Source organism: Mojavia sp., assembly GCF_059505145.1.
Genome location: NZ_JCACKA010000022.1, coordinates 34,340 through 92,010, shown reverse-complemented (window position 1 = coordinate 92,010; position 57,671 = coordinate 34,340). Strand labels below are relative to the sequence as shown.

Sequence of the window (57,671 nt, the reverse complement as noted above, 5' to 3'; positions counted from 1 at the left end):
TTCACACAAATATTCATACGCAAATAAGTTGTTTGTTAAAAACTAAGGGTCATCACGAGCATCTACTTTTATTTATATTGACTTAATTAATGAAAAATGTAATTACTGTGACATTTATCTATTAGATACTACATTATCTTTTTAAAGATTCAAATAAATTTCAAATTTTAAGGAAAGCGATCGCATCTTCAAAAAGCAAACTTAATCTAGTATTTCAACTTGGAGGTGATTATTTGTATTTGTTGTAAAGGATATGCAAAAGTTTTCTAAGTTCATCAATACTTAATAGTATCCTAGTATTTTTACTAGGAAGAATAAGGTAGAGTAAAAGTCTTAGAACTTTATACATTACGTAATTCTTCATGTTCCGACAAACTGCTTTTGGCATCGCTTTAAGTACGCTTGTCCTTGCCAGTGGATTAACTACTGCTCCGATTCCAGGTCACTCTTCTACAAACAAACCCACTCATAATAAACCGTTATCGATTTCTTTAAATCAGGTTGCAACATCATCTACTACTTTTAAAACCACTGCTCTAGAAAAATCAGTTTTTGCCCAAATTAATCGATACCGGGTTTCTCAAGGGTTGCCAAAGTTGGCCCTGAATGCAAGTATCACTCGGCAGGCAAGGATTCATAGTCAAAACATGGCTAAAGGTAAAGTTCCATTTAGCCATCAGGGATTTAAAGGGCGAGTTACTGCTATCCCGATTATTTACAACAGTGCTGCGGAAAATGTTGCATTTAATCAAGGATATAGCGATCCTGCTGCCCAAGCTGTGATTGGTTGGCTTGATAGCCCCGGACATTTAAAAAATATCCGAGGTAAGTACAACCTTACAGGTATTGGTGTGGCTGCTAATGAGGAAGGTGAAGTCTACCTGACGCAAATTTTCTTACGCACTCAATAGATTTAATTTCTATTTTTTGCACAATAATAATGTAGTGTCTGATAAGATTTTTGTCTTTTAGACGCTGCATTTATTCTTGAGTGATTCATGACATTACCAGATTTTCAGGTAAGCGATCGCGACCTTAGTGACGCTGTACTGTCCCAGTATCTAGAATCAGAGGCGATCGCTGTTGATACCGAAACAATGGGATTATTGCCACAGCGCGATCGGCTGTGTCTCGTCCAACTGTGCAATCCAGAAGGAAAAGTAACAGCGATTCGCATAGCAAAAGGACAAACCGATGCACCAAATTTAAAACAACTCTTGGAAGCACAGAATGTCCTGAAAGTATTTCACTTTGCGCGTTTCGACATTGCTACCTTGCACTGCAACCTAAAAATTACGGTTCAACCTATTTTTTGCACCAAAATAGCTAGTAAATTAGCCCGTACTTACACCAATCGTCACGGACTGAAGGATGTAGTGCAAGAGTTGGAAAAAGTAGAACTTGATAAAAGCGCTCAAAGTTCTGATTGGGGTAACGCTACTAATTTAACCGAAGTTCAACTCAGTTATGCTGCCAATGATGTTCGCTACTTACTCAATGTGCGGCAAAAACTAATAGAAATGCTCAAAAGAGAAGAACGTTGGGAATTAGCTCAAGAATGCTTTCAAGTTTTACCAACAATCGTGTCTTTGGATTTGTTGCAATTCAAAGATATCTTTGAACACTAATTCATCTGCTAAAACGAAGTCATTAGTCTATATAAAATGACTAATGACTCATGACCAATGACTAATGACTAACACACACTATCAAACTATACCTTTTTGTTTTGGGTATCTGTGTGTTCTTGCATCCGAGCTACAACGTTATAGTCACCTGCGCCTGGGGGAGTTAACGCCTCAACAATACCTTCTGTAGGCCCACCAATTGCCTTCCATGCAGCAAGACCACCTTTGAGGAGAGATACATGCTCAAACCCAGCAGAACGCAGCGATTGTACAGCTTGGGCAGTTTGTTCCTCGTTGGCACCGTAAATGTAAATATCACGGCTTTTATCTATAGATGATGATGCTCGCTCTACCAAGTCATCTATGGGCATTGCCATTGCTCCCATAATGTGACCTTCGTTGTAGGTTTCGCGATCGCGCACATCGAGTATTGTGAAAGCTGGTTCGCCCCATTCTAGACGAGCTTTAAGTACATGAACGTCAGATTGTGGTTCTATTGGTGGCTGTTGAGGAATGATATTATCTACTAGATTGTTAGCCATAATTCTTCCTTGCTGATTTCATTAACAGCAATTTACCGGAAAAAATATGTTAGTTTTCTCTTTCTTTGGGATGAATATTATTAAACTCTCTCTTCAGATAGACTAGTACCGCTACGCGGAATTCAAAATTCAAAATTCAAAATTCAAAAAGCTGATGGCGTAAATTTTTCATTTACTTTGAATGGTAACTTTATTTCCGTCGTCATGTACTAGCTTACTAAAATAATTGTCTAAATTGAGTAATTATAAACATATAAAATTCCAATTTAATTTTTAAAATATATGTAGGGTGAGGATTGCCCGCTATCCTATTTAAGGTTTTTCAAAAAAAAATAGGATTATTATAGTAATGAAACTATAAAAAACAGTGCCATCTAAACTAACTATTTAATATCTCTAGATTGTTTAATCAGTATTTTCCCTTTAAATTGTCACGATAAATTTGCCTTGAAGCTATTGATACATTTTTCTGAGCAGTATCTATAGGTCAACATTTTAAATGAACTGTTGTGTTTTGAATTTACACACTAAGACAGTAGAGAAGCTAGCGCTACGAGAGGGAAGCCACTGCGACCTTACGAGTTACCCTAAGGGCGCACTGCCTCCTTTATGCCGGCGAACCTGTCCACCGCAGTGGCTCCCCATGAGCGACTGCTGCTCGCGTAGCGTATCTCTAGGATTCACCCGTTCGGCGTTCGCCCTTGGCGTTGCCGAAGGCTAGCTGTTCTCGTAAATAGGACTTACGCACTGAAGCCCTGATCCCCCCTAACCCCCCTTTTGAAGGGGGGAATTTCTAAAGCCCCCTTTTGAAGGGGATTGGGGGATCTGAGTGCGTAAGTTCTGGTAAAGCCCTGCGGGTATGGCTGCGCTTACCGAGCGTATCCGTAGGATTCACCCAAAGGGGGTTTTGCACTACAAGCAAACTTCGGGGAGGGTTTCCCTGCAGCATTTATAGATAACTAATTATGCGATTTGTAAGCTCAACATCTGAACAAATTTTTAGGAAACCTAGCTAGCTTTGTGCAAATTGACACATAACATCAGCCAGAAACTTGCTAATTCACAAAAAATAGGTATAAGCAAAGTTTTCTAATTTACTACTATCAATTATTCTGCTTTCTTCCTGTACTTTTGTGTTGTAGCAACCAGAAAGCAAAGTGTATGACCCAGGTTTATATTTTTGTTGGCCTAATGTCTTCTTGTAATGCCTTAGTTTTTAGGTTGTCATCAAGGCTGAATTTTTTTATATTAAATGGAAAATTAAGTGCGGCTAAGTATTTCAGTGGCGATATCTAGCGATCAACAGTTACCCTAGAAACAGTTCTAAGTGTCTACTTAAGCAGCCGAGGGTAACGTGAAGATGATTTCACGGAAAGTATCGGTAGCATACGTAGAATCTATATAGATAGCTTCTTATAGAGTAGCGATCGCATAGCGAATTGCCACATAAACAATAGGCTAAAAATTTATGGTGATGGTTCCCGCTACTAATCCTAAAATTCTTGTGGTAGATGACGACCACAGCGTCAGAAATCTTATATATCGCTTTTTAAGCCGCAAATATCACATAGAGTCTGCGGCAGATGGTAAAGCTGCTCTGGCAATGTTTGAGCAATTCAACCCAGCTTTAGTAATTCTGGATTGGAATTTGCCTGATATCAATGGTTATAACCTATGTCAGGAAATGCAGAGCCGCACTAATGTATTAGTGATGATGCTGACTAGCCGGACTGAAGAAGCTGATAAAATCAAAATCCTTGCCGCAGGTGCTGATGATTTTATGACCAAACCGTTTAGCCTGGCGGAAGTAGAACTCAGAATCCAAGCTCTTTTACGGCGTGTCCGCAGTATCAACCCCTCACCAACACAACGCCTTGTATTTCAACAGCTAGCAATTAACCCAGATAGTCGGGAGGTAACACTTAATGATAAGCCTCTATCATTAACTGCTCTAGAATTTAATATTTTACATTTTTTAGCAACCCATCCTGGGCAGGCTTGGAGCCGCCCACAATTAATCCAAAAAATCTGGGGTTGCGAGTATGTGGGAGACGGACGGGTGGTTGACGTGCATATTGGTCAGCTTCGCAAGAAAATGGAAGTTGATACTAGTGTACCGGAGTATATTAAAACTGTTCGGGGCTATGGTTACAAGTTTGAGCCACCTGGAAACGCCATCAGCTAAAGGAGTTTGGCAGCGATCGCACTTAGCACTTACGCACAGTAACAATTACATTAAGATAGTCCGTTACTTCTCAGCGTTAGATAATTTATTTTTTGGTACTTCTTTAAGTAGTAAATAAAATAATTGTCCATTACTAACTGTGACACCAGCGCGATCGCCTGCTAATTTTCCAGTACCTAAAAAATAATCTACCCTGCCAGGCCCTTTAATCGCACCACCAGCATCTTGATCAAGTACATAGCGGCTAACAATTCGATGTTCTAGTTTGCCAGTAGCATCAGCAAAAGGAATATCAGCACGAATCAATGCTAAAGCACCAGGGGGCATTAAAGATTTATCTGTGGCAATTGAACGTTCTGCTGTTAGTGGCTGATTAATAGAACCTTGTGCTGGCGCACCTTTATTTTCTTGAAAAAAAACAAAGCTGCGATCGCGAGGTATATAAACATTTAATTCTTGCGGATACTTATGGAAATAGTCGAGGATAATTGGCATCGTTATACCTTCTAAAGGCAATTTGCCATCATTCGCTAGTTCCCGCCCCATACTCCTGTAGTTATATGCGGTATTACCGGCATAGCCTACGGTTGTCTGAGTGCCATCAGTCAGTTGTAATCGTGCAGAACCTTGAATTTGCGCTAGATATGGTTCAAGGCGATCGCGAAACCAAAATAATTCTAACCCGCGCAATTTACCTTTTGCGCCTTGCAAACCATCTGCTCCTTCTAGTTCTAAGCGTGTAGGATGAGGCTTGCTCCAAGAGCCTAAATTTGCAGGTAATTTATAAATAGGATAGCGATATTCTGCTGTGGGAACACGACTGGCAACATACAGCGGTTCATAATAGGCTGTGAACAAAACTGAACCTTTGCGATCGTGCCCAATTGATTGATAAAAAACGAATTCGCGTTCTATAGCTGTATGAAGTTCCGCTGCGGAATTTGTGTTAATTAATAATTGGCGAAATCTTTGTAAACTTTTGAGTACGCGATCGCGTGTAATTCCCTGCGACTGATACTTTTTGTAAGCAGCATCAGCATTAGTAGTTTGCAAGTATTGCAGACTGCGATTAATAGCCGTCAATAGTGATTTTTTATTTGGTAGTTGGCCCTTTTCACCCTGATAAAGAACCTCATCCAAACAAGATGTATCATTTTGACAACAGGTAATTGGTAATCTTTGGATAAGTATTGCTGATGGCGTTTTTTGATTGGAAGTGCTAGTCAAAGATACTGGTATATCCCATTTTTGGACTTGACATTCTGGTGAACTTGGTTCCTGATACCCCAAGGATGGCATACGTAACAGAAGAATCGAAATAACAACTGTTAAATTAAGAGTGAGAAATGGAACTATTTTTCGCATCAAAAATTTAAACTAATAAACTGATTTAAAATTGCTCTTTATACCGTAAAAATATTATTCATTCATATTACGGTAAGTCGCAACCGCTGAAGGTGATATACGGTTCAAGTAGCGGAAAATCCAGTATTTGAAAATGGTATCTAGAATCACGGGAAAGGTGGCAATAAATAAGAAGATAAAATCTCGGTTGGCTGGTAATCCCCAATGACGCGATAAACCTTCCAAAATTACTTCCCAACCATGAGGAGAGTGAAACCCTACAAATACGTCAGTAAACAAAATTATAATAAATGCTTTAGCACTGTCACTCAGCCCATAGACAACATGATCGAAGAACTCTTTGAGAACGGCAATAGACTTTTTACTGGCGATCAAAAGCCAAATGAAAGTTCCCACAGAGAACATATCTGCAAAAACATTTTTAATAGCATTTGAGCTTTCTTCGCGGAATTCTTGAGCAATCTCCTGAGCCTTCTCTTTCATTTGGGTTTCAATATTTTCAGGAGATAGCGACGGTGATCTGCTAATAAGATTTTCAAATTTTATTCTATCTTCAAACCTTTCTAGCTCCACTAGTGCTTCTTCTTCCATTTCAAAATTGAGGAATATTTGCCCAGTTTCAGAACCTCTAAAACGTTCAACAAGTGGGCCTACTACCAAAGTTTTTGCTAACTGATGAGTCAGAAGAGGCACTATAATTAGTAGTAATATAAATCTAATAGATATGATTGTTCTTTTTTGAGTCTGGCGGAAGTTTTGAACAACATCTTGTTCAGAATTGGGATCTAATTCAACTTGTAAACGGATGATTGTACTTAAAATTGACCTGGGCAATATCCCCGTTGTGTTAGCTTTACCCCGTGGCTTTTTTGAGCCATTATTATTTGTGGATTTTGGTGTTAATGGTTGAGTTATTGCTGAGTTAGCTTCTACATTTGGGGGTTTGTGTATTAAAACTGGGTAACTTGTTTGATCATCAACTAAATTGTATTTTGAAATAACTTGATCGATGAATCTAAGTTTTTCTAAAATTAATGAAGGGCTGGGATATTCTACACCTGCTTTATTAGCAGTTTCTTGATTAGCTGTGTTTAAAAACCAACGACTACCTTTAAACTCTGTTAGTCGCATTCGGGTAATTTTTAATTGCTTTTTTAAATCTGACTCAAAATAATCCATGACGTTGCTACTGTACATAGCTAAGTCAGAGTTTATTTTATTACCATTAAAATGTTTATCTTCTATTTCTCTAATCTTTAATGCTGCATTGTAAGCCTCATCTAGAGAGCGCTCTGGCGTTCGTAAGTACCATCGGTAAGCAGCTAGTAAGAAAGGGTAAATTTTTTGGCTAAACACAGAATTATTCATTGGAGGCAATTATCCAGCATTATTTAGTAATTCTTAACCTTAAATTAACGCACGCAGTATACTAACAAATCTACAAGGAGAGAGTTTCTGGTGTCTCATTCTATTTGGGTTGTTGGTGGTAGCCGCAGTGGTAAGACAGCTCGCTTAGTCGAGCAGTTTTGCAGTTGGGTGCAAGGCGACAATAACGGCAAGGAATTATTTTATACTAAAAAAAAGGAGCAAAAAACAGGTAAGCAATTACCAAAAGTATTGGATCTTCGGCAAACAGAACCAGGACTTTTGCTTCTGGCTGCTAATGATGATAACCGCCGAGAATTAGGAGATAGAATTGTTACTGCAACCTTGGGTAAATATCCGGTTCGCGCCAAAACACCATTGGGTTTTTTTCAAGATGAAGTTATTTTATTTTGGCCATTATTAATTCAGTCGTTGCAGCTGAGGGCACAATTTCCTGTTAGATTACGCCCAGAAACTGAGCAAGAATTAGCCACTAAACTCTGGCGTTCCCAGTTAGACGAAGAAACTTTGCGTCGGGCTGGAGTGAATGAGTATCGTTTAGTGCGTCGCATTCTAGATTTACTGCAATTAGCTGCATATAGTGGCATAAATTGTGATCAAATTACCCAGATTTTGGCAAGTGGCTTAGGAGAGAACGCTATAAATCTAGAGCCGGAATTTCTAGGATCTTTGCTGCTAGATTGGCGCAATTGGTGTTTAGACAGGGGGTTGCTAACCTATGGCATTATTACGGAACTCTACAGTCAGCATTTGTTAACTAATCATAATTATCAACAGCATTTAGTGAAACGCTATCAGGCATTACTGGCAGATGATGTGGATGATTATCCTGGTGTAGCACGTCAGCTGTTCGAGTTGCTATTAGAGCAAGGTACAGTAGGGGCATTTAGCTACAATCCTGATGGTGCAGTGCGATTGGGATTAGGAGCAGATCCTGACTACCTAGAAGGATTAGCAAGGCATTGTCAAGTAGAAAGTTTGATTGGGCCACCCCCTGATTCCTTAGCAATTCGGTTGGCTACGCCGATGGTGGAATTAGCTATAGAGCCGTTGGTGATGTTGAACTTACCAGAAACGGTACAGTCAATTCAAACTACCTCCCGTGCCCAACTGTTACGGCAAACAGCAGAGGTGATTGTGAATGCCATCAAGTCGGGGCAAGTAGAACCAGAAGAAGTAGCAGTCATTGCACCAGGTTTGGATGCGATCGCTCGTTATACCCTAATAGAAATCCTCAACAAGCAAAACATCCCGGTAGAAGCCCTTAACGACCAACGCCCCTTAATTAGCTCACCTGTGATTCGGGCATTACTTACCATACTAGCCTTAGTTTATCCAGGTTTGGGACGTTTAGTAGATCGAGATGCTGTGGCAGAGATGCTTGTGGTATTGAGTAGAAGGCGAAAAGCACTAGACAACTCTCCAGAACAAGGTACTCAAAACTCAGCAATCCATACAGAAATTGACCCTGTACGCGCTGGTTTAATTGCAGATTACTGCTTTGAGCCGCATCCTGATCGCCCTAACTTGTTAAGCGTAACTACATTTGAGCGTTGGGATCGAATTGGCTATGCAGCCACAACAGCTTATAGTGAAATATTACAGTGGTTAGAAAAGCAGCGATCGCAACAAAAACAGCGTCTGATCCCCAGCCCAATTTCTCTGTTATACCTAGCAATTCAGGACTTTCTGTGTAAAGACAGCAATCCCCCTTATGACGAACTAGCAGCCTTACGGGAATTGTTGGAAACTGCTCAGCACTACTGGGAAATTAATACCAGACTCCAACAAACCAATTCCCAATTATCTTCACTCAGTACCCCTGAAGCCACCATTGCCGAATTTATTCAACTTCTACGGCGTGGTACGATTACAGCCAACCCTTATCCTTTGCGTCCCATCGGCACAGCCAGAAAAGCTGTCACTTTAGCAACCATCTTCCAATATCGTTCTAGTAGAAGAATTCACCGCTGGCATTTCTGGCTAGATGCTGGTTCCCCTTTGTGGGCAAAAGGTGGCGCGGCTACTCTGTTCGGCGCACCCTTGTTTCTGCAAGAAAGGCTAGGCGTACCCTGGACAGCAGAAGATGACCAATTAGCGCAAGAACAGCGATTGCAAAGAATTTTGGCAGATTTACTTTCCCGTGTCACAGAAAAAGTCTATTTGTGTCATAGCGATTTAGCTGTAAGTGGGCAAGAACAAATAGGGCCACTGTTACCTTTAGTCAATGCCTGCGTCTCGGTTATTTCTGAAGCTGCTGTTACTTAAGTGGCTGGATTTAACTCATCCCACCCCTTGAAGGGATGGGATTTTCACCATTTTTTTTGATTATCTTTACTAAAAATTTATCTATTATTACTTTTTTTTTATCGAGGCTTTATATAGCCTCGGTTTCTGCAACTAAATATTTATTACATTAGTACCCTAGAGAGATAACTTACGTTAAGCAAAAATCTCAAAAAATATTTGGATTAATTGAATTATTTAAACGGCAAAAATAGATAACTTTTATATATATGGCAGTGTATTTAATGTTTCGTTAACTACAAAAAAATAATCAAATATTATACAGCTAAATGCCATTTTGCAACAAGTTGCTAAAAACTAACTAACTACAAAATTACGTATAAAAAATTGTTCTATAACAAAATCAAATTTGTAAGTATCAGTTTTTTGAGATTACTAAATCCACTGTTGCAATGAACATTACTGACCTCAACTTCCCCAAACTTCTCAAAAACGAACCATTCTGGATCTTAAGTATTGCTGCTGGGCTACAGGCCATTTGTCTCACATTGGTTTGGAAGGCTGATGATACTGGCCATTTGGGAATGAGTATTCTGTTTTTGTGCGCCGCAGGTTCCCTATTGTGGGACAAACGCCATACGTTGCGCTTCGAGAGCGATGTCTTCTCTAGCATAGTAGGCTCGCTTTTAATTGGTTGGGTACTATGGCAAAGTACTTCTCAAAATTTAGAGTATACTCTTCGTCTTTTGCCCTTTACTTCTGCAATTGGTGTCAGCTTATTGGCTTCTGGCTTTAAAGGATTAAAGCAATATTGGGAGGAATTGATTATCCTGTTTTTCTTGGGAGTCCCCAATGTAATTGCCGATTTATTAATTGATATTTCGCCTTTAAGTGCCAAATTTGCTACTTTGATTTTGTGGTATTTAGGCTTTGATGTTGCAATTGATGGGATCAATATTTATTTACCAACCGGCAGCGTCAAGGTTGTTCATAGTTGTTCTGGCATAGATACCATCAACTATATGCTAGGCATATCCGTGATTGCTTTAGTAATGTTCCCCGTCTCCCGAAGTAAGAGGTTCTTTGTGCCACTTGTCGCTATTATCCTGGGATTTGTAAGCAATGCAATTCGGATTGCTATGCTAGCAGTGATGGTAGGCATCAACCAAGCTGCCTTTGAAAGTTGGCACGGAGGGCAGGCTTCTTATTTTTACGCTATGTTAAGCATCGTGATATTCGGGCTGTTCTATATGTTGCTGCTGAAGCAAGAAGAACGGCAAGCACAAAATACCGAAAAGTCTTAAAGTTTAATCTTAATAATTTTCGAGAATAACTCTGGATTGTCTGTTGCTGCAAACTCAATCCCCAGCGATCGCCAGAGTAGTTAAAATATTAAGTAAGGTAAAGAAATTTATGAGAAATCAGCATCAAAATCAATGGCATTATTTGGATTTGGCAAGAAAGTAGCTATACCTACCCCTGAGGAAGCTTTACCAGGAAGATCAAAGGCTATACCAGTACCTGCTCATCACTATGTCAATGGGAATTCCCTGAAACCTCCTTTTCCTGATGGGCTGGAAAAAGCTTTATTTGGCTTGGGTTGTTTTTGGGGAGCAGAACGCAAATTCTGGCAACTTGAAGGAGTTTACACTACCGCAGTGGGTTACGCTGCTGGCTTCACCCCCAACCCCACCTATGAAGAGGTATGTACCGGACTCACCGGTCACAATGAGGTGGTATTGGTTGTATTTGATCCAAAAGTGATTAGTTACTCCCTACTGCTCAAAGTTTTTTGGGAAAGCCACAACCCCACCCAAGGAATGCGCCAAGGTAATGACGTTGGTACTCAGTATCGTTCTGGAATTTACGTATATTCTGAAAGCCAAAAGAAGCTAGCAGAAGCATCACGGGACACTTATCAACAAGCCATCAAAGATGCAGGTTATGGAAAAATCACCACCGAAATCTTAGATGCACCTGAGTTTTACTACGCCGAAGGTTACCATCAGCAGTACCTTGCCAAAAACCCCAATGGGTATTGTGGGTTAGGTGGGACAAATGTTGCTTGTCCTGTAGGAATTGTGGAATCACAGGTAATATGATGTCCGGCAAATCACCCTGAATATGTCATTGCGAGTGGAACGAAGTGAAACGACGCAATCGCAAAGTTTTTGGGATTGTTACCCTTCGGTCGCAATGACGGTTATTTAAACGGACATGATATAAGCGGCTAAAGCACCCTCTGCTCTTCTGCTATTCATGTGTAGCGGCATAAAAGCTGCTTACAAAGTAAGCCATCGTATCCATATATGAGGCGATGGTTTACTTTAATAATTACCGAAAATATTTCTTGCGAAGCTTACCGTAGATGCTCTGTGTGAGTAATTTGGCAAGACGTATTTTCGTCAAACTCTTAATATTGGATGAGTGATTAACTTTATGATCAAAAAATTCGTTTAATTCATCCAAAATTACTTGAAAACGCTTAATAATATTTTCGTGCCGATACTCTGCAAAAAACTGTTCAGGTAAGGCGGGGGTCACTGAAGAATTCAGCACTTTTAAAATGCGTTGAATATCATACTCTTTTGAATATCCAGCAATTTTATAGCAATTAAAGCCAGGATCTAAATAGTCAGACAGCCCACCATTAACACTAGAAAATACCTGACAGCCACAAGCAAGGGCTTCCATTGGTTGTAGACCAAATCCTTCACTTACACGTTGTTGTGCCCAGTACTCAGCGGAGTCATAAAGGTAAACCTTAGCGCGATTGAAAAGTCCAGGCAAATCCTCTACATAAGAATTAACCACACATACATTGCACTGCTTTTGCAATGCTGGAATTAATTCTTGCATTAAATATTCAGAGGACTTTCTAGCCTGGACTAAAACATCAATATCTCGCTCTAGATGTAAATTGCGGAATTCATCAGAAATTTGATTGGGCAAATAATAAATAAGAGAGTTAGGAGCATATTGCCCCCAATATCCCATTGTATTACGACTAACAGTAATGATGGGAATGCTTGCTGGCAAATCGAATTTGTAACCTGCACTGTGGGCATGGTAAATGACATTGTAGGATTTTAGCTTGGCAGCAAGTTTAGCAATATCAAATCCCCAGCTAATCACAAAAATTACATCATCTAAATTATTTTGTTTAAGCAGATCATCAATAAATATTTTGTCTTTTTCTCGTTGGCGGTAAGTTACAATATCAGCACTACAGATTTGTTGAGCCAAATTAACTGTTTTTAACTCTGCCCAAAGACCACCGCAGGCGAATTTTCCATCTGTTCCAGGCAGCAAGAAGTAAAGCTTTCTCATTAGATAATTCTCTTAAATGCCTAACGGCATAGCCATGTAGCAGTAAGTCATTATAGCGACTTTAAATGTTGTGGCAAGGATAAAACCAGCGGACATTAGCATGGTTGTTTTTTAGAGAACCGATACTGGTTTTACAGTTTGCCAGAGAGCATCGACCTCAGAAGGTGTGTATGCACCTTCTGATGCAACTGTTACCATGTCTGTGAGTCGTCCAGCCAGAAACGAACGTCCAACCTTGATCAGATTCTCGTCTGGATAAGAGCGATGAACCCATAACCCAATCTCTAAAGGGTCAATTCCATCTGATTGCACCTCGAACACAACTTTATGGAATGGTTCAATAAAGCCTGGTCGGTGCTGGTCACGAAACACTTCTTTGAGGATGATACGGGTTTCAAAATGCATGACGGGTTCCTTCCCTAATCAACAGACAAAAGAATTTTTTACTTTTCAGTCTTGCCAATTGACCTTTACAAAATTTGCCTCGCGCCCCCAAACGTCACGTGTACGGCTAATGTTTTCAATTTTCAGGTTGAAGGGAATGGCAGTAGTTACGTAGCGCTGTGCCATAGAACCTAAGTCAGGTGCGAGTTCAGCCGCTGTCGTAGCTGCCAATCCCAACCCTATCAATTGCTCAATTGGTCGGAACGGTAGTAACAGAGGCACACCTACAGCTAGTCCAGCTGTTAACAGCATAGCCACTGATAAATTTGTGCCGCAACGCGGATGGACAGCTAAATCCGATTCTCCACTAGTAAGACGAGATAGGGCGAGTGTGACTGCACGTCGTAAATCACTGATATTCACTTCACCGTATAGATAAAATCCCTGCTCCGTAGACAAACCACTTAATAGTTCGTTGTCAACTTGAACATTAGTGGATTTTTTTAGAGGAGTATAGGCATTTTTTGATTCACTCAAAACCCAAACAGTAGCGTGTTCTAGGGCGTGAACCTGTCGCAGCATCAAAATTTCTTTCAATCCAGGGATAAACGATAGCTGCCTAAGTAAATCAGCATCTTGCGTAGGTTGGGGAAAACCTGTAGCTGTGGCGCTGTTTTCTGTAAAAGTAGGGCGGTCTGCAACTCTTTGAACTGCCCAAGAAAAAGGTGCTGTTAAATCAAAGTTAAAAAAGTCAAAGGGAGACGAACCACTTTGAAAAGAAGCAGGAGTATTCATAGCAACACTGCTCCCAAAGCCGATGGAGCAACATAGATTTTTCTCAAATGTAGCGCTTGAACCAAGAGATTATTGCTAATTTTTATTGATGATTGGGTAAATGCCCCAGGAATTACGCATGAAAAAAGAAAATCAAAGGTTTGGGCAAGGGGTTTAGGGGTATGAGGATATGAGAGTTTTCCGTCCATCTCAGCCCTTACAGCCGTTCCAAATACTTGATTTCTCGTTTCACTGCGTCAGTCCTGGCTTATTAATAGGACTTACGCACTCAAGCCTGAAACCTTGATCCCCCCTAACCCCCCTTCAAAAGGGGGGAACGTCTAAAGCCACGCCACTGAGGGAGTCGGGGAACCCGCAAGGGCGCAGGGCTGCCCCTTTCTAAGGGGGTTGGGGGATCTGAGTGCGTAAGTTTTAATTAATTAGCCTACCCTGGTTAATTTCGGCGCTGATTAAGGTTTGCGGTAGATGTTCACACTGGAACAAAGGCGTGAGGAGAAAAAACAGGAATCCAGCAGCAAAATTATTTGGGCAACAAACCAAAAGAACTTGAACGTGATGACGCGATCAATGGTATCGCGGCTAAACACCATCGATACGCGCCTTGACTAGCAATCTGTTTAATCGTTCTGGTTAGGCAGAGGGCAGCAATTGACATCATTCAAACAGACTTTACCCCACTGTAAAGCCCAGCGCACAAGAGCCACTCGGTTTTCCGTCTGGGTTTTAGTGAGAATATTGCTGATATGATTATCAACTGTACGTTTGCTAATTTCTAATTTTCCTGCAATTTCTTGGTTAGTTAAGCCAGCGGCCACTAAGTCGATAATTTGCAGTTCTCTGTCTGACAGACTAACAGGGGTCTGAGACTCGCTAGCAGCCATGACTTATTCTATGCTCCTTAGTATATGTACTTAATCGCTATTTCTAATTCTAGAAGATTCTTCTGTAGACAGGTGTTTCAAGTCTTAGTTGTAATACAATTGCCATTATTTTCTTTTTATTTATAGTTAATAGTAATCTAAATAACAAAATACTAGTATTAAATATAACTTTTATTTAAATAAAAAACTTCACCACTGAGGCGCAAAATTCAGGGATCAAAAGCATATAAATCTTATAGAAGTAGCAAAAATTGCTATTTAATTCTATGAAGGACTGGCGACAGTGGGCACAGATTATTGTAGATTTTATACTGGAAAATCTGACTTCTTAATCGAAACCCTAAAATGAAATGAGCAATCCCCGTGTTTTGTGCCTCGGTGAAGTTCTGTTTGATTGTTTAGCCGATCAATTGGGGCTAAAGTTGGAAGAAGTTCAGTCTTGGACTCCCTACCCAGGAGGAGCGCCAGCTAACGTAGCTTGTGCTTTGGTGAAGTTAGGAACATCTACAGGGTTTATTGGAGCCGTTGGCGAAGATGAACCAGGAAATGCACTGGTAAATTTATTACAAGAAGTAGGTGTAGATACTACAGGAGTGCAACGTCATCCCACAGCACCAACCCGTCAAGTTTATGTGGTGCGAGATTTAGCTGGCGATCGCACCTTTGCTGGGTTTGGCAAATATGATACCACCGAATTTGCCGATACGCGCCTGCAAGCTAAACAATTGCCGGATTCACTATTTCAAGAGGCGGATTTTCTGGTTTTGGGTACTTTGGAATTAGCTTATCCTGACAGTGGTAAAGCCGTTCACCGCGCCCTAGAATTGGCAGAATATTATGACTTGAAGATTCTGCTAGATGTTAATTGGCGTCCTGTCTTTTGGCAAGATCCCAACATTGCTCGCCAAAAGATTCAGGAATCATTTAAGCGAGTCGATTTTCTGAAACTTTCCAAAGAAGAAGCGGAATGGCTATTTGATACAGCCGACCCTGGTGCAATTACTTATCGCCTGGATTCACTTGAGGGAGTGCTAGTGACAGACGGGGAAAATGGTTGTGCTTATTGTCTGGGTGAGAATGAAGGCAAATTACCTGCATTTTCGATCCCGGTTGTGGATACAACTGGTGCAGGGGATAGCTTTTTGGCAGGGTTTATCCACCAACTGCTTCAGCATGGTATTCACAGTTTGAGTGATGCAGAAACAGCAAAACGCATTGTCACCTATGCCAGCGCTGTAGGGGCGTTAACTACCATTAAACCAGGAGCGATCGCTTCCCAACCTACCGCTGCTGAAGTTGAAGCTTTCTTAGCCTCTCATCAACTTTAATAGGACTACGCAAAAATATTCCTTGTTGAGGCTGGGTGTCAGGGTTTAAGGGTGTGAGGGTGTATAAGATTCTTTCTATCCTCTATACCCCTATACCCCTGGCTCTGAACACCTTACCCAAACTATCGATTTTCAGTTTTCATGAGGGAGTAGCACAGGTCGCTGGGTTGCAAGTTTTGATAGGCTGATACTCCTGGCTAGAAAATGGGTGAAAGTCCTCAAGCCATTCTGCGGTCATATTGCACAACAAACGTAGTTGGAGCGGCGTTGGTGCTAAGTTAACACGCTCAACGTGTACTTTAACAAGTTCTGAATTTTTGTTCTTGAGTTGAAACACATCATCCACAATATAGCGAGGGCAATAACCTACAATGTGGTGATCCTTCGTGCTTAAGAGCAATGCACGCGAGTCATAGGGATTTTGAAATTCGTTAGCTAAATATAGTAGTTCACCCGTTTCCAATTGATTAATTCGTTCAATTGCACAATTCGGAAGGTGTCGCAGTCCATGTGCAAAGAAGTGGATGTGGTATGAACCATTCTCATCTGGCTCTGGACAGGGAAAAACTTCAAAATTATCTGTTGCCTTTTTTCCACCACTGCGAGCAAGAATTGCAATTGGATCATCTTCACCTTCAGGGATGTTCAACCACTCAACATAATTTTTGTAATCAGGACGAGAGCGGGGCATTAAGCGATTGGAAAATAAGGGGAAAAGTTCAACTGATGTGTATATTTTATTCAAGTTTGGGAAGGAGATTAATGGCTGAAACTCATACTTAGCTTGAGCTTCTACTGCACCGTGCGTATAAACAAACTCGTATTTGTTACCGTCAAAATTTAACCGCCCAATAGGAAACCAAGCGCGACTTTTTGGCTCTTGCCAAGCTAAAAACAGTGTTTTCATAGTCGAGTATCCAGCAGCTTTAGTAGCCTACTTTGATTTAATTCCAGTTAATCAAATTTTTAGTTTTGCTAAACCTAAATAACGGATGCCTTCTGGAGAAATGTCAAAACGGCAGGGTAACACTTCTAAACCGAGAGCGATCGCATCCCGCAATAAATTACCATATATCGCATCTGTACTATCACCAGGAGCAAACTCAGTACAATCACCTCTATTGATAAAGTACAACATTACCGCCCGCATGAGAGGCAGAAGCGCCATCAGTTCCCGCAAATGCTTTTGTCCTCTTGTTGTCTCTGTGTCAGGAAAGAGTGCCAAATTACCTTGACACCAAGTTGTATTTTTTACTTCTAAATAAATTGGGAGATCCTCATCACTCCCAGTCAAGAAAAAGTCTACGCGACTTTTTTTATCTTGCCCATAAACCACTTCGCTCTTGATTTGGCTATAGTTGCCCAATTCTGGGAACAGTTGTCTTGCCAAAGCTAACTTTACTACCTGATTTGGCAAAGCAGTATTCACGCCTACCCAAGTCGGTTCGTTATCATGCACCTGAATCAGTTCCAAAGTGTAAGCTAGTTTGCGGTTAGGATTAACACTTTTGGAAAGCTGCACTGCACTACCAGGAGTAGATACCCCAGTCATTGGCCCTGTATTCGGACAATGTGCTGTTACCACTTCGCCAGACGCAAGTTGAACATCAGCAAAAAAGCGCTTGTAGCGTTTGAGCAGGATACCAGGATATAAAACTGGGTAGCGATATAGCCAATCATTCATTTTGACGCTCTCCTGCATAAAGGCAAGGAGATTTTTAACAGCTAAACAAGTTTAATATCAAGTTCGGATAATTAGTTATAATTCCCGCATCTGTGCAAAAACGTAAAATTCTTTCTCCCCCTGCACCCCTTCGGGTATCTCCTGCAAAGACGCTACGCGAACAGCAGTTGCTCATGGGGAGCCACTGCGTTGCGCGGGTTTCCCGCGTTGTAGCAAGTGGCGTGGAAACCCCCTGCGTACCCGTCACTGCTTCACCTGCTCCCTGCCCCCCTGCGGTCTTAATGATAAGTCTTTAACCGAACACGATATAACTTGTCAGGGGCTAGCCAAAAGGCTTCCCCAACAACGTATTTGCATCGGCTAGGTATATCATACTTGTACTACGCTAATATTAGCTGTATAGTTGAAATTATTTTGATATTGTTTGGGAGAAAATATTCATAGAAAGCTCCATAATGCAAGCTAGTAGCAATTAATTTAGTTGTGGTAAAAGATTGCTGGGGCGCTAAAACAGCAGAGTCCGCTACCAAAGTTTTTACCTAAACTTGCAAGTGGTTAATTCTGTGGCAAATTTATCTTGCAAACTTTTGATGATTGAAATCTTAGCATCTGTAATTTGTGGAATATATCGGTATCATTTATTTCTAAGCGGGGCTTTAGATGCTCCACAATTTATAATCTAGCGATCGCTTCCAGATAAAAGTCTTAAGCAATCTCCACAGTCAATCTAGCCAGCCCCACTCATATTAATTTGTTTACACAGAAAATATATAATTTTCGTTAAATCAGACTTATATGATTTAGTCAAGTCAAATACCATCAAGATTTGTAATGGCTATTCTGAAAATCATATACTCTAATATATTAAGTATTAATAGTTACTTAGATAACAACTGTTTTCTAAATAATATTACGTATTATTAATCGCAATTATTTAACGTTAACTTTTGCTAAGACAGGTTTGCAACTGTTTTATAAATATTTTGCATAACGTATAAATTTATAATTGTAAAACATAGAAAAAATAATGTTCAATATAGACAAAAAACTTTACAACAACCAAAAGATAGATTTTCAAATTTAGTATCGCAAGGTAGTATGTTTGCGTAGTAATATTTGCGTTACTTTTATCTCATTAAAGAAAAGTAGTGAGAATACTAGGAAATTCCCTTTAATTGAACTTCTGTACCAATCAAAAAAACGAATTAAAAGATTTTAGACAGACTTTTCCCAACGAATATAAATCTGAGTCTGTATTAAGTACAAGCCTCTTAGTTACTTAGTTATCTAAGTAGTGCAGTTTTTTGTGTAAAATAACGCTGCAATTATACTGAGGAATGCTGAATGAATGTTCGTAGCAAATATTTGACAGATATTGACTATAATTTCTCAACACTTGTTGATCTCCTAACTCATAGAGCACAAACACAATTTGAAAAAAAGGCCTACACATTTTTGCAAAGTGGAGAGACAGAGGCAGAAAACTGGACATATGGAGAACTTGATTTACAGGCAAAAGCAATTGCTGCTTCTCTCCAACCTCTAAATGCTTCTGGTGAACGTGCCCTACTTTTATATCAACCAGGCTTGGATTTCATAGCTGCTTTCTTTGGATGTTTATATGCAGGAGTGATTGCTGTTCCTGCATATCCACCGAGACGAAATCAAAATTTATCTAGATTGCAGGCGATCGCAGCAGATGCTCAAGCTAAGATTGTACTGACTTCAAACTCTTTATTGCATAACCTCCAAACTAGCTGCAATCAAGAAGGTTTAGCAATTTCTGGATTACATTGGCTAGCTACCGATAGCTTGGATCGCAACTTAGCACAAGCATGGCAACCGCAAGAACTTCACTCTGATACCTTAGCCTTTCTGCAATACACATCCGGTTCTACAGGTAACCCTAAAGGAGTGATGGTCAGTCATGGTAACCTGCTTGCTAACTTAGCGGTAATCCATAGATTATTTGGGCATACAACCAATAGCCAAGGTCTAATTTGGTTACCGCCTTATCATGATATGGGTTTGATTGGTGGAATCTTACAACCTCTTTATGGTGGTTTTCCGGTTGCACTAATGGCCTCTGTAGACTTTCTGCAAAAGCCCATCCGTTGGTTGAAAGCAATAACCCGCTACCAAGCTACAACTAGTGGTGGGCCAAATTTTGCTTATGACCTTTGCCTCCGCAAGGTGACTCCTGAACAGCTAGCGGATCTAGATCTCAGCAGTTGGGAAGTTGCCTTTACTGGTGCTGAACCTATCCGTGCCGAGACCTTAGAGCAGTTTGCCTCTACTTTTGCACCTTGTGGCTTCCGCAAAGAAGCATTCTACCCGTGTTACGGTATGGCAGAAACCACTCTCATCGTATCTGGAGGTGAGAAAACAGCTTTACCAATCACTTGCAATATAGAAGCAGCAGCACTAGAGCAAAACCGCATTGTCAAGGTTAATGATGCTCAACAAGATGTCCGAACGTTTATCGGTTGTGGACAAAGCCCTAAAGAACATCAGGTTGTGATTGTTAATCCCAAATCCTTAACCCTCTGTGCTTCTGAACAAGTTGGGGAAATTTGGGTAGCAGGGCCAAGTGTGGCTCAAGGTTACTGGAATCGCACTGAGCAGACAGAGACAACTTTCCGTGCGTATATAGCAGATACAGGTGAAGGGCCATTTCTTCGCACTGGAGATTTAGGCTTTTTGCAAAATGGGGAACTGTTTATTACAGGACGGCTCAAAGATGTAATCATCATCAGAGGACAAAATCATTATCCCCAAGATATTGAACTGACTGTTGAGAATAGCCATCCAGCCCTCAGGCCTAGCTGCGGAGCCGCGTTTTCCATTGATTTCAAGGGTTCCGAGCGATTAGCTATTGTTCAGGAAGTAGAGCGGAGTTACCTGCGGAAATTAAATGTTCAAGAAGTTATCGGCAGTATTAGGCAAGCAGTAGTTGCACAGCACGGATTAGAAGTATTTGCTACAGTACTCGTCAAGACTGGAAGTATTCCCAAAACCTCCAGTGGCAAAATTCGCCGTCAAGCTTGTCGCACTGGATTTCTTTCCGGAAGCTTAGATGTAGTAGAAGATTGGAGTGAGAATCCTCAGAACAAGGCTAAATTTATGCATTTGCAAGCTGAGGTTGATTCTGTTCTACAGCAACTAACAACTGGTAAACCGTCTTAAACACAAATGACACTATAAAGCGTATGAAAGCATGCAAACACACTTTTGGCTATTGAAAACCCAGGAACGGCCCTCCAAGACTTCCTACACCTTAAGAGGGCTATTTCCCAGGTAGGTTACACATCACATACAGCCTTAATTAGCTTTGGCAAGCTAATTAATTCTGCAACTGTTGAACCTTGCAAGCGGATCGCAACAGTTGCGCGGAAGAACTTATCCACCTATACATGATGTACCCAATAACAATTATGACATATCAACTTCAATCATCACCAAAGTTTGAAGCCTGCCAATTTGTAGTCCGCAAGTTTCTAGTTAATATCAGCAAGTTTTTTATACTAACTTGTGTGTGGCAGCTTCGAGGAAAGATAGCATTATTGTTTGTAAACTCCCTGCCAATCAACGTTTAGTTTTCATTGATTACATAGTCAATTTTCTAATTCAAATGAAAAACTAAATCTTTTGATGAAGGTGAAATAATGCTACCTGTATTTTCAGAACAACTTATCGATAAATTGCTTGCTTCTATTCTTAACAAGATGGTAGAGCGATTTACTGGGTAACTCATCATAGACCTCATCACTAGTAAACCTACCAGCCTGGCGATACTCATTCATTCGCCCTATATATCTAGAGGTGCAGATAGTCATAGCATAACAACCATCATACTTTTTCTAATTCAGCCATTGCTGGATTAGAGTGATGGCAAACCAGGGAGTTAGCTCATTCGTTCTCTAGAATTATTTAGCTTGATCTGGAATGTGAATGCTCGAATAGCAATTATCTTTCAAGCGAAAAAGCTTGGGTAATTGAACTTGAGGCAATCTTGTTACAGAAACTTAGAACAAACGTATCTTCATTTTTGTAATGTTCACTAGGTAATGACTTGAGCATTTCAAACATTTGGAAATTGTCAAACTTCAGCCTAAAGACTTCAACAATGTAGATAAGCAACCTTAGAATTACACTCATTAGCACGAATAGAGAGTAAACAATGAAAATGCAAAATATTGAAATGAACACCACATCTACAATTGCACCACAACAGATACCAACAGCAGCAGAAATTCAAGATTGGATAGTTGATTATCTAGCCGATCTACTGGAAGTAGATCCAGATGAAATCGACGTTACTATACCTTTTGACCGCTACGGTTTAGATTCATCAGCAGCAGTTGGTATGACAGGCGACCTAGAAGACTGGTTGGCAACAGAAATAGATCCAACCCTACTGTATGATTACCCAACTGTCGAGGCTTTGGTTAATCATTTGAACTTAGAGTTAAAAGCTAAAAGTTAAGCTTAATTCTCTCGACTTTAACACCAAGCAAAGTAGAGAAATTGTATCGGTGTTTAGTGACACTTTTAGGAAAAATTATGGTAGTTGTCAACAAAACTCTAGAATCAAACAATAAATCTTCAAATGTCTCCGCAGTAGAAGAACCAAAGCACTTCCAACGCATCGAGAAAACTTATCAAAATAACAAAAACTCAGACTACACTGAGAAACTCGCAGAGCTGGGTAAGGAGTTTAACTACGCTAACAACAGCAATTATTATTGGGGCGATCGCGATCTTTCACTTCTGTATGGCACTCCCCTTTATGATGCTGCTTCTGAGTCACAAAAGTTAGCACTTAACCATCTATATTGGGTGGGGAACTATAACCATACAGCTGTTAGCGAAGCCACTACCAGTATTTACAACATGGTCACGAATGGTGTTTTTCGTGCTGTTGGCGGTTATGACACCCTTTGTGACGAACTAGATTTTGAAACCGAGCAAGAAAGCTATCATATCCGCACCTTTCAAAGGATTGGTTTCAAAACGAAAATGGGCATAGTAGGCAAAACCATATTGGGTAATTCCTTATATGGCAAATCAGAGCAGGAGAATAATTGGCTGAAAATGTTGATTCCTCAGCCTGTACGGGAGTTCTTTGTCTCAACTCAAGGGAGTTCTCCCTTTTCGATATACCGAGACAATACTTTAAGTGCGATCGCTAAAACAATGCTGAGGGATAACAAACAATATTATTCTCAGTATTTGAGCAATTTAGAAGAAAAAGGCGAGCAGATTCCTGCACCCGCAGATGGTCTAGGAGGTAGAATCGCACCACGTTATTGGTTGAGGTTCTTCACCATTCACTGGGGTATGTCGCCGTTCATGGCCTGTCAATATTACTCCTTGCGCTACACAGCTAATGCGATTCTCAAAAACCAAGAATATCCCTATGTCAGATATTTCCGAGATTTAGAACGAAAAGGCGAATATATCCCCACCCCAACTGCTGTCTCTAATTACCACTTATTAGACGAGGCTTTCCACACCACGATTTCCCAAACAATTGCCAGGGATATGTATAAGGATTTCCCGCAGCCAACCGCTTACGAGAAATTCATCTCTGGCCTGATAGTTTATAAGATGCAACAAAACCTTTTGGGCGGTCTTTCAGGAATCCTACCCGGTCGTTGTGTTTACGATGACCAAATGTTAATGGTCTTTTACTACAAGCTCTTAAAATCTCCTCTATTCAAGATGGAGACCAAAGAAGCACTCGATTGGATGTCCAAGTGCATCTGTCAAGAACACGAAGGTTATCAGGTAGGACTCAAGTATCACCAAAGCCTGTTGGAATTGATGCGGAGATTGTTCAATCGCCTAGACTATCAGTGGCCGATCAATCGTGAAATGGGCATCATGGCAAATGGAGGCTCCATCAGTAAAGCAATCCAAAAAAATACCAAGACCTTTAAAGAGTTCTCCCAATTAGTTATGGCTCAAGACAGTTAGAGTTCGACTGTCACCAATAAGGGTCTAGGGGTGTCAGGGTATAGAGGTGTAGGGGAAACCCCATTAATAGATTTAGTTGCTCTATTGCTATTTTCTTCTCCTGACAAAGACAAGCAAAAAACGGCGCTAATCTCCCCCTATACCTACACACCCATCAGATCAGAAAGCTGTAGGAGTAACTTGTTAGTCTCTAGTAATTAATTTGGCAAACTACAAAATGGAACCCATAGCTATTGTTGGTGTTGGTTGCCGTTTTCCCAAAGCTAAAAATCCTGAATCATTTTGGCATCTGTTGCATAATGGTATAGATGCGATCGCCCAAGTGCCAAAAGAGCGATGGGATATTGATGCCTTCTATCATCCAAATCCAGAAGCACCAGGAAAAATAAACACTCGTTGGGGTGGTTTTTTAGAGCAAGTAGATTGGTTTGATGCTGACTTTTTTGGAATTTCACGCGATGAGGTCGAGCATACAGACCCTCAACAGAGACTATTTTTAGAGGTAGCTTGGGAAGCCTTAGAAAATGCTGGCATAGTACCAACCAGTTTAGCTGGTAGCCAGACAGGAGTATTTATCGGTCTGTGTACCATCGACTACCATAGGCTTTTGTACAAAAATTTCTCCGCCATCGGCCCATATAGCGGTACTGGAACAACTCCCTGCATTACAGCCAACCGCTTATCCTATTTACTGGATTTGCGTGGCCCAAGTATGGCGGTAGATACTGCTTGCTCCTCATCTTTGGTTACAGTCCACTTAGCCTGCCAAAGCTTACGAAGCGGAGAATCAAATTTATGTCTAGCTGGAGGAGTGAACTTAATTCTATCCCCAGATTCAACTATTTCCTCTTCTCAAACCCGCCTACTCTCGGCTAATGGCCGCTGTAAGACTTTTGATGCCAATGCTGATGGTTATGTCAGGGGAGAAGGATGTGGTGTCATCGTACTCAAGCGCCTTTCTGATGCCGTTAGAGATGGAGATAATATTCTCGCACTCATTAGAGGTTCAGCAGTTAATCAAGATGGGTTGAGTAATAGTCTGACTGCACCTAACGGACTGGCTCAACAGGCGGTGATTCGCCAAGCTTTAGAAAATGCGAAAGTACGACCAGCAGAAATTAGCTATGTTGATGCTCACGCTGTTGGCACTTCTATAGGAGACGCGATCGAATTCAAAGCTTTAAAAGCAGTATTGATGGAGGGCCGCGAGCCAGATCAATCTTGTTGGATTGGCTCAGTCAAGACAAATATTGGCCATTTAGAAGCCGCTGGTGGAATTTCAGGTTTGATCAAAGTAGTCCTTTCACTACAACACGAAAAAATTCCGCCTCACTTGCATTTAGAGCAGCTTAATCCTTATATTTCTTTGACAAATACTACATTTTCAATTCCTACGGAAACTCAGGAATGGCCTCGTGGCAAGGAAAGACGTTTAGCTGGGGTAAGCGCGTTTGGTTTCGGCGGTACCAATGCTCATGTCATCTTAGAAGAAGCACCAGTATCAGCGCCAGAGCAGAGATATGTGGAACGTCCTCGACATTTAATCACCCTCTCAGCAAAAAGCGATTTGGCTTTGCAGGAGTTAGCACAAAGGTATGAATACTTTTTAGCGTCTCATCCTGAAGTATCGCTAGCAGATGTTTGCTTTACCACCAATACAGGACGCGCACATTTTGACCATCGGTTGTGCATAGTTACTGAATCTATTACGCAGTTACGCCAACAGTTAAGTGATTTTATCGCTGAAAAGGAAACTGCTGGACTGTTGAAGGGTAAGGTAAAGAGCAGAAAGCGCCCAAAAATCGCCTTTGTATTCCCTGACGAGGGATTAGAAGATTTCACAATCGGACGCCAACTTTATGAAACTCAGCCGACCTTTCGCCAAGCTATTGATCGCTGCGCTCAAATTCTTCAAGCTCACCTGGAAATACCTCTGTTAGATATTCTCTATCCAGAAGTTATTTCTGCTAATTCAAAATCCTACATCTCAAATCCCACATTAGCTCAACCCGCTCTGTTTGCCATAGAGTATGCTCTAGCTCAATTATGGCAGTCTTGGGGCATCACACCCAAAGTAGTTATGGGTTATGGTGTGGGTGAATATGTCGCTGCCTGTATTGCTGGTGTGTTCGACCTCAAATCGGCTCTGAAACTGGTTGCCCAAGGAAGCCGATTAATGCAAGCTTCTCTCCAGCCGGAAAAAACGTTTGAGGCTTTTGCAGATATCGCCAAAACAGTTACCTACTCTCAACCTAAAATTCCCCTGATTTCTAACCCCACTGGCCAATTGGCGGCACCAGAAATAGCTACTTCGGAATATTGGTGTGATCATTGGCAACAGCCAGAGAAATTGGCTGCTGAGATAGAGGCTTTAGCAAATTATCAGGTAATTTTGGCGATGGCATCAAAACCAACTTCTCTACCAGAGGAAGTCGGAGTGTGCTTATCTAGCTTGTATCCAGAACAAGAAGATTGGCACTCAATCCTCCTGTGTTTAGGAGAATTATTTATCCGTGGAGTAGTTATCGACTGGTTTGGCTTTGATCGAGATTATCTGCGCCGTCGTCTCCATCTGCCAACTTATCCATTTCAACGCCAGCGCTACTGGTTTAAAACAACTGAAAATGGACACCAGGAAGCAGCCACATTACAACAAAAGACAGAAGCCCAGTTCTTTAACTTCTTACACCAGGGAGAAACCCAAAAAATAGCTCAGTTCCTCAAGGAGAAAGGCAATTTCTCAGAAGCGCAAATGAAAATACTGCCAGAATTGCTAGCAGTATTAAAGCAAAATCAAGCGCAGGCAAACGGAACATCTGTTGAAAAAATTATCAGTTAAAAGTTAAGGGAGTAAAGATGACAACAAGTCAACATTCCAGCGCTCAAACGATGACAGCAGATGAAATTCAAGATTGGTTAGCCGATCAAATTGCTGAACAGTTAGGAATTGATGCTGATGAAATCGACATCAAGGTACCTTTCGATAGCTACGGTTTAGACTCAGTGCAAGCTATGAGCATTGCCAATTTAGGAAAACAACGTTTTGGGCTGCAAATATCTCCATTATTAATGTGGAATTATCCTAATATTGATTCGCTGTCTCAGTACATAGCTGATGAATTAGAAACCTCGGAATTAGAAACATTTGAAATTTAACCAATTTTGGCAGAAGGATTTCAATTTATATTCAAGATAATAGGCTTATTCCTTCTGCTATAACAATTAAGAAAACTGAGAAAATTTCCGCTATAGGCTTGCTACTCTTTGTGATATCTACCTTCAATTTGTACTGTTAAACTCCTATGAATGTAGCAGAATTTTTGACAAACCTTAACCAAAATGGTGTTCAATTGTGGGCTGATAATGATAAGCTAAAAGTTAATTCTCCCAAGGGTATATTAACACCACAATTGCAGGCAGATATAGCTGCACACAAAATAGAAATTCTCTCATTTTTACGTGACAACAATGAGTCTATCGATGACTCCTTGCTCATTGATGGGCCGGGACTAAGCCTGAATACAATTGGTCGTTTAATCGGTGGATTTTGCGGGCGATCGCCTATAGGCTTCAAAGCACCAATTATCGATCCTAAAGTCATGGCTAAACAGCTTAAAGTGACTTTTAGACCATTGCCAAAAGAATTTAAAAACTCCACAATCTTAAAATTTAGAGAAGAATTAGAACATAAACTCCAAAATTACGGAGTTCAAATCGTTTCTTGGGAAAAAGCGACAAGAGAATTTCGCTATGAAATCAAGATTCCGCTAGTCAAGTGGAAAAAGACTATGCAAATGAGGGTAGTCAAAGCTGATATTAACGCAGTCATTGATGTAGAAAAGCCTCAATCAATGTTGGATAAAATCAAAAGCTTCGCAGCAGAAAAATTTTATCAAATATATTCTAAGTTTATTTTGAATCAGCAAAAAATCTCGGTTTCGACCATTGCAAGATTAATTGGTTGGGCTGAAGATCATGCAATTCAACGTCTGGAAGACCCTACATCTACACAAGTAATTTTACTTGCAGAATTAGATAAAAAATTTGTTGATTCCCAAATTCCGTATCAACAAAAAATCGGCATTGGTGTAAATGCTTTAGTTAAGTCATTTTCTGAAATTATTATTGGTGTTTCGGAAGAAAATATTTCAATTTTAAATATGAACCTCTCAGACTCACTCTTTTCTAGAGATAAATTTGAGAATTTCGTGTTTAAATCATTGATTCCTAAAATATATGTACCAATTGCGCCTCTACCAATGAGTCGATTTGAGGTAGGTAAATATAATCCTCAGCAATCAAAGTATGCTGCTAAGTTGATAGAGTTGAGTAAGAAATTAGCAGCTACAAGCTTATTTCCTTCTGGCTTTAAACTTGGTGAAATTATTAAAAGAAAATCTCATAGAGATATTGTTGACTCAATTGTCAATGGTAGAACAGGTGTTTCCTATGGTTTCGTAGCCTATGCGGAGCCGCCACAATACACTGGCGCTGTCGAAATATCCGAGAATGAGTGGAACAATTTATTATCTGTAGAAGGAATCAGTAGCGATGAAGTCCGTCAAAATCAAATAGGCAGGCGCTATGTCAAAACCAAAATAAAAGATCAATACTTTTATAAGCAAATTCCTGATATTTGGCTAGTCGGCTCCCGCTCAGGCGCAAATAAGACAAACTTAGACCTTGAAAGTGACCTTCTGAGGATTGGTTTGCAAGACAAATTATATCTGCAATTACCAGAGGGAATTGATCCAGCAGTAGCAGATATTAAACCATCTTACGATACTTATGTGATGGTGGCGATCGCGCTTGCCGCAGCCTTATACGCACCAGAACTAATTAAAGACGGTGCGCCAATGATTCATTTTCACGGATATCCCTCAAGGCAGTGGTTTGAGTCAAACGAGGATTACGCTGGAGTCGAGAATGCCTCTGTACCTTGTGGCACTTACGAATCAGGAGTTTTTAACTTTCTGAGCATTCATAGCCTAGCTAACAAACATGACAATAACATTACCCTAGCCAGTTTGATCGAACCAGATCACGGAACAAATATCATCACCAGCAATTTGGAGTATCTCTTAGCAAGATTAGAAGCTGGAATTCAACAGGAACAAATCGAATTAGGTGGCAAGCATTTCGCTTCTCTGAGCGAAAGTCTAGCTAATAACTGATAGCTGTTTACTGGTAAGCGAGATGACAAGCATAGCAGGTAAGACAGTACTTTTAACAGGAGCCTCACGGGGAATTGGCGCATTTATTGCCCGTGAACTGGCAAAAAACCAAGCAACTGTAATTGGCGTTTCTCGTTCGCAAGAGAGACTCGATCAAGTCTGTGCAGAAGTTAATGCTATGGGTGGTAAAGGGATAGGCATTCCTTTTGACATCAGCAATGTAGAAAAACTACCAGTCTTGCTACAGCAAATTGAGCAGCTTACAGGTTCGGTTGATATTTTAATTAACAACGCTGGCATAGAAATATATCGAGCCTTTCAAGATTACTCCCTTGCAGATATTCAATCAGTCTTGTCAATCAATCTAGTTGCGGCGATGGAGTTAACTCGTTTGGTACTGCCGAATATGTTACATCAAGGTAGTGGCCACATTGTGAATATCGCCTCCCTAGCCGCAAAAAAGGGACATCCTTACGACAGTATTTATTCTGCCAGTAAAGCTGGTTTGCTGATGTGGACTGATGCTGTTAGGCAAGAGTTGACTGGTACTGGCGTGGGAATTTCTACTATCTGTCCCGGCTATATTTCTGATCACGGACTGCTTGCTGATACAGGCGTAGCTGCACCCAGTTTAGCAGGCACATCTAAATCAGAAGATGTGGCTAAAGCGGTAGTCAGAGCGATAGGAAAAAACCAGGCTGAAGTAATTATCAATCAAAATTTTGTAACAGAAACTTTGACAAAACTGCTGTTTGCAGTTGAACAATTTTTTCCCAGATTTGGAGACTCAGTTAATCGCTGGATTGGAGTAACCAAGCTCAATCAATTGCGAATAGAAAATCACAAGCGCGTAGAAAACTTTCCTAAAAAATCAAGTTTAGTTCGATAAGTAAGAATAACAAGACTGATGCAGCGGGTAGTTTCTTACCTTCGAGCGCTTCTGTAAATCCTTCACTAACGATTATAGTGAATGCATTGCGTATAGGAGACCATTTACTCAAATTGCTCGCATGACGAGCGTTACCTAATAATTAACTTTCTTTTGTCATTATGGATTGACAAGAAAGTAAATAAAGTTGCTATTTACAGTTAGATAATTTTTTCCCAATTTAGAAATGTGGTTTATTAATATCTTTAACATAGTAGGTCTAAACCAAAGGAGTGTACAAAAATAAATGGCGTAGAAAATTTTGAGAAAAATCTAGTTGTCTTCAAAAAATAAAAATAAAAAAAGCTAAAACAGAAATAAACAGTAATAACAATATACAGAGGAGTTTTGATTAAATGAAAAAAGTATATTTCATAATATACGATATGGGCGCAGGCCATCGCAGCACTGCTAATGCTTTAAAAGAAGTTATCGAAAAGCGAAAATTACCTTGGGACATACAAGTAGTAGAAGTTTTCAAAGAAGTATTTGAAACAACTACAAACCACTATATATATAACGAACTAATACTTAAAAAAAAGTGGGCGAAAATGATTAATGACCCACTATTAGTTCCTTTGTTTAGGTTGGTAATTAAGTTGCGCCATTCTGTTTGGCGAAACCTCCTAAGAAAATATTGGCGCGAACATCAGCCTGATCTAGTAGTTTCATTGCTCCCGCTAGTAAACCGAGTGCTTTACGAAAGCTTGCAGGCGGAACTGCCAGAAACTCCCTTTGTTACTTCGATTACAGATTTTGCTGATTGTCCACCTAACTTTTGGATAGAACCACAAGAGCAATTTCTCATCTGTCCTTCTCAAAGAGCAGTTCAGCAAGCACAATCTTTTGGTTATCCAGAACAGAGAATTTTTCGGACTTCTGGTGTAGTCATTCACCCGCGTTTTAATCAGCCTGTGACTGGCGATCGCTCCTTTGAAAGACAACGTTTAGGATTAGACCCAAATTTACCTACTGGGTTAGTCATATTTGGCAGTCATGGCTCAAAAGAAATGATCGAGATTGCTGAACGTTTAGAAAAGTCGTCGCTGAACTTGCAACTCATATTTATCTGCGGACGGAATGAAAAACTAGCACAAGATTTGCGAAATATTCCTAGTCGCTTTCCTAAGTACGTTGAAGGATTTACAAAACAAATTCCCCACTACATGCATCTGTGCGATTTTTTCATTGGCAAACCGGGTAGTGTGGGTATCAGCGAGGCTATAGCAATGAACCTGCCAGTAATTACAGAATGCAATAACATCACAACGCTATTTCAAGAACGGGCGAGCGCTGATTGGCTGGCGGATAATGGATTCGGTATTGTAGTCGAGAATTTTCGCGATATTAACAAAGCTGTTGCAGAACTAATCGAGCCTGAGAACTTTTCTCGCTATTGGAGTAATGTCAAAGCGTATAACAATCAAGCTGTATTTGAAGTTGTTGATACTTTGGAAAGAATCCTCGAAAGCTCCTTGCCAGTTGCTGTTTCCCCCCAAGTTGATACCAGTAATCAGTTATCCTCGACGGTTTAAAGCATCTATAAAATACTGCTGTATTTAGCCAAATACTAAAGATTCTGGAGGGTAAATATGAAAACCATAACAGGTAAAACAGTAGTTTTGACCGGAGCTTCAGGTGGCATCGGAGAATTTATTGCCCGCGCTTTAGCAAAAGAGCAGGCCACCGTAGTCGGCGTTTCTCGTTCTCAGGAAGGTCTAGATCGCATATGTGCTGAGGTGGAAGCCGCAGGTGGTAGAGGTATAAGTATTCGATTCGATGTCAGCAAACTGGAAGAATTACCCACCCTAGTGCAGCAGATTCATCAACTTGTAGGTTCAATCGATATTTTGATTAATAATGCTGCAATAGAAAAATACCGACCTTTCCAGGATTATACCTTAGAAGATACCCAATCTATATTGACTACAAATCTTCTGGCTCCGATAGAGTTAACCCGTTTAGTACTGCCGACGATGTTAGACCGCAATAGTGGTCATATTGTGAATATAGCTTCTTTGGCTGGTAAAAAGGGAGCGCCTTATAACAGCATTTATTCAGCCAGTAAAGCTGGTTTAATTATGTGGTCGGATGCAATACAGCAGGAGCTAGCTGGTACTAATGTCGGGGTTTCAGTGGTCTGTCCTGGATATACCGATGCCGGAATGTTTCATGTACTAGACATCAAACCACCTAGTGCAGCGCATGTCGCTCAACCAACAGAAGTGGCAGATGCAGTGCTTCAATCCATTAAGCAAAACCAGAAGGAAGTGATACTCGATGGAGTTGCTTCCAAAATTTTGTTTGCGATTTCACAGCTTTCTCCACAATTTGGGGATGCAGTTTTTCGGCAGGTGGGTGTGGTAGACGTAAACCAAAATTGCGCCCAAAGGCAAATGCATGTTGGAAATCTTGTTTGAAATAAGACTGCATCCACGCTTTTTATTTGGTAAATACATAACTTATGTTACTTAAAACCAAGAAAAAAAAATGGGATAATCTACCTTTTTATGTAAATTATTTAAATCAAATTTTTAGACAGTAAATCGTAGTCTGCGCTTTCAATTCGAGACTTTGGATTAAGAATCCTATCAAGAAGTTGGTACATTTAACCACCCTAACGTCTACGATATCACTCGCATAACTGAGTAGAAATACTTATCAGGGCAAACTTCTCCCAAGACTACCTTAGTGATGGAATATCCTCAAGCTTATGTACCAGGAAAAAATGATCCTTATTATCCCATCCTGAATCAGAATAACCGCGATCGCCTCAATCTATATCTTAAAGAAATAGAAAACCTCAACGGTACAGTGTTGTTTGCTGGGCGACTTGCGAATTACAAGTACTAGGACATGGATCAAGCTGTGGTTCGGGCGCTGGGTTTGTTTGAGAAAGAGATAGCTAGTTCAACACATCAGCAGGAACCAAGCAAGGTGCTCCATATTTAAATGCTAATAGCTACAAGTCAAAGATGAATTAACAACTTGAACAGAGATAGCGACGGTAATGAATACAGATCGGGTTAAATTTATTAGACTAGTGGCAATGTGTTTCGCCCTTTTCATGAGTAGTTTTGATGATAATGTCATGAATATGGCGCTACCAAAAATTCAGATGAGTCAGGGTTCAGCCTAAGCCCAACAATATAAAAAAATGAGTTAAAAGCTGCTCACATACTTATTTTTTAATTTTGAATGGTGGTTGCTTAGTTTAGCCGTGTCAGCAACTACCACTATTGTTGAACTGATTGCCCCAAGAGGTACAGATAACTTTTTTATTCCTCTAGTTAATGCACTGGTCTGCTTGATATTTATCGTTTATGTTCGTCCTATATAAAATAAAAATGAAAAAAATATCGACGCTGCTTTTAAATTATTCTCAGGCAAGTAATTTAAGGACAATACTTATTGATCGCCGATATCTTGAGTATACCTTCAATCTTCCAAGACGCAATTATTGTTGTTGCTTTGCACGATGGTGTTAAACTCCCTAATGGTCTGTTAGATAACATTCTTTTGCTTGGTTTGTATCTTGTCTAAATGCATCTGCACTTCTGCTCGCCATCATGATTTATGCAAACGCAATCAGGTAATCGTATGGCAAAACGTTCCTGGATCTTCCTCCCAGTCTATGCGCTCTTAGCACTACTCATAATCGTAGTCGGTGCTTGTAATGTACAGAAAGGGATCGTCGAAGCGCTCCTTCCTAAAGAGCTAGGACAGTATCCTCACTACGAATCAAAAGAAGCGGTATTGAAGGAGGCGCAAGTAATGTCCGATCGCCTCACTTCGCACATTCGGGCTTGGTATCAGGGTAAGGCACCTCGTGAAATACCCCGAAAGCTTTTACCAAACGGTATCGATCCGGGCATAAAAGGATTTTATCTTCAACGTCCTGAGGAAGTGAATCCGCAAAACCAGTGGATAGTGCGTCCTGCCGCGAAGATAGACCGCAGTGCAATGCCTGGCTTATACCCCGATCCGCACGCGACCTACCTTGTGTTGGGCGCTTTCTATGCTCCGTTCGGCACTAAGGTAATTATTGATGGCGAATTTCCTCACAGCCGCTTTTTTAACATCCAAGCATCACCTCCTCTCGATCCCGCGTTCTACTATTACAACGGGATGTTCGGTTCTCCAGAGGTGCCGCTAGTAGATGTCGATATTGCCCCGCTACCAGGGAATACAAATCCATTTCTCAAGGGAGGCGATCGCAATGCCCAAAAACGCAAATTCCGCGCTTATTTCACACTTGCCATAGGTAACGGTGCCAAGTTAGAGCCGGCGTACTCACCTCCCTTTTTCAGGGCACCAGGCAATCACCGCTTCGCCAGCGCTTTTCAGTATCAGGGCCCACTAGCTGATCCAGCCAGCCCCATGAGTAAGGTGGGAACAAAGCGTGGGGTGTGGAACACAGGCGCTTTGTGGATTCGTTATTATGCACCGGATCTTCAGCAGGGGCCCCTCGGTGGGGTAAGCCTTCCTCGTGTTCTCTATGAACTTCCGACAGGGGAGCGCTTTTTCCTCAATGCCGACTTTTCAAAAATGAAGGCAGCCATTAACAAAACGCGCCGAGATTGGAAAACTCCTTCCTTTGAACCGAGCGCGATAGAGGGGCCAAAGGAGGGGTGGAACCACGATTTCGATATCCTTCATGGTGGATTGGTCGGAATTTTCCGGGCAGTGGGAAAAGATAAACCCAAAGACAAGGAGTATGCCCGGCGCTTTGAACTGGTGGCGACGGGGAGAGGAATCAACCAACCGCCGCCCGGTAACTACGAACCCTCAGCCAGCCGCTGTGTATCAATTAACTATTTGGGTCGCTCAATGGCGATCGGCTCCGGGAAAGTTGCGGTACTCACAGGCCGTATGCCCACAGTCCCGAAAACTCGGCAGGGAGAGCGTATTATGACCGGGGGAAAGGCACGGTACTTTTCCATCACTTCGTATCCAGAACCGGATCTATTCGACCCCTCCTACATCGGCCCCGCCTATACCTCAATTATGGACGACGAGATTACCACAGATCGCTCCGGCTGGTATGTCATCGCCTATTCAAGGAAACAGGATCGTCCGAAGAATGCAACGACGGAGAACGGCGTGACATGGGTTGATTGGGGGAGGATTGCTCGGCAGCATTTCGTGCTCAGATGGCTGAGCGTTCACCCCGACTGGCGAGACCCAAAGCATGTGCCGGACATTACCAATCTCCCTTACAACACAACCACCTGGCTTTCACCTGACTACGACAAAAGCTTGGTCGGCGAAAACAATCACAAAGGACGTCTCAGTTCTTATCTTCCTCAAATGCACTACATGACTAAGGAAGAGTTCGAGTCCTTCGGTGCAGTAGTACGCCCGGATACGCTCCCGCTATGGACGAGTGCTGGAGGTAAAGGATAAGGCGAGTATTGATGATTGCACGACTGACAATTTGTTCTGTTGCGGTGATTTTACATCTTAAAAAATTCAAATTATTGGAAAAAAGAATAAAACAGCAATGCCGCAGAAGATTATGGAGTAAATTATGAAGCCGCTTTTATCTACAATAAAAATGAAGTTGTTTAGGCTTACTAATCAGGTGCAAACAATTCATCATGGTTTTGATTATATAATAAAATTTTTGAATATAATTAATCAGAAATATCAATAATTTTAAGTTTTTATCGCTTACTTAAAAATTTTTTAAATAATTTAATATTAAAATTAATATTAAATTATTAGAGTAAGCTCTTGCAAAAAAATTAAACAATAATATGTACAATTCCAAATTAACGGAGCATCCATTTCTCAAGAACAAAAGCTGGTGGATAATTTTATTGAGCAGCGTTGCTTCCGCAGTTATTGGAGGAACTACAATTTACATTCTTCTTCGTTCCCAACCTAGTCAGCAAAATCCTTCGTCAGCCTCCTTGAGTACTAATAATTATGGTAACAATGCCGTTAGTGCCCAAGGACGCATAGAACCGCAAGGAAAAGTTATTCGTTTGTCTGCTTCTAATTCTCTTGGAACTATTAAAATTGACAAACTTTTAGTGAAAGAGGGAGATAGAGTTACTTCTAATCAAGTAGTTGCTGTTCTAGACCAATATCATCGTCTTTTAGCTGCTTTAAAACAAGCTCAACAACAAGTAAAAGTTGCTCAAGCTAATCTAGCTAAAGTAAAAGCTGGGGCAAAAAGTGGGGAAATTAATGCTCAAAAAGCTCAAGTTTACCGTCTACAAGCTCAGATATTGGGAGAAAGAAGGACTCAACAAGCAAATATTGCCCGTTTGCAAGCTCAGTTAAGCAATGCCCAAACAGAATTTAGACGCTTTCAGATGCTCTATAAAGAAGGTGCAGTTGAAGCTTCCACATTTGATAGTAAGCGTTTAGAATTGCAAACTGCTAGGGAACAACTTAAAGAAGCTAAAGCTAACTTAAATCAAACTGAAGAAACTTTGCGACAGCAAATTAATGAGGCTAAAGCAACTTTAAACCAAATAGCTGAGGTTCGCCCCACAGATGTACAAGCAGCTCAAGCAGAGGTAAAAAGTGCGATCGCTGCTGTAGAAAAAGCTCAAGCTGAGTTGAATTTGACTTATGTGCGTGCGCCCCAAGATGGCCAAATTTTAAAAATTTATACATATCCAGGAGAAATTATTGGTAACGAGGGAATTGCTGACATGGGCCAAACAGACCAAATGTTTGTAGTTGCAGAGGTCTATGAAACTGATGTCAGTCGAGTACGTAACGGTCAACAAGCCACAATTACTAGTGAAGCTTTTCCAGGTGAGCTACATGGAACGGTCACGCAAGTAAGTCTACAAGTTCGCAGACAAGCAATGTTTAGTACCGACCCGATTGCTGATGTAGATCGCAGGGTAGTTGAAGTTAAAATTCGCCTCCATCCAACAGACACCAAGAAAGTTACAGGTTTCACTAATTTACAAGTAGAAGTAGTAATTAATACTAATAATCACAACTAAGGTTATTCTTTATGCCCAAAATCCGTCTAGCTTGGTTACAACTTAAACGCGAAAAATCTCGCATGATTGTTGCTATGGCGGGCATTGCTTTTTCTAACATTCTCATGTTTATGCAATTGGGATTTGAGCGTGCGCTTTATGATAGCGCTACACGCTTACACTCCACTTTAAAAGCGGACTTGATTATGATTAGTCCCCGTTCTAAGTCTTTAGCTTATATGAACAGTTTTCCTTTACGTCGTCTATATCAAGCTTTAGGATTTGATGGGGTTGATTCGGTTAGCCCTCTTTATGTTGATTTTGCTGATTGGAAAAATCCTATCACTAACAACTATCGAGCCATATTTGTGTTCGGTTTTAAACCAGAAAAACCTGTTTTTACATTACCAGAGGTAAATCAAAACTTAAATAAGCTAAAACTTCCTGATACTTTTCTATTTGATCGTTACTCTCGTCCTGAGTATGGGCCAATTGCTGCCGAATTTGAGCGTAACAAACAGGTAGTGACAGAAATAAGTAACTATAGAATTAAAACTGTTGGTTTATTTAGCCTTGGGCCTTCTTTTGCTGCTGATGGCAATTTGATTACTAGCGATCAAAACTTCTTGCGATTATTTAGAAACCATCGTCCCGGAGAAATTGAAATTGGGTTAATTACTCTTAAATCAGGTGTTGATAATCAAAAAGTGCTTAATAATTTAGTTGCACAACTGCCTAAAGATGTGAAACTGCTTACTTATCAAGGCTTTATTAACTTTGAGAAAGATTATTGGCGCACAAGTACAGCCATTGGTTTTATGTTTACACTTGGTACAAGCATGGGATTTATTGTTGGCATAGTCATTGTCTATCAAATTCTTTTTACAGATGTCAACGAACATTTAGCCGAGTACGCCACCCTCAAGGCTATGGGCTTTACAGATAATTATTTATTAAATGTTGTTTTTCAAGAAGCTTTAATTTTAGCAATTTTGGGCTACATTCCTGGATTAGGAATTTCTTTGGCTTTATATGAATTAACCAAGGCTGCTACTTCTTTACCAATGTTGATGAGTGCTAGCCGTTCTGTATTAGTTTTTGTTTTAACAATTTTAATGTGTGCTATTTCTGGCGCAATTGCTGTACGTAAATTGCGAACAGCAGATCCAGCAGATATTTTTTAGTAATATCAAATATATTTGTACTTTGCAAATGTTAGAAAATCCTATTATTGCTATTCGCAACCTCAATCATTACTTTGGTCAAGGTCAATTGCGTAAACAGATGTTATTTGATATAAACTTAGCAATTTACCCTGGTGAAGTAGTTATTTTGATGGGACAATCAGGCTCAGGTAAAACAACCTTACTGACCTTAATAGGAGCCTTGCGGTCTGTGCAACAGGGAAGCCTCAAGGTTTTAGGAAATGAACTTTACAGAGCTACTAATAACCAATTAATACAAATCCGACGCAATATTGGGTATATCTTTCAAGCACACAATTTGCTGCGATTTTTAACTGCTTGCCAGAATGTTCAAATGTCGCTGGAACTGCACAAAGAATTTGACAATCAACAAGCTCAATCTAAATCCAAAACTATGCTAGAAGCTGTTGGTTTGGGGAATAGAATCAATTACTATCCTGACGACTTATCTGGTGGACAAAAACAGCGAGTTGCAGTTGCTCGCGCTTTGGTGAGTCATCCCAAATTGGTTTTAGCTGATGAACCTACTGCTGCTTTAGATAGTAAATCAGGTCGAGACGTAGTAGAACTTATGCAGCGTTTAGCTAAGGAACAATCTTGTGCTGTCTTGATGGTTACTCACGATAATCGCATTCTCGATATTGCCGATCGCATCATTTATATGGAAGATGGATGCTTGGTGAATCACTAGACTTGCTTAGTTATTATGTTCAATTTACCAGTAAATGTTGTTGGGTAAATAAATAAGGAATTTGCATAACCCAACTATGCTTACACCGAACCTCAAACATAATTACGAATTGTGCGATCGCATCTTAAATATATTATCCAAATTCGTTTGTTGTCAAAAATCATAAAACAGAAGCTGATAGATTATCTCTATCAAAACTAATCAGTCTAGAGCCTATAAAATAAATCATCTAACTTTAGAAAAAAGCTATATTATCACAAATTTGTATTTTAAGAGCTTGATAAAAGCTTGATACAATTTGTTCAAGGGTTTTTATCTATTTAATTTACATTTAATCTAACTAAAGGATGATTTATTAGTTAAGAAATTTCTAATACTATGAGCGGAGCTTTGACATAAATCAGCCGAAAGTAGTAATAAAACCTGAACAGAAGCCTCGAAAAAATTGAAATTATTTCAAAATAAGGACTGATAGAGAATGGATGAATTTAAACTCAGCGTCTCCCTATTGACACCTGCTAGTGATTTAGTCACAGGAGATCCGGGAGGAAAGTTTGAAGCCGTTTTTGGGCGTGCTGGGAATGATAATATTTACGCCTACGATCCTTATACAAGTAGTAATCCACAGCAAAATATTGATTTTTTGTTTGGTGATATATTTGATAACTCTGTAGAAGAGTACGAAATCATACTCAATATTCAGGCTAATCAGCAAGGTGGTAATCCATTACTGATCCTACAGAGAAACATACCATCGGTAGGAAAGGACAAATTTATTCTTGGAGATATAAATCAGCCTTACTATACCGATAGTAGCTTCCTTGGTTTAGACAAGTTTGCTGTGCTCTATGATTTTGATCTCACTCAAGATAAAATCCAGCTCAACGGTAAAGCGGAAGATTATCGATTAGTAGATGTTAATGGATTAAAAGTTGAAGGAATAGACCAACCTTTTTTTGGAAAGGCTATATTTTCAGTTCAACAGGGAACACCTGACCTCGTTGGTTATGTGATTGCGCGTCCTGAGGTCAAGTTGGATCTCAAGGATGGATATTTTCAGTATGTGGGTGAAAAACCACAAACAAAACCAGCACGAAAGAAGATTGGGCAATTAGGAACTACCGGTATCGATCGCAGTCTTGGTGCTGCTACAGATCCTTCAGGTAATGTCTATATAACAGGATCTACTACTGGCCCTTTACAAGGAAGCAATAAAGGTTTTGCAGATGCTTGGATAGCCAAATTAGACAATCAGGGTAACCAATTGTGGGGTAAGCAAATTGGCTCTTCCGGTTCTGAAACATCCTATGCCGTCGTCACAGACAAAGACGGTAATGTGTACGTGGCGGGAGACACGGGGGGTAACTTATTTTCATCCAAGCAATCAGAATCTCAGGATGCTTGGGTAGCTAAGTATGACAGCAATGGGACTCTGAAGTGGGCTAAGCAGCTTGGAACCAATGTGACTGGTGGTAATGCTAATACTGCCTTTGGTCTCCAAGTAGATGACAAAGGCAGTGTTTACTTATCGGGATTAGCCATTAAGGAAAATCAAAGAACAGACATATTTAATTTTCCTGTTCAGGATGATTCTTGGGTAGCTAAGTTCGACAGTAATGGCAATCAACAATGGTTTACGCAGATTGGGAATTTCTTTTTTGACGAAAGTTACGATCTTGCAGTCGATAAGGATGGCAATAGTTACCTGACAGGATGGACGCAAGGTTTAGTAAAAGAGTCAGATCCATCTAGACAACTTTTGAAGTATGACGCTTGGCTGGCAAAGGTGGATCCCAGTGGTCAGGTTGATTGGATTCAACAGTTTGGGAGTAAAAATGAAGGTCTAGAGTTTTCATGGGCTGTTGACACTGATAGCAAGGGCAATATCTACACTACAGGATGGACTACAGGCGAATTGGGGACAAAAGATAACAAGAGTAAGAAATCAGATTCTTACGATATTTGGTTTAGCAAATTTAGCCCAGATGGGACTCAGCTGTGGACTAAACAGTTTGGCTCTAAAGCTGATGATGGCACCTACTTATCTGATATGGAGATCGATTCACAAGACAATATCTTCTTGATCGGATATACCAACGATAAGTTAGGAAAAGGTACCAAAGATGAAGCTTATAATGCCTGGGTAGGAAAGTTCGATACAGAAGGCAACAACAAGTGGATTCAACAGTTTGGCAGCAAAAATAAGCTTGACTACGCTACAGGTGTTACTACGGACAACGCTGGTAAGCTTTACGTAACTGGATTTACTGATGGTTTGTTAGGCAGTAATAGCACTGGAGCTAATGGAGCGGGTGTGGATGGCTGGGTAGCTCAGTTTGATGCAAACAAAGGAAAACTCCAAAAATTTATTGGCAATTCAAAAGATTTGATCAGTATTAGCGATCCTGGCCCAATCTCCACTGTTGATATAAGTAATAATTTTGTTACTGATGAGAAGCTGCCTAATGGTGATAATCTCATTAACCCTGCTCAAGGAATCAGTGTTAGCAAAAGTACACTAGACTATGGAGATTTTATTTCTAGCCTGGGCAGCATCTTCGACCGTAATGTCCAAAACTCTTTTCCTACAGCTTTGACTGAGGCTGTTAATAGTGGTCAAATAGTGATTTGAACTTTTTCTCACTAGAAATAGGCTAAAATCAGCAATCGTGTTCAACTCAGCAGAGTCATCTACTCTGCTGGGTTGGATAAGAGAGCATATATAAAACTGGTGCTTATGAATTGTAGGCTGAAATTGTAGGCGATCGCCTTAGACAAAACACTCGACAACAACAAAGGTTTGAAACCTAAGAGGATGTCTGAAAACTTTTTGATGTTGTATTTGAGACTTATAGATCCCCCTAAATCCTCCTTGGAAAGGGGGGCTAGGGGGGATCAAACGAAATATTTAATACTTCTCAGACATCCTCTAAGATTCAGCGATGAAATCATCAAGGCAAGAAGTTTTCCGTAACCTTATCGTCCAATAATTTGGCTGGCTTCCTGATCAGGATTCGAGGTTGTGCGCGGAAGTAAAGTATATGTGGTGGTAAGGGTAATTTTTTCCTTTATTTGTAAGGTTTTTAGGGGACTAAGAAATTCAAGTTCCACAAAAGCTTCTGGATCAGAGTTAGTATAAATTTCAGCACTGCTTTCCTGGTCGGGATAGCGAACTCCAGATACTCTTGGTGAATCAATACGAACTACGACTTTTTTTCCAACCCATAATAACGTACTTGCATCGCAGCCTAGCTTGTGGGATTTTTTTGGGTCGCGTGTCAATGAGAGCATTCCGTTTTCGACCTTTAAATTGGCTGGTAAATCGTCAGATTGCTTGTTATACCCTTGAGGAAAGATAGAAGGTTGGGGCAAGGCGGCATATACCGCTACTGGGTCACGCAACTGTGTAATTACCCATACTGCAACATCTTTCGGCTTGCCTTTCACCTTTTCAAAAGTTGTGGAAATCGTCATCACAGGTTGTTGCGGATGAAGACGAATCCTACGAAAAGTCCGAATGCCATAGAGCAAATCTATGGGATAAATCAGCGTTACTTCGCCGCCGTCCACCTTTGCCTGAACTGGTATGGAATCAAAACCTGTTGGTGGCGGCCAAAGTCGCCCCATAATTTTCTTCCAGTCAGACTGAGGGGCTGGCCAAGTTTTATCACCCCCGAAATTAACCCATTTTTTTGGTGTCGGGTTGGGGATTTTGCCAGACATTTTCGGATTTTCCCAGAATGTATCCTCCCCATTCTGAAATCGAAATTGCATCACTCGCCCAATTGCTGGGACTATAACTGCTTCCACTTGACCATTACTCAAAACCCAGGAGTCTCGCCAGCCCCGGTAATTGGTTTTGACTGCTGTAACTTTTGTAGTTTGGAATGAGGCTTTCAGACTGGGGATACTTGCAGTGGCTTCCAACCCGCAAACAACCACCAGAAATAACCCAAAGCAAAATAACAGCAATCTTTTAGCCTTCATACTTAATCCTTCTTACCCCAATTCTCTAAAATCCGGCAACAGATCCTTTCTTCAGAAACCCTTTTGACATCTGACTTTCTTAATTTTGAATTTTGAATTGGTATTACCCCTTCAGGCGGGTACGGTAAACGCTCTGACCTGCTGTAATATAAAGTGTTTTGTAATCTTTATCGCCCCAAGCTAAATTTGTTACCACTTCTGGCACTGTAATTTTGCCCAGGAATTGACCTGTTGGCGAAAAAATCCATACTCCTCCAGAACCGCTACAGTAAATATTGCCTTTGACATCCACCTTCAGTCCATCAGGTATACCTTTATCTTTGGGCCCAGTTAACTGTGCAAAAACTTTGCTGTTAGTTAATGTGCCATCTGACTTGACTTCAAAAACGCGGATGTGTCCTTTGTCAGAATCACTAATGTAGAGTTTTTTCTCATCAGAAGAGAATGCGAGTCCGTTAGGACGCACCATTTCTTTGTTGAGTAGAGTCAGGGTTCTATCTGGTTTCAAGCGATAGATACCATAAAAGCCAAGTTCTTCTTTGTCTTTGCTGATACCATAGGGTGGATCAGTGAAATAAATACTACCGTCTGACTTGACCACAACATCATTTGGGCTATTGAGACGCTTGCCTTGGTAGCGTTCAGCTAAAACGCTGATTTGACCGTTTTTTTCTGTGCGTACAAGACGGCGTTTATGTTGTGCAGTAATTAATCGTCCTTGCCTATCGAATGTATTACCGTTGGGATTGCCAGCAGGATAACGAAATACGACAACTTTACCGTCAGTTGTCCACTTATAAATAGTATCGGCAGGAATATCACTAAAGAGAAGGAAGCCACTTGGATGCCAGACAGGGCCTTCGGTGAACTTAAAGCGACCGACAAGCTTTTCCAAGTTGGTGTTACTAATGTTAATACTTTGTAGTCCAGCAGCACTATTTTCATGGCTTTGCTGTAAGCTCAAAAAGCTGATAAACAAACTGCACAAAGCTATCGGTAATGTAAATTTTTTCACGATTATTTACTCACTAAACCTCAGTCCCTATCATTAAGGCAAAATTTAACTTTTAATTGAAATTATGTTTAAAAGTTAAATTCTGTCCTGAAAGGGACGATAACAATATCAGGGCAACATTATGATAGTTGCTATTTGTTATTTTGGTTGTGGTTTTGATAATTACGTGACTTCGGTGATGGGACAAGTTTTCTAACTTTACCGTCACTTTTAGATGTCACATATAGTTCTCCTGCTGCGTCTATGCCAAAACGAATATCAGAACGTTGGCTACCAAGAATTTTTAGAAAATTCTTTTCTTGTTCACCATCAAAAAGTCTGAGTTCTTTGATCTTGACCTGTTTACCATTAACTAGTTCATCAACAGGCACATGAAAAAAGCGGCTATCGTTGCCAAAGTCGGCAAAAACATACTGTCCTACCAATTCGGGAATCGCTTGACCTCTGTAAACATAACCGCCTGCGATCGCAACTGCATAGAAACCTGACCAATCTACTGGTTTATCATGGTCATATTGGGCGACGGGGTACGTGTAACCATACTTGGCATCATTTTTGGGCAATGGAAACAGGACATTCTCGTTTTTTTCATCTATGACAAAAGTTCCTTCACGGTTTCCCCATCCGTAATTAGCACCTTTAATGCCGAGATTCACTTCTTCAATCAAAGCTTGACCGATATCGACAATTAACATTTTGCCGTCGCCACCTGTATCCCAGCTAAAACGATGGGGGTTACGCAGTCCATAAGCCCAAATCTCCCCTAATATCTTTGGGTTCCTTTTTTTAACAAAAGGATTATCTTGAGGTATGCCATACTTGCCATTAGCGCTATTCTTACCGAAAGGGTCAATCCGCAGTATTTTGCCCAGAGGTGTGCCCAAATCTTGTCCGTTATCCAGAGGATCTGTATAGCTAACAGGGAAGCCGTCACTTCCACCATCAGCCACTGCAATATACAGCATTCCATAATCGGCATCTCCAGGTTTAGCATTAGGATTAAAGCCTAATTGCCCTACATTATGGTCTGGGTAAGGCTCTTCAATACGAAGGATTTCCCGATATGTTCCGGTAAAAGTATTGGCAGCAGGGTCAGCAGCTTTCCACTCACGAATCACATCGTGGTGAGAACTTTTTATAATCTTGCCTTTACTATCAACAATTTTTTTAGTAACTAGAAAATCAGGAATATGAGATTTTTTTTCTTCACTACTTACAGTATAAAAAATTCCATTTGTGGCAAATTCTGGGTGAAAAGTAAAATAGGCAAAACCCTGTTGTGAAGTTTCATCAATAAACCCTGAACCTACTAATTTTTTTAAATTCATGTAGACGGAAGCTTTGTTATTAATAATCACATAAAGATTGCCACGCATATCGTTGACAAATATCTTTCCACTACCGTCACCTGCATGAGTCAAAAAATTTAATCGTGCAACTCTATTGCTTGCAGTTCCACTTATGGGAATTTGTACAACTTCTTTCAGCCCTACTGATATATTTGATTTTTCAATTTTTTCAGGAATAGGGTTAGTTATCTGAGCAGAGGAAATACTAGAAAAAGCTAAAAATAAAAAGAAAACAGTAGAAAGACAAAACAAAATGTAAAACTTTTTCATTACGTTTATCAAGTTAGATGTTTAGCTTTTAGTTTATGCCACTCAACTGATTGAAAAATGATCGCTGCTCAAGAAGTTTGCAGGTAATTAACTTATTAAAATTTAATTTTTACACTAGCAATCAACTTTTAGAACCAACAGCTAGGCGGCTAACTGCATCTTAAAATAAATCGGTCATAATTACATTTTTTAAAGCAACTTTAAACAATGTAACCCCTAAGGGAAGTATAAATTTACTCTTACCCAGGGTAATGTATGACTGTCAAACTCGACTTGTCACTGCACTGCAAGCTGCTATTAGATTTGGAAGATGCTACGACTCAGCATTATGTGCGGGCGATGGAACATTTATTAGTGGTGGTTCAAGATTTATCGCTAGCGCGCAGCTTGGAGCAAATTATGGAAATTGTGCGGGTAGCTGCAAGAGAACTAACTGAAGCGGATGGAGCCAGTTTTGTATTACGGGATAACGGCTACTGCTACTACGCCGATGAAGATGCTATTGCTCCTCTGTGGAAAGGGCAGCGATTTCCGATGAATATCTGCATTGGCGGTTGGGCAATGCTGAATCGTCAAGTGATCAAAGGGTTCCCTATACCACTTATCAAGCCACCTTTATCCAAAGCATGGTGATGATAGACCCGATTTAACCAGACTCAACTTGGCTGATATTTAGATGTATCAACGAAAGCGAGCCAAAAAAGCTAATTAATAATTTTGGTATGAGCGATGGGTAAGGCTTATTTATCAGCCAGCGAGTTAGGCATAAAGAAGAGTTTCTATATCACATTTTGTCAATTTTTGTAGTTAATTTTACTACGTTTTAATAAAAGGTAGCATATACTAAGTATTATAAGCCTTCCATCAAGAGAAAACTGGGAAGGTAGCGATACGTAAGCAGGTAAATCCTATGCAAAAACTTAGGGGAGTAACGGAATTAGAATATGCCTTTCTGTTTACCCTCAGAAAGGTAAATTCGATAAATTTAGCAGGATTTAAACCGTTTTTTAACGATATGCCTGTTGACCCTTTTATTAAAGGCAACTATCGTTCTAGAAGATTATCCCGATTTACTGTTGTTGGGGATAAGTTGATTAAACTACCTCACGGTTATTTCTACCAAAGCAAAGATTACAATCCATTATTGGGAGATATTAAAAGGGAGTTTGCAGAATTAGATGATGCAATGATAGAACTTGATATATTTAAAAACCTTATCTTAGCATTTACTGATTCTTGTAAACTTCATCCAGAGGCAGAAATAGGAGTTCATCAAATTAGGATTAGCTGTTCGCCTGATAATTTGGGTAATCCTGCGCCTGAAGGTATCCATAGAGATGGTACAGATTTTATCGGGATTTTCTCTGTTGATAGAGATAATATTCAAGGCGGAGAAACACATTTGTATACTGCTAAGAAGGAAAAACCCATTTTTAATAAAGTTCTCAATCCTGGTGAACTTTTATTGGTCAACGACCATGAATTTTTACACTTTACTACTCCGATTAAACCAGAGAATAACGCTCTAGGAACAAGGGATGTTTTTGTGCTAACTTCTCCAAGTTTGCTTTCTGATTAATATTATTGAGAAATATAAACACAGATAAACACAGAAAAATTATCTGTGTTTATCTTTATTAGGAGTATTTAAGTCTCACACCTGCGTCAAAACATAGTTTACCTATTTTGACTTCAGAATCATTGAATTAAACTAGTAGTCTAAAATGCTAATTTTTGCGTGAGTCAGCCAAAACTACTGACTAAATTTTCAACTACTTTAATTAATTAGATGAAGCTGGATTTTGACACTTTTATACGTTGTGTGACTTGCTCAAATCCTACCAATCATTTCAGTTAACTTTGGCAGGAACCCAATCATCATGCGTAGCTTGGTCAATATTAGGGGATTGAATGCACACGAAATAACATTGTCCCTCGCCTTGCACACTAAAACCATGAGCGACATTGGTGGGATTATAAACTCGAACTCCAGCAGAAATAGGAAACCATTTATCCTTACCTGCTGCCATACCCATACTATCTAGCTCCGAAACTGGCGACCAATTCTCTTCTACAAGAGCGTAAGCATTAACTGGGTTAGGAAAACCTTCAGCTTCCCCAAGTATTGGGCACAAGGCATGGGCTATCGGATGAACATGTACAGAACCGGGGTAATTACTTTTAATCAAAACTATGGAAATTTCCAGTGCCTCTGGCTCCAAGTTGTATCTTTCTATAAACGGCTGCAATATTTCTTTGCGTATCAAAGTTTTTTCAAACCCGTGATAATCCTTTTTTGTTGACCAATCAAATATTTCTGTGCCAGGTTTTCTCCTTAATATATCGATAAATTCATCGGTAATTATTTCTAAAACTTCATTGGATACTTTTGATACCTTTTGAGTTGGCTTGGGGTAACTAATACCTGTCATTGTTCTGACTCCTCAAATTTAGTTATTTAAAGTTGTTTGTCTGTATTCCCATGCTGAGTGTTAGCAACTGATGCGCTATGGATTATCGCAAGTATTCATAGCGAAGTTGCATTCAATAGCGGTATTTGACGCACAGAATATGAGACGCGATCAATTCTTCGTCTTCTTAGTACTTGAATATGGTTTGTTTACTCACATTTTATCTTAAAAATCTGAAAGTGTGTATTGACGGAAATACTTCAATATGGTAAATACACTCAAAATATCTTTTGGTATGAAAGTAGTTTAGCTTTTGTTTAGAAGAGGCAGAGGATCAGAGGAAATGAGGAACACAGGGGAAACCTCATAGATAAATTTAAGGACTTGAACAACGGATGTATTGTCAAACGAGCGTTTGCTACTTCAGTGTCATTAAAATAGGAAATAAGCTAGAGTCACGGTGAATACTTTTATAGTCAACAGCTAACTGAGTTTACTCAACAAACGCTATGAATGACGAATTCTACAATCGAGGTTTGGAAAAAGCCAAGCAAAAAGACTACCCTGGAGCTATTGAAGAATTTAACCGTGCTTTGCAACTAACACCTTACTTTGCCGAAGCTTATTTTCAAAGAGGTTTGGCATATTATGACTTAGGAGAACTTCTCCAAGCTGTTTCAGATTACACTCAAGTTTTGAGGCTGAATCCTCAGAGTATAGAAGCATATTATTCTCGCGCCTTGGCAAGGGTGGCGCTAAAAAATCTACCGGGTGCGCTTGAAGATGTGGAAGGTGCTATTCGTCTCAATTCCAATTATGCCGCAGCTTATAGTTTACGGGGGATGGTGCGACGCAAACAGGGATATATTCAAGATGCGATCGCCAATTTTAAAAAAGCCGCACAATTATATCTAGAACAAAAAGATAAAGAAAATTGTCGCCTCTGTCTGGAACGGATTAAACAGCTACAACCACCAAAGAAGCCAGCTGTTCCGCAACCAAATTCTACAATCGTAACTATCACATCCACAAACGAATATTTCACGCAACTATTAGACAAGGCAGAAAAGGGAAATACCCGCGAGGCGATTGAAGATTTAAACTGGGTATTGCAAGCTGATCCGCAAGATGCCCAAGCTTATTGCTGTCGTGGGGTTGTGCGTTGCAAAATGGGAAATTATCAAGCTGCGATCGCAGACTTTAACCAAGCAATACTGCTGAATTTTCAAGATGCTATTGTCTATCGCAACCGAGGCAAAGCACGTTCTTTGTTAGGCGATCATCAAGGTGCGATCGCTGATTTTAACCAAGCACTCCAAATTCAACCCCAAGATGCCTTAGTTTATGTTGCCAGAGGTAATGCTTATCGGGCAATGAGCAATTATCTAGGTGCAATTCAAGACTACACCCAAGCACTACAAATTAATCCCGATGATGCCCAAGCTTACTACAATCGCGGTATTGCCCATACTCTCTTAGAAGAAATACAACACGCGATCGAAGATTATCAACGGGCAGCAAGTATATTTTGTGTACAAGAAGATTGGGAAAACTACCAACAAGTCTTAGATAGCCTCAACAAAATTCAGTCATCTAGTCTGGATTTCAAAAAATCTAAATCTAACTTGCTACGTCAGCGATTATTGCGACTGGTAGGGGGACAATGGGACATTGCCCAACGGCTTATTCAACAAAAGAAGGATTACTATCCTGGGATGACAGAAGAGTGGTATTTACAAAAAGTGATTGCAGAATTAGAACGCGATCGCGGTAATTAATATTCCACGTTCTAACATTTAAGTAACTACTTTAAATGCAGTAATTTGCTTTTTGTACCAGTATTTATACTGGATATTAAGTAATTATATATTTCTTATATAATTTTCGGTAAGCCTTTTTGTCCAGAAGTATTAAAATAGCAACCAACTAAGTAAGTACATAAACGTACTTAATATTAGTAAAACTGCATATCGTCAGCTATAGTGCATACAAAAAAGTTTTATTTTAGGCATAGCATTGATATATTGGCACTGTCGCCGTTAGACTATTTTTTGGCGGCAAATTCCAGGCCAATCACACTCCTGAGCTAGTGCCAGCGAGCGCCATCTGTAAATCTGCGATTCAACATTCACGTTTCTCCCCTACCGTTACCCTATGCTGTCTGATAGCGATTACTGCACAGCCGCAGTGATTGGATTCACAGAAGTTCAGTTAATGCGTAAGTCCTAGACAAGTTGAGGAGCTTGTTGTCGGATAGGCACTTGAATTATGAATTTAGTGCCTTCCCCAAGGCTAGAAAAACATTGCAATTTTCCACTATGTTTCTCCGTAATGATTTGGTAGCTGATTGCCATACCCATGCCTGTTCCTTTACCTACAGGCTTGGTAGTGAAAAATGGATCGAAGATACGCTTTTGAACAGATTCTGGCATTCCTTGTGCGTTATCAGCGATCACAATTTCTACCAATTGTGAATCAACTACTGAAGTGCGGATAGTAATCTGACTGGGATTTTCTTGTATCTGTTGATAAGTGCGTTTGATATCTACCTCATCAAAGGCATCCATTGCATTTACCAGAATATTCATCAATACTTGGTTGAGTTGACCAGGATAGCATTCCACTTGCGGCAAGTTGCCATAATCTCGAATAACTTCGATTGTTGGACTGTCTGGTTTGTCTTTGAGGCGGTGTTGCAGAATTAAGAGAGTACTTTCGATGCCTTCATGAATATCAACTGCCTTAAATTCCGCTTCATCCATACGCGAAAAATTCCGCAACGATAGCACAATGTTACGAATCCTCTCAGTCCCCATTTTCATTGAAGACAGCATCTTCTGTAAATCTTCGATAAGAAATTCAAGATCAATTTCCTCTGCTAATGCTTCAATTTCTGGGTCATGGCTAGAATGGCGTTCTTGGTAGAGATAAATCATCTCTAACAAGTTTTGAGTATACTCATCCAAGTGAGTAATATTGCCGTGAATAAAGTTAACTGGGTTATTGATTTCATGGGCGATACCTGCTACCAGTTGACCCAGACTAGACATTTTTTCACTTTGAATTACTTGTGCTTGGGTACGCTGCAATTCACTCAAAGCTGTTTTAAGTTCAAAAGTCCTTTCTTCGACTCTCGCTTCTAGTTCTGCATTACTGTTTTCTAAAGCAATAAAGGATTCGCGCAATTGCCCTGCCATATGATTAAAAGAATGGGCAAGGGCGTTGAGTTCCTGTATGTTGCCCTCTGTGATTGTCTGGTCTAAGTCGCCGGCTGCCATTGCCTGACTTGCCTGGTTCAGGCGCAGGATGGGATGCGCAATCCAGCGTCCGGTAAAAATACCACTCGTCGTTGCCACTACCAGCGCCCCAAAACAAAGTAAGATAGTAGTTAGGGTATTAGCATTGATTTGTGACATGAAGGCGCTTTGCGGGATGCTGGTGACAACCAGCCAGTCCAAGCCATATTGGTCGCGCCAGGGAGCAATATGCACATTATAATGTTCTCCCTGAAAATTGGCTTGAAGTTCTTGGGTATTAGTGATGGTCTGAAGGTTGGGAATGCTTTGCTGAAGCTGTTTAGCAATACCTTGCACAACTTGATTAGGGCTGTCTGTTGCTTTGAGGCGTTTAATTTCGTTCTTGGTTACAGTAAAAGGCTGCTCCTGGCAGGAATTGGCAACCAACATACCATCCCGCTCTATAATAAACACTTGTCCAGAGCGACTGATATTTAATGTTCGCAAAAATTCGCTCAGTTTCAATAGATGAATGTCAACCCCCACCACGCCAATGAGCTTTTTACTAGCGTCATAAACTGGGCTACCTGCTGATGCCGCAATATAGGGAGGATAGGCAGGATCGTAGTAGGTGTAGATCCGAGTCCAGATCGGTTTCCCGGCTTTAACGGGTTCAATGTATATAGGTTCATTGAGGGTATCCCATGTAGCGGTAGACAAGAGTTGAGTACGGTTGCCATCGTTGTCTGCCAAGTAAGTTGTCGAATTTTTCGGCAGGCTAGGTGTTTTGGTGGTGTTGTCGTCGATAGTAACCGTTTTGCCATCATAGCGAGCGGCTCCAGCTCCTTCCCCAGTTGCTAGGTTCAAGCTGATGTAGGTCAGGTCATAGGCTTGCATTTGATGCCAGAAATATTTGCCAACAGTTTTACGATCTCGCACATTCAGTAATCCCATGCGAATTGCATCGGCATTAATCTGGATGACTTGATGCGGAATTGACAGGTAGGCATCCAAATGGTGATCTATCTCACTACTGGTTCGCTCCATCAACTGCTTTGACAAATCCTGAACCGCCTTCTCACCATTTTTAAACGACAAGTATCCCACCAGCCCTACTGCACTAAACACTTGCACCACGAAAGGAACGATGAGGACAAGCTGTAATGGCAATGTCCAGAATTTGGTGGATGATGAACGGGTCTTCATAAGCTGGAAACCTGAGTACATTTTGAAGGCTGCTGGCAAGGCTTTGAACTCATTGGAACCAGCATAAACTTTTGCCTTACTTAAGATAATTCCCCAAAAATTTCTAGCTTGAACACAATTCGCTCTACTCTTAGGCACTTGCCAGAAATAAAATGTCCAGGTTAAATTGTTTGCTGAGTCTAAGCTCAATAGCACGCTTGTAAAGGCGAAATCTTGCGATTAACAAGGTGTTGGGGCTAAGGTATAGTGTTAGTAGGTATTTAATGGATGAGTGGCAAATAGAGCTTATGCGCTTCCTAATTTCTTAACCAGATTGCCCTAAACTCCAAAACCAGTAATATCAACGAATTACACTTAACGAGCGTGCCATTCATGCCTAAGAGATTTAGCATTTAGTCAGGGAGAGGAGGTTCCAAAAAACCAGAGTGAATAAAATACGAAAAGTAAGTATTCAGTAGTTTATCGTCCACAGGTGGGCAGGTAATATTACTACCTACTAACCCAATAACTGTATTGGAACTATCAAATTGCAGAGATTTTGGTTGAAAATAAAGTTCAGGAATTGACTGTTGCTGCTCCGGAAGCTTTTCAGATAAGAAAGATAAGAAGGGATATAAAGCATTTTCTGGCATATTTGGAACAAAAAATCTGACTTTAGAAAGCCAATCTTGAAAGGAAAGTTGTTGAATTGAATAACCAAAATTATGCATCCAATTCACAAGCTGATTCCATGAAATAGATTGAGGATTAGAGACGTGAAATACTCTCTTATTAAGAGCTTTTTGTCTTGATAACCGGACAATCGCACGACTGATATAATCAACGGGAACAATATCTACTGGCATATTCCAATCAGGTGCTAACCCTAGTTGAATACAGCCCTTGATCAGGCTGCGTAAAAAGTCGGAACGGTTACAAATTCCTGTTTGGCTGTGTCCTTCTATCCAAGTGGGACGATAAATAGCTGTGGGAATTCCTCGCTCATGAGCAAGCGTAACTAATTTTTCCGCAACCCATTTGCTTTGTGTGTAACCGTAGAGACCATGCGGGCGATCAGCTTCCTGTTCTAAAATAACTTGCGTTTCAGTATAGGCAATTGGTGAAAAAACGCCAACGGTAGAGAGGAAATGAATGGGTTTAATCTTTGTTTGACTTGCTAATCTCAGGACTTCTTGTGTACCTAAAACGTTCGCGGCTTTTAGCACAGAGTATGGATAAACAAAGTTAACTAATGCACCGTTGTGGTAGATAGTATCGATAGTTTCTGCCAAAGTTTGAAATTGTTCAGACGGCAACCCCAGCAGTGGTAGCGATATATCGCCAATAACGGGAATAATTCTGGAGCTTCTATTTTGATCCCAAAGCTTGTAAGATTCCAGTATGCTTTTGATGCGTTGGTTACCTTCTTGAACATCAGTAGCCCTGACCAAGCAATAAACCTTCGCCTGGGTTTGCTCAAGTAATTCGTGAAGCAAGAAAGCTCCCAAAAAACCTGTTGCACCAGTTAACAAAACATTGGCTGGCTCAAAAACTAATTCTAATAATGCATTTTTAGAGTTAATTGTTGGATCTAAAATCGCTTCAGTTTGTAGATCGAGGGCAGGATGAATGGTTGATGCTACATCATCTCCGGCTTTTATTGCTGCAATGATTTTAGCTAGTTCTGCGATACTAGGAGCTATGAAAATATTTTGCAGGGACAACTCTATCTGGAATGTTTTTTGTACCTGGAAAAGCATTCGAGCTAACAGTAGAGAGTGTCCCCCCAAGTCAAAGAAGTTGTCATAAATTCCAACTTGTTCCAGTCCCAAAATTCGAGTTGCGATCTGGGCTAATTGCTGTTCAACATAGTTACGAGGTGTAACAAAAGCTTCCTGTAGATCGGGTCTAACTCGGTTTGGTGCAGGTAATGCCCGGCGATCAACTTTGCCACTAGGCGTAATCGGTAAAGCTTCCATCACGACAAAGGCAGCAGGAATCATGTACTCAGGTAGTCTCTGTTTAAGGAAAGCACGAAGTTGCGGTATTAAATTGAAAAGATTAACTGTCTGTTCGTTTTGAAGAGGATGATTAGCAAGTTTATTTTGAGTGGTTATTTCAGGGAGAGAATACTGTTGTAGTTGTCCAATCTGCGATGTAGCTGAAGAATTATTTTCAGACTCTTGTAACTTAAGACAAAGATAGGCAACTAAGCGCTTTTCACCAGGCTGATCCTCGCGGACTATGGCAACCGTTTCCTTAACGGCAGGATATTGGCTAAGTACATTTTCAATTTCTCCTAGCTCGATACGATAGCCGCGAATCTTGACTTGCTGATCTATGCGTCCTAAATACTCAATATTGCCATCAGCAAGATATCTTGCTAAATCACCTGTTTTATACAAGCGATCGCACTTGTTAAAAGGACTGACAATAAATCTTTGTGCTGTCAACTCTGTTGAGTTGAAATATCCTCTTGCTAGACTGACACCGCCAACATATAACTCACCAGGAACTCCAACAGGCACAGGCTGTAACTGTGAATCCAGCAGATGTATTTGGCTATTGGCAATTGGTTGTCCGATTGGTGGCAATGCCGGCCAATCTTGCACTGAACCAGTCAAGCTAAAGGCTGTAACCACATGAGTTTCAGATGGGCCATAGTGGTTGTGCAAACTACACTGAGGTACGTGATTAAACAAATGTGCGATCGCCCCTGTGATGCGTAATTGTTCGCCAGCAGTAATCACCTCGCGCAAACTAGTAGGTATGATACTTTCCATCTGTGCCACTTCTGCTAACTGTTGTAGTGCCACAAACGGTAGAAATAGCCTCTCAATCCCGGCTTGATTGAGAAATTCTAGCAGGCTTGTCGGGTCACGGCGCATTTGTTCGGTAATCAAGACTAGTGTGCCACCTGTGGTCAGGGTAGCAAAGATTTCTTGGAAGGAGACATCAAAACTAATTGGAGTATATTGAAGTGTTTTGGCGGTAGAACTGACTGTTGAATTTTGCAACTGCCAGGCAATTAAGTTGACAAGCGGACGGTGAGGCATTGCTACACCTTTGGGTTTGCCAGTTGAACCAGAGGTGTAGATGACGTATGCTAAGTTGTCGGGAGTAACTTCGCTTTGGGGATTAGTTGTGGGATTTTGGGCGATCGCTTCCCACTCAGAGTCTATGCAAACTACCCGTGTGTTATGCGTTGCGACCTTTTCAATTAGATTCTGCTGTGCCAATAGTACCGACGCTTGTGAGTTGTTGAGCATAAATGCTAAACGTTCTTGAGGATAAGCCGGATCTAGTGGCACATAAGCCCCGCCTGCTTTGAGAATTCCTAAAAGCCCGATCGCCATCTGGGGCGATCGCTCAATGCAAATACCGACAACAACTTCCGGTTTAACGCCAAGGGTTTGCAAATAATGTGCTAGTTGATTTGCTTGCTGATTTAATTCTTGGTAAGTTAGCTGCTGTGCTGCAAATTCGATGGCGATCGCATCTGGTGTTTGTTCTACCTGGGCTTCAAACAGCTGATGAATACATTCTTGAGGAAAATCTCCTTGGGTCTGATTCCATGTATAGAGTTGTTGTTGTTCGGCTATGCTTAACAAGCAAATGTCTGAAACTTTCGTATCTGGGTTGGCAACAATATCCTCCAGTAGTTTTTGGAAATGTCCAGCCATGCGGGCGATCGTAGTAGCTGCAAATAAGTCGGTACTATACTCGAAGTAACCTACAAGATCAGTTGGTGTTACAGCCAATTCCAAAAACAAATCAAATTTGGCGGTTTTATTATCCAAGGGCAGGTCAGTTAATGTTACACCGGGCACTTCCCAAGTTGATGTTGGCGTATTTTGCAAGTTAAATACGACTTGAACGAGCGGGTTATGGTTGAGAGCGCGATCGGGTTGTAATGCCTGCACCAGTTCCTCAAATGGTAAGTCCTGATGAGCATAAGCTCCTAAAGTCATCTCTCGGACTCGCTGTAGCAACTGCCGAAAACTAGGCAAACCTGACAAGTCTGTTCGGAGTACGATGGTGTTGGCAAAGAACCCCAGCATTTCTTCTAGTTCAGGGCGATGGCGATTGGCAACGAGCGATCCAATAGCAATATCGTCTTGTCTAGTGTAGTGAAACAGTAGTGTTTGGAAGGCTGCCAGCAGTGTCATAAAGAAGGTAACCCCTTCGCGACGGCTCAATTCCTGAAGTTCTTTGGTTAAAGATGCGGATAAACTCAGGAAGTGACGTGCCCCTCGATAGGTTGACACTGGCGGTCGGGGGAAGTCTGTTGGTAATGGCAGGATGGGTGGCAGGCCATTTAACTGCTCCTGCCAATAGGCAAGCTGGCGTTCTCGGATCTCACCCTGCAAGCACTGTCGTTGCCACACCGCAAAATCAGTATACTGAATCGTTAAATCTGACAGGGGAGAAGTCTGTTCTGATGCAAAGGCAGTGTAAAGGGTCGCCAGTTCCTGCAACAATACGTTAATTGACCAACCATCACAGACAATATGATGCAAGTTGATCAAAAGAAAATGCTCCGTTTCACTCAGCTTAAAAAGTGCAGCACGCAGCATGAGATCCTCAGATAAATCAAAGGAACGTCTAGCCTCTTCAATAATTAATCCCCAGACTTGACTTTCTTGTGTAGTTGAATCTATTACAGGTAGTTTAAAGATTGGAGATGGATGGATTATCTGTATAGGTTGCCCATCCACAGCTTTAAAGGTAGTACGTAAGATTTCATGACGGTTGATAATTTCTTGGAAACTTTGTTCCAAAGCTTGAACATTCAAGAAACCATTTAGGCGAAAGGCTTGTGGGATATTATAGAAGGGATTATTCGGTACTAACTGATCCAGAAACCACAATGGCTCCTGTACGAATGCCAAGGGTAAGTTAGCGTCGCGTCCTACTGGTTGGATAGGGGGAAGCTGTATACTTTGTATTTGTTGCCGGCCTGTTTCTATAAGCTTTGCAAGTTCAGCGATCGTTGCTGATTCAAATAAACAACGTAAAGGCAACTCAATCTGCAAAACATTGCGGATACGGGAAATTACTTGAGTTGCCAGAAGTGAATGTCCTCCTAAATCCAAAAAATGGTCATAAATTCCCACTTGCGTTAAGCCAAGAATGTCACTCCAAATATTTGCTAACGCTATTTCTGTAGGAGTTTGAGGGGCAACCAAATTCTCCTGGTTAGTTCCATAGTTTGGCACAGGTAGAGCTTTGCGGTCAATTTTACCACTAGGAGTCACTGGCAGTTTGTCTAGTAACACGATCGCACTCGGCACCATATACTCTGGTAGTTGCGATCGCAAAAATTGCCGCAGTTCACTCACGGAAGTAGCAGGCACCATCGCATCTGCAACTATATATGCAACTAAACGCTGTTCACCAGGTATATCATTTCGAGCAACTACTACTGCCTGCCGTACTTGAGAATGCTGTTCAAGTACATTTTCAATTTCTCCTAGCTCAATACGATAGCCGCGAATCTTGACTTGCTGATCTATGCGTCCTAAATACTCAATAT

General features: G+C 40.6%; 42 protein-coding genes and 1 pseudogene (1 of these 43 cut by a window edge). 28 read left to right on the top strand and 15 right to left on the bottom strand.

All coding sequences use genetic code 11. The features are described from left to right. The 3 genes from AC5JL8_RS03085 to AC5JL8_RS03075 all read left to right on the top strand — a co-directional run. Window positions 1-27: the final stretch of a CAP domain-containing protein gene (locus AC5JL8_RS03085; RefSeq protein ID WP_495878308.1), read on the top strand. Its footprint begins 510 nt before the window's first position; 27 of the gene's 537 nt are visible here — the last part of the coding sequence; its start codon lies beyond the left edge, outside the window; the stop codon is at window positions 25-27. Between the two features lie 335 nt (window positions 28-362). Next, window positions 363-911, top strand: coding sequence for a CAP domain-containing protein (locus AC5JL8_RS03080; RefSeq protein ID WP_495878307.1), 549 nt, complete (start codon window positions 363-365; stop codon window positions 909-911). A gap of 87 nt (window positions 912-998) precedes the next feature. Then, complete coding sequence (locus AC5JL8_RS03075; protein ID WP_495878306.1) at window positions 999-1,628, top strand: ribonuclease D; 630 nt, start codon at window positions 999-1,001, stop codon at window positions 1,626-1,628. Between the two features lie 86 nt (window positions 1,629-1,714). Here AC5JL8_RS03075 and AC5JL8_RS03070 read toward each other — a convergent pair whose 3' ends face one another. After that, window positions 1,715-2,170 carry a rhodanese-like domain-containing protein gene (locus AC5JL8_RS03070; protein ID WP_495878305.1) on the bottom strand — a complete coding sequence of 152 codons (456 nt, stop codon included), beginning with the start codon at window positions 2,168-2,170 and terminating at the stop codon, window positions 1,715-1,717. A gap of 1,468 nt (window positions 2,171-3,638) precedes the next feature. On the opposite strand from AC5JL8_RS03070, the gene AC5JL8_RS03065 reads away from it, so the two are divergent. Beyond that, window positions 3,639-4,355, top strand: a complete 717-nt coding sequence (locus AC5JL8_RS03065; protein WP_495878304.1) for a response regulator transcription factor — start codon at window positions 3,639-3,641, stop codon at window positions 4,353-4,355. Between the two features lie 63 nt (window positions 4,356-4,418). Here AC5JL8_RS03065 and mltA read toward each other — a convergent pair whose 3' ends face one another. Both mltA and AC5JL8_RS03055 read right to left on the bottom strand, forming a co-directional pair. Continuing rightward, window positions 4,419-5,720, bottom strand: coding sequence for a murein transglycosylase A (gene mltA / locus AC5JL8_RS03060; protein WP_495878303.1), 1,302 nt, complete (start codon window positions 5,718-5,720; stop codon window positions 4,419-4,421). Window positions 5,721-5,774: 54 nt separating this feature from the next. Continuing rightward, window positions 5,775-7,097 (bottom strand): proton extrusion protein PcxA, encoded by a 1,323-nt coding sequence (locus AC5JL8_RS03055; RefSeq protein WP_495878302.1) that lies wholly within the window; start codon window positions 7,095-7,097, stop codon window positions 5,775-5,777. Window positions 7,098-7,175: 78 nt separating this feature from the next. Between AC5JL8_RS03055 and AC5JL8_RS03050 the strand changes: the two genes are divergently transcribed. From AC5JL8_RS03050 to msrA, 3 genes are all read left to right on the top strand, one after another. Further along, on the top strand, window positions 7,176-9,374 hold the full coding sequence (locus tag AC5JL8_RS03050) for a recombinase family protein (RefSeq protein WP_495878407.1): 2,199 nt from the start codon (window positions 7,176-7,178) through the stop codon (window positions 9,372-9,374). A gap of 431 nt (window positions 9,375-9,805) precedes the next feature. Next, complete coding sequence (gene crtA / locus AC5JL8_RS03045; protein WP_495878301.1) at window positions 9,806-10,657, top strand: cyanoexosortase A; 852 nt, start codon at window positions 9,806-9,808, stop codon at window positions 10,655-10,657. A gap of 132 nt (window positions 10,658-10,789) precedes the next feature. Next, a complete protein-coding gene (msrA, locus tag AC5JL8_RS03040; RefSeq protein WP_495878300.1) occupies window positions 10,790-11,455 on the top strand; it encodes a peptide-methionine (S)-S-oxide reductase MsrA in 666 nt (221 codons plus the stop codon). A gap of 232 nt (window positions 11,456-11,687) precedes the next feature. Here msrA and AC5JL8_RS03035 read toward each other — a convergent pair whose 3' ends face one another. The 3 genes from AC5JL8_RS03035 to AC5JL8_RS03025 form a co-directional block, all read right to left on the bottom strand. Further along, window positions 11,688-12,683 carry a glycosyltransferase gene (locus AC5JL8_RS03035; RefSeq protein ID WP_495878299.1) on the bottom strand — a complete coding sequence of 332 codons (996 nt, stop codon included), beginning with the start codon at window positions 12,681-12,683 and terminating at the stop codon, window positions 11,688-11,690. 111 nt (window positions 12,684-12,794) lie between these two features. Beyond that, window positions 12,795-13,088: a hypothetical protein gene (locus tag AC5JL8_RS03030; RefSeq protein ID WP_495878298.1), complete on the bottom strand. Its 294-nt coding sequence runs from the start codon at window positions 13,086-13,088 to the stop codon at window positions 12,795-12,797. 45 nt (window positions 13,089-13,133) lie between these two features. After that, the gene (locus AC5JL8_RS03025; RefSeq protein WP_495878297.1) at window positions 13,134-13,862 is read right to left on the bottom strand and encodes a DUF6391 domain-containing protein; all 729 of its coding nucleotides are present in this window, start codon (window positions 13,860-13,862) and stop codon (window positions 13,134-13,136) included. Between the two features lie 465 nt (window positions 13,863-14,327). Here AC5JL8_RS03025 and AC5JL8_RS03020 point away from each other — a divergent pair, with 465 nt between their 5' ends. Further along, a complete protein-coding gene (locus tag AC5JL8_RS03020) occupies window positions 14,328-14,471 on the top strand; it encodes a hypothetical protein (RefSeq protein ID WP_495878296.1) in 144 nt (47 codons plus the stop codon). An 8-nt stretch (window positions 14,472-14,479) separates the two neighbouring features. Here the strand turns inward: AC5JL8_RS03020 and pedR are convergent, their stop codons facing one another. Continuing rightward, window positions 14,480-14,743, bottom strand: a complete 264-nt coding sequence (gene pedR / locus AC5JL8_RS03015; protein ID WP_495878295.1) for a photosynthetic electron transport-dependent transcriptional regulator PedR — start codon at window positions 14,741-14,743, stop codon at window positions 14,480-14,482. 350 nt (window positions 14,744-15,093) lie between these two features. Here pedR and AC5JL8_RS03010 point away from each other — a divergent pair, with 350 nt between their 5' ends. Further along, a complete protein-coding gene (locus tag AC5JL8_RS03010) occupies window positions 15,094-16,071 on the top strand; it encodes a carbohydrate kinase family protein (RefSeq protein WP_495878294.1) in 978 nt (325 codons plus the stop codon). A 139-nt stretch (window positions 16,072-16,210) separates the two neighbouring features. On the opposite strand, the gene AC5JL8_RS03005 is transcribed toward AC5JL8_RS03010, so the two are convergent. After that, complete coding sequence (locus tag AC5JL8_RS03005; protein WP_495878293.1) at window positions 16,211-16,978, bottom strand: HIRAN domain-containing protein; 768 nt, start codon at window positions 16,976-16,978, stop codon at window positions 16,211-16,213. A 51-nt stretch (window positions 16,979-17,029) separates the two neighbouring features. Further along, the gene (gene sfsA, locus AC5JL8_RS03000; protein ID WP_495878292.1) at window positions 17,030-17,755 is read right to left on the bottom strand and encodes a DNA/RNA nuclease SfsA; all 726 of its coding nucleotides are present in this window, start codon (window positions 17,753-17,755) and stop codon (window positions 17,030-17,032) included. A 92-nt stretch (window positions 17,756-17,847) separates the two neighbouring features. Here sfsA and AC5JL8_RS02995 point away from each other — a divergent pair, with 92 nt between their 5' ends. The 16 genes and pseudogenes from AC5JL8_RS02995 (at window position 17,848) to AC5JL8_RS02920 (ending at window position 41,314) form a co-directional block, all read left to right on the top strand. Further along, a complete protein-coding gene (locus AC5JL8_RS02995; RefSeq protein WP_495878291.1) occupies window positions 17,848-18,051 on the top strand; it encodes a hypothetical protein in 204 nt (67 codons plus the stop codon). 1,048 nt (window positions 18,052-19,099) lie between these two features. Next, window positions 19,100-20,941 carry a fatty acyl-AMP ligase gene (locus tag AC5JL8_RS02990; protein WP_495878290.1) on the top strand — a complete coding sequence of 614 codons (1,842 nt, stop codon included), beginning with the start codon at window positions 19,100-19,102 and terminating at the stop codon, window positions 20,939-20,941. A 994-nt stretch (window positions 20,942-21,935) separates the two neighbouring features. Then, window positions 21,936-22,241, top strand: coding sequence for an acyl carrier protein (locus tag AC5JL8_RS02985; RefSeq protein ID WP_495878289.1), 306 nt, complete (start codon window positions 21,936-21,938; stop codon window positions 22,239-22,241). Window positions 22,242-22,318: 77 nt separating this feature from the next. Beyond that, window positions 22,319-23,734 carry a hypothetical protein gene (locus tag AC5JL8_RS02980; protein WP_495878288.1) on the top strand — a complete coding sequence of 472 codons (1,416 nt, stop codon included), beginning with the start codon at window positions 22,319-22,321 and terminating at the stop codon, window positions 23,732-23,734. Between the two features lie 217 nt (window positions 23,735-23,951). Continuing rightward, window positions 23,952-26,573, top strand: a complete 2,622-nt coding sequence (locus AC5JL8_RS02975; RefSeq protein WP_495878287.1) for a type I polyketide synthase — start codon at window positions 23,952-23,954, stop codon at window positions 26,571-26,573. A gap of 17 nt (window positions 26,574-26,590) precedes the next feature. Further along, window positions 26,591-26,890 carry an acyl carrier protein gene (locus tag AC5JL8_RS02970; RefSeq protein WP_495878286.1) on the top strand — a complete coding sequence of 100 codons (300 nt, stop codon included), beginning with the start codon at window positions 26,591-26,593 and terminating at the stop codon, window positions 26,888-26,890. Between the two features lie 146 nt (window positions 26,891-27,036). Beyond that, window positions 27,037-28,908, top strand: coding sequence for a TubC N-terminal docking domain-related protein (locus tag AC5JL8_RS02965; RefSeq protein WP_495878285.1), 1,872 nt, complete (start codon window positions 27,037-27,039; stop codon window positions 28,906-28,908). Window positions 28,909-28,930: 22 nt separating this feature from the next. Then, window positions 28,931-29,797, top strand: a complete 867-nt coding sequence (locus AC5JL8_RS02960) for an SDR family NAD(P)-dependent oxidoreductase (RefSeq protein WP_495878284.1) — start codon at window positions 28,931-28,933, stop codon at window positions 29,795-29,797. A gap of 395 nt (window positions 29,798-30,192) precedes the next feature. After that, the gene (locus AC5JL8_RS02955) at window positions 30,193-31,371 is read left to right on the top strand and encodes an MGDG synthase family glycosyltransferase (RefSeq protein ID WP_495878283.1); all 1,179 of its coding nucleotides are present in this window, start codon (window positions 30,193-30,195) and stop codon (window positions 31,369-31,371) included. A gap of 57 nt (window positions 31,372-31,428) precedes the next feature. Continuing rightward, window positions 31,429-32,256 carry an SDR family NAD(P)-dependent oxidoreductase gene (locus AC5JL8_RS02950; protein WP_495878282.1) on the top strand — a complete coding sequence of 276 codons (828 nt, stop codon included), beginning with the start codon at window positions 31,429-31,431 and terminating at the stop codon, window positions 32,254-32,256. A gap of 127 nt (window positions 32,257-32,383) precedes the next feature. Continuing rightward, window positions 32,384-32,788, top strand: a pseudogene (locus AC5JL8_RS02945) (UDP-galactopyranose mutase); the annotation flags it as partial. A 648-nt stretch (window positions 32,789-33,436) separates the two neighbouring features. Next, window positions 33,437-35,242 carry a hypothetical protein gene (locus AC5JL8_RS02940; RefSeq protein ID WP_495878281.1) on the top strand — a complete coding sequence of 602 codons (1,806 nt, stop codon included), beginning with the start codon at window positions 33,437-33,439 and terminating at the stop codon, window positions 35,240-35,242. 353 nt (window positions 35,243-35,595) lie between these two features. Beyond that, window positions 35,596-36,807, top strand: a complete 1,212-nt coding sequence (locus AC5JL8_RS02935; RefSeq protein WP_495878280.1) for an ABC exporter membrane fusion protein — start codon at window positions 35,596-35,598, stop codon at window positions 36,805-36,807. 11 nt (window positions 36,808-36,818) lie between these two features. Next, window positions 36,819-37,970 (top strand): ABC transporter permease DevC, encoded by a 1,152-nt coding sequence (gene devC / locus AC5JL8_RS02930; RefSeq protein WP_495878279.1) that lies wholly within the window; start codon window positions 36,819-36,821, stop codon window positions 37,968-37,970. A 28-nt stretch (window positions 37,971-37,998) separates the two neighbouring features. Next, entirely contained in the window at window positions 37,999-38,682 is a 684-nt protein-coding gene (locus tag AC5JL8_RS02925) for a DevA family ABC transporter ATP-binding protein (RefSeq protein ID WP_495878278.1), read from the top strand. A 478-nt stretch (window positions 38,683-39,160) separates the two neighbouring features. Then, window positions 39,161-41,314 (top strand): SBBP repeat-containing protein, encoded by a 2,154-nt coding sequence (locus AC5JL8_RS02920; protein WP_495878277.1) that lies wholly within the window; start codon window positions 39,161-39,163, stop codon window positions 41,312-41,314. A 344-nt stretch (window positions 41,315-41,658) separates the two neighbouring features. Here AC5JL8_RS02920 and AC5JL8_RS02915 read toward each other — a convergent pair whose 3' ends face one another. The 3 genes from AC5JL8_RS02915 to AC5JL8_RS02905 all read right to left on the bottom strand — a co-directional run bounded on the left by AC5JL8_RS02915 (window position 41,659) and on the right by AC5JL8_RS02905 (window position 45,303). Further along, complete coding sequence (locus tag AC5JL8_RS02915; protein ID WP_495878276.1) at window positions 41,659-42,669, bottom strand: hypothetical protein; 1,011 nt, start codon at window positions 42,667-42,669, stop codon at window positions 41,659-41,661. Between the two features lie 103 nt (window positions 42,670-42,772). Next, window positions 42,773-43,684: an SMP-30/gluconolactonase/LRE family protein gene (locus tag AC5JL8_RS02910; protein WP_495878275.1), complete on the bottom strand. Its 912-nt coding sequence runs from the start codon at window positions 43,682-43,684 to the stop codon at window positions 42,773-42,775. A 131-nt stretch (window positions 43,685-43,815) separates the two neighbouring features. Next, entirely contained in the window at window positions 43,816-45,303 is a 1,488-nt protein-coding gene (locus AC5JL8_RS02905; RefSeq protein WP_495878274.1) for a PQQ-dependent sugar dehydrogenase, read from the bottom strand. A gap of 255 nt (window positions 45,304-45,558) precedes the next feature. Between AC5JL8_RS02905 and AC5JL8_RS02900 the strand changes: the two genes are divergently transcribed. Both AC5JL8_RS02900 and AC5JL8_RS02895 read left to right on the top strand, forming a co-directional pair. Beyond that, window positions 45,559-45,936, top strand: a complete 378-nt coding sequence (locus AC5JL8_RS02900; RefSeq protein WP_495878273.1) for an IclR family transcriptional regulator — start codon at window positions 45,559-45,561, stop codon at window positions 45,934-45,936. A 277-nt stretch (window positions 45,937-46,213) separates the two neighbouring features. Further along, a complete protein-coding gene (locus tag AC5JL8_RS02895) occupies window positions 46,214-46,882 on the top strand; it encodes a 2OG-Fe dioxygenase family protein (protein ID WP_495878272.1) in 669 nt (222 codons plus the stop codon). A gap of 271 nt (window positions 46,883-47,153) precedes the next feature. Here AC5JL8_RS02895 and AC5JL8_RS02890 read toward each other — a convergent pair whose 3' ends face one another. Further along, complete coding sequence (locus AC5JL8_RS02890) at window positions 47,154-47,735, bottom strand: hypothetical protein (RefSeq protein ID WP_495878271.1); 582 nt, start codon at window positions 47,733-47,735, stop codon at window positions 47,154-47,156. Between the two features lie 488 nt (window positions 47,736-48,223). Here AC5JL8_RS02890 and AC5JL8_RS02885 point away from each other — a divergent pair, with 488 nt between their 5' ends. Continuing rightward, window positions 48,224-49,492, top strand: a complete 1,269-nt coding sequence (locus tag AC5JL8_RS02885) for a tetratricopeptide repeat protein (RefSeq protein ID WP_495878270.1) — start codon at window positions 48,224-48,226, stop codon at window positions 49,490-49,492. 447 nt (window positions 49,493-49,939) lie between these two features. Here the strand turns inward: AC5JL8_RS02885 and AC5JL8_RS02880 are convergent, their stop codons facing one another. Both AC5JL8_RS02880 and AC5JL8_RS02875 read right to left on the bottom strand, forming a co-directional pair. Then, window positions 49,940-52,156 carry a sensor histidine kinase gene (locus tag AC5JL8_RS02880; protein WP_495878269.1) on the bottom strand — a complete coding sequence of 739 codons (2,217 nt, stop codon included), beginning with the start codon at window positions 52,154-52,156 and terminating at the stop codon, window positions 49,940-49,942. A 392-nt stretch (window positions 52,157-52,548) separates the two neighbouring features. After that, window positions 52,549-57,671: SDR family oxidoreductase (locus AC5JL8_RS02875; protein WP_495878268.1), on the bottom strand; the 5,123-nt coding region annotated here is incomplete at its 5' end.

Coding starts and splice junctions, on each gene's coding strand:
- AC5JL8_RS02985 (WP_495878289.1), top strand. CDS start 21,936: ATGAAAATGCAAAATATTGAAATGAACACCACATCTACAATTGCACCA.
- AC5JL8_RS02895 (WP_495878272.1), top strand. CDS start 46,214: ATGCAAAAACTTAGGGGAGTAACGGAATTAGAATATGCCTTTCTGTTT.
- AC5JL8_RS03025 (WP_495878297.1), bottom strand. CDS start 13,862: ATGAATACTCCTGCTTCTTTTCAAAGTGGTTCGTCTCCCTTTGACTTT.
- AC5JL8_RS03080 (WP_495878307.1), top strand. CDS start 363: ATGTTCCGACAAACTGCTTTTGGCATCGCTTTAAGTACGCTTGTCCTT.
- msrA (WP_495878300.1), top strand. CDS start 10,790: ATGGCATTATTTGGATTTGGCAAGAAAGTAGCTATACCTACCCCTGAG.
- AC5JL8_RS02960 (WP_495878284.1), top strand. CDS start 28,931: ATGACAAGCATAGCAGGTAAGACAGTACTTTTAACAGGAGCCTCACGG.
- AC5JL8_RS03035 (WP_495878299.1), bottom strand. CDS start 12,683: ATGAGAAAGCTTTACTTCTTGCTGCCTGGAACAGATGGAAAATTCGCC.
- AC5JL8_RS03030 (WP_495878298.1), bottom strand. CDS start 13,088: ATGCATTTTGAAACCCGTATCATCCTCAAAGAAGTGTTTCGTGACCAG.
- AC5JL8_RS02975 (WP_495878287.1), top strand. CDS start 23,952: ATGGAACCCATAGCTATTGTTGGTGTTGGTTGCCGTTTTCCCAAAGCT.
- AC5JL8_RS02950 (WP_495878282.1), top strand. CDS start 31,429: ATGAAAACCATAACAGGTAAAACAGTAGTTTTGACCGGAGCTTCAGGT.
- AC5JL8_RS02915 (WP_495878276.1), bottom strand. CDS start 42,669: ATGAAGGCTAAAAGATTGCTGTTATTTTGCTTTGGGTTATTTCTGGTG.
- AC5JL8_RS02980 (WP_495878288.1), top strand. CDS start 22,319: ATGGTAGTTGTCAACAAAACTCTAGAATCAAACAATAAATCTTCAAAT.
- devC (WP_495878279.1), top strand. CDS start 36,819: ATGCCCAAAATCCGTCTAGCTTGGTTACAACTTAAACGCGAAAAATCT.
- AC5JL8_RS03005 (WP_495878293.1), bottom strand. CDS start 16,978: ATGAAAACACTGTTTTTAGCTTGGCAAGAGCCAAAAAGTCGCGCTTGG.
- AC5JL8_RS02900 (WP_495878273.1), top strand. CDS start 45,559: ATGACTGTCAAACTCGACTTGTCACTGCACTGCAAGCTGCTATTAGAT.
- AC5JL8_RS03070 (WP_495878305.1), bottom strand. CDS start 2,170: ATGGCTAACAATCTAGTAGATAATATCATTCCTCAACAGCCACCAATA.
- AC5JL8_RS03010 (WP_495878294.1), top strand. CDS start 15,094: ATGAGCAATCCCCGTGTTTTGTGCCTCGGTGAAGTTCTGTTTGATTGT.
- AC5JL8_RS02920 (WP_495878277.1), top strand. CDS start 39,161: ATGGATGAATTTAAACTCAGCGTCTCCCTATTGACACCTGCTAGTGAT.
- AC5JL8_RS02935 (WP_495878280.1), top strand. CDS start 35,596: ATGTACAATTCCAAATTAACGGAGCATCCATTTCTCAAGAACAAAAGC.
- AC5JL8_RS02970 (WP_495878286.1), top strand. CDS start 26,591: ATGACAACAAGTCAACATTCCAGCGCTCAAACGATGACAGCAGATGAA.
- AC5JL8_RS02965 (WP_495878285.1), top strand. CDS start 27,037: ATGAATGTAGCAGAATTTTTGACAAACCTTAACCAAAATGGTGTTCAA.
- AC5JL8_RS02925 (WP_495878278.1), top strand. CDS start 37,999: ATGTTAGAAAATCCTATTATTGCTATTCGCAACCTCAATCATTACTTT.
- AC5JL8_RS02890 (WP_495878271.1), bottom strand. CDS start 47,735: ATGACAGGTATTAGTTACCCCAAGCCAACTCAAAAGGTATCAAAAGTA.
- mltA (WP_495878303.1), bottom strand. CDS start 5,720: ATGCGAAAAATAGTTCCATTTCTCACTCTTAATTTAACAGTTGTTATT.
- AC5JL8_RS02955 (WP_495878283.1), top strand. CDS start 30,193: ATGAAAAAAGTATATTTCATAATATACGATATGGGCGCAGGCCATCGC.
- AC5JL8_RS02940 (WP_495878281.1), top strand. CDS start 33,437: ATGGCAAAACGTTCCTGGATCTTCCTCCCAGTCTATGCGCTCTTAGCA.
- AC5JL8_RS02880 (WP_495878269.1), bottom strand. CDS start 52,156: ATGAAGACCCGTTCATCATCCACCAAATTCTGGACATTGCCATTACAG.
- AC5JL8_RS02905 (WP_495878274.1), bottom strand. CDS start 45,303: ATGAAAAAGTTTTACATTTTGTTTTGTCTTTCTACTGTTTTCTTTTTA.
- AC5JL8_RS02885 (WP_495878270.1), top strand. CDS start 48,224: ATGAATGACGAATTCTACAATCGAGGTTTGGAAAAAGCCAAGCAAAAA.
- AC5JL8_RS03065 (WP_495878304.1), top strand. CDS start 3,639: ATGGTGATGGTTCCCGCTACTAATCCTAAAATTCTTGTGGTAGATGAC.
- AC5JL8_RS02990 (WP_495878290.1), top strand. CDS start 19,100: ATGAATGTTCGTAGCAAATATTTGACAGATATTGACTATAATTTCTCA.
- pedR (WP_495878295.1), bottom strand. CDS start 14,743: ATGGCTGCTAGCGAGTCTCAGACCCCTGTTAGTCTGTCAGACAGAGAA.
- sfsA (WP_495878292.1), bottom strand. CDS start 17,755: ATGAATGATTGGCTATATCGCTACCCAGTTTTATATCCTGGTATCCTG.
- crtA (WP_495878301.1), top strand. CDS start 9,806: ATGAACATTACTGACCTCAACTTCCCCAAACTTCTCAAAAACGAACCA.
- AC5JL8_RS03075 (WP_495878306.1), top strand. CDS start 999: ATGACATTACCAGATTTTCAGGTAAGCGATCGCGACCTTAGTGACGCT.
- AC5JL8_RS03020 (WP_495878296.1), top strand. CDS start 14,328: ATGTTCACACTGGAACAAAGGCGTGAGGAGAAAAAACAGGAATCCAGC.